39 protein-coding genes and 2 tRNA genes (2 of these 41 running past the window's edge) are annotated in these 57,671 nt (G+C 35.5%); 28 read left to right on the top strand and 13 right to left on the bottom strand.

The window, feature by feature from the left end; translation table 11 throughout:
* The 4 genes from EG358_RS18045 to EG358_RS18030 all read left to right on the top strand — a co-directional run.
* On the top strand, window positions 1–280 hold the end of the coding sequence (locus EG358_RS18045; RefSeq protein ID WP_076562918.1) for a putative type IX sorting system protein PorV2. Its footprint begins 800 nt before the window's first position; 280 of the gene's 1,080 nt are visible here — the last part of the coding sequence; its start codon lies beyond the left edge, outside the window; its stop codon occupies window positions 278–280.
* Window positions 281–290: 10 nt separating this feature from the next.
* The gene (locus EG358_RS18040; RefSeq protein WP_123890152.1) at window positions 291–962 is read left to right on the top strand and encodes a hypothetical protein; all 672 of its coding nucleotides are present in this window, start codon (window positions 291–293) and stop codon (window positions 960–962) included.
* 62 nt (window positions 963–1,024) lie between these two features.
* Complete coding sequence (locus EG358_RS18035) at window positions 1,025–1,780, top strand: hypothetical protein (protein WP_076562922.1); 756 nt, start codon at window positions 1,025–1,027, stop codon at window positions 1,778–1,780.
* A gap of 46 nt (window positions 1,781–1,826) precedes the next feature.
* The gene (locus EG358_RS18030) at window positions 1,827–4,703 is read left to right on the top strand and encodes a T9SS type A sorting domain-containing protein (RefSeq protein WP_076562924.1); all 2,877 of its coding nucleotides are present in this window, start codon (window positions 1,827–1,829) and stop codon (window positions 4,701–4,703) included.
* 87 nt (window positions 4,704–4,790) lie between these two features.
* On the opposite strand, the gene EG358_RS18025 is transcribed toward EG358_RS18030, so the two are convergent.
* On the bottom strand, window positions 4,791–5,360 hold the full coding sequence (locus EG358_RS18025) for a fasciclin domain-containing protein (RefSeq protein ID WP_076562972.1): 570 nt from the start codon (window positions 5,358–5,360) through the stop codon (window positions 4,791–4,793).
* 196 nt (window positions 5,361–5,556) lie between these two features.
* Here EG358_RS18025 and EG358_RS18020 point away from each other — a divergent pair, with 196 nt between their 5' ends.
* Complete coding sequence (locus EG358_RS18020; protein ID WP_228421472.1) at window positions 5,557–6,123, top strand: RNA polymerase sigma factor; 567 nt, start codon at window positions 5,557–5,559, stop codon at window positions 6,121–6,123.
* A 1-nt stretch (window position 6,124) separates the two neighbouring features.
* A complete protein-coding gene (locus tag EG358_RS18015; RefSeq protein ID WP_076562926.1) occupies window positions 6,125–6,952 on the top strand; it encodes an anti-sigma factor in 828 nt (275 codons plus the stop codon).
* 55 nt (window positions 6,953–7,007) lie between these two features.
* On the opposite strand, the gene uvrC is transcribed toward EG358_RS18015, so the two are convergent.
* Both uvrC and EG358_RS18005 read right to left on the bottom strand, forming a co-directional pair.
* Window positions 7,008–8,801 carry an excinuclease ABC subunit UvrC gene (uvrC, locus tag EG358_RS18010; RefSeq protein WP_076562928.1) on the bottom strand — a complete coding sequence of 598 codons (1,794 nt, stop codon included), beginning with the start codon at window positions 8,799–8,801 and terminating at the stop codon, window positions 7,008–7,010.
* Window positions 8,802–8,888: 87 nt separating this feature from the next.
* Window positions 8,889–9,653 (bottom strand): hypothetical protein, encoded by a 765-nt coding sequence (locus EG358_RS18005; RefSeq protein WP_076562930.1) that lies wholly within the window; start codon window positions 9,651–9,653, stop codon window positions 8,889–8,891.
* A gap of 183 nt (window positions 9,654–9,836) precedes the next feature.
* On the opposite strand from EG358_RS18005, the gene hutH reads away from it, so the two are divergent.
* A complete protein-coding gene (gene hutH, locus EG358_RS18000; protein WP_076562932.1) occupies window positions 9,837–11,327 on the top strand; it encodes a histidine ammonia-lyase in 1,491 nt (496 codons plus the stop codon).
* Between the two features lie 35 nt (window positions 11,328–11,362).
* Window positions 11,363–11,809, top strand: a complete 447-nt coding sequence (locus EG358_RS17995; RefSeq protein WP_076562934.1) for a GNAT family N-acetyltransferase — start codon at window positions 11,363–11,365, stop codon at window positions 11,807–11,809.
* 181 nt (window positions 11,810–11,990) lie between these two features.
* On the opposite strand, the gene EG358_RS17990 is transcribed toward EG358_RS17995, so the two are convergent.
* From EG358_RS17990 to EG358_RS17975, 4 genes are all read right to left on the bottom strand, one after another.
* Window positions 11,991–12,749, bottom strand: coding sequence for a TIGR03915 family putative DNA repair protein (locus EG358_RS17990; protein ID WP_076562936.1), 759 nt, complete (start codon window positions 12,747–12,749; stop codon window positions 11,991–11,993).
* Window positions 12,750–12,847: 98 nt separating this feature from the next.
* The gene (locus tag EG358_RS17985) at window positions 12,848–13,144 is read right to left on the bottom strand and encodes a type II toxin-antitoxin system RelE/ParE family toxin (protein ID WP_076562938.1); all 297 of its coding nucleotides are present in this window, start codon (window positions 13,142–13,144) and stop codon (window positions 12,848–12,850) included.
* On the bottom strand, window positions 13,144–13,374 hold the full coding sequence (locus tag EG358_RS17980) for a type II toxin-antitoxin system ParD family antitoxin (protein WP_076562940.1): 231 nt from the start codon (window positions 13,372–13,374) through the stop codon (window positions 13,144–13,146). The genes EG358_RS17985 and EG358_RS17980 overlap by 1 nt, the downstream gene beginning before the upstream one ends.
* A 76-nt stretch (window positions 13,375–13,450) precedes the next feature.
* Window positions 13,451–14,707 (bottom strand): putative DNA modification/repair radical SAM protein, encoded by a 1,257-nt coding sequence (locus EG358_RS17975; protein ID WP_076562942.1) that lies wholly within the window; start codon window positions 14,705–14,707, stop codon window positions 13,451–13,453.
* A gap of 194 nt (window positions 14,708–14,901) precedes the next feature.
* Here EG358_RS17975 and EG358_RS17970 point away from each other — a divergent pair, with 194 nt between their 5' ends.
* The 8 genes from EG358_RS17970 to htpG all read left to right on the top strand — a co-directional run bounded on the left by EG358_RS17970 (window position 14,902) and on the right by htpG (window position 26,196).
* Entirely contained in the window at window positions 14,902–16,230 is a 1,329-nt protein-coding gene (locus EG358_RS17970) for a hydroxymethylglutaryl-CoA reductase, degradative (RefSeq protein ID WP_076562944.1), read from the top strand.
* 166 nt (window positions 16,231–16,396) lie between these two features.
* Window positions 16,397–17,467, top strand: coding sequence for a hypothetical protein (locus EG358_RS17965; RefSeq protein WP_076562946.1), 1,071 nt, complete (start codon window positions 16,397–16,399; stop codon window positions 17,465–17,467).
* Window position 17,468: 1 nt separating this feature from the next.
* Window positions 17,469–17,855 (top strand): DUF423 domain-containing protein, encoded by a 387-nt coding sequence (locus tag EG358_RS17960; protein ID WP_076562948.1) that lies wholly within the window; start codon window positions 17,469–17,471, stop codon window positions 17,853–17,855.
* Window positions 17,856–18,069: 214 nt separating this feature from the next.
* Window positions 18,070–19,347, top strand: a complete 1,278-nt coding sequence (locus EG358_RS17955) for a chloride channel protein (protein ID WP_076562950.1) — start codon at window positions 18,070–18,072, stop codon at window positions 19,345–19,347.
* A 508-nt stretch (window positions 19,348–19,855) separates the two neighbouring features.
* A complete protein-coding gene (gene sucC, locus EG358_RS17950) occupies window positions 19,856–21,046 on the top strand; it encodes an ADP-forming succinate--CoA ligase subunit beta (RefSeq protein WP_076562952.1) in 1,191 nt (396 codons plus the stop codon).
* A gap of 451 nt (window positions 21,047–21,497) precedes the next feature.
* Window positions 21,498–22,694 (top strand): oxygenase MpaB family protein, encoded by a 1,197-nt coding sequence (locus tag EG358_RS17945; protein WP_076562954.1) that lies wholly within the window; start codon window positions 21,498–21,500, stop codon window positions 22,692–22,694.
* Window positions 22,695–23,021: 327 nt separating this feature from the next.
* Window positions 23,022–24,029: a recombinase RecA gene (gene recA, locus EG358_RS17940; RefSeq protein WP_047444724.1), complete on the top strand. Its 1,008-nt coding sequence runs from the start codon at window positions 23,022–23,024 to the stop codon at window positions 24,027–24,029.
* 274 nt (window positions 24,030–24,303) lie between these two features.
* Window positions 24,304–26,196: a molecular chaperone HtpG gene (htpG, locus tag EG358_RS17935; protein WP_076562956.1), complete on the top strand. Its 1,893-nt coding sequence runs from the start codon at window positions 24,304–24,306 to the stop codon at window positions 26,194–26,196.
* A 109-nt stretch (window positions 26,197–26,305) separates the two neighbouring features.
* Here htpG and EG358_RS17930 read toward each other — a convergent pair whose 3' ends face one another.
* Window positions 26,306–26,602: an MGMT family protein gene (locus tag EG358_RS17930; protein WP_076562958.1), complete on the bottom strand. Its 297-nt coding sequence runs from the start codon at window positions 26,600–26,602 to the stop codon at window positions 26,306–26,308.
* 219 nt (window positions 26,603–26,821) lie between these two features.
* Between EG358_RS17930 and EG358_RS17925 the strand changes: the two genes are divergently transcribed.
* Window positions 26,822–27,613, top strand: coding sequence for a glucose 1-dehydrogenase (locus EG358_RS17925; RefSeq protein WP_076562960.1), 792 nt, complete (start codon window positions 26,822–26,824; stop codon window positions 27,611–27,613).
* Between the two features lie 1,589 nt (window positions 27,614–29,202).
* Window positions 29,203–29,349, top strand: a complete 147-nt coding sequence (locus EG358_RS19745) for a hypothetical protein (protein ID WP_164462487.1) — start codon at window positions 29,203–29,205, stop codon at window positions 29,347–29,349.
* A 277-nt stretch (window positions 29,350–29,626) separates the two neighbouring features.
* Here EG358_RS19745 and EG358_RS17920 read toward each other — a convergent pair whose 3' ends face one another.
* The 3 genes from EG358_RS17920 to EG358_RS17910 all read right to left on the bottom strand — a co-directional run bounded on the left by EG358_RS17920 (window position 29,627) and on the right by EG358_RS17910 (window position 32,351).
* On the bottom strand, window positions 29,627–30,598 hold the full coding sequence (locus EG358_RS17920) for a deoxyhypusine synthase family protein (protein WP_047444737.1): 972 nt from the start codon (window positions 30,596–30,598) through the stop codon (window positions 29,627–29,629).
* Window positions 30,599–30,833: 235 nt separating this feature from the next.
* Window positions 30,834–31,226: an alternative ribosome rescue aminoacyl-tRNA hydrolase ArfB gene (gene arfB, locus EG358_RS17915; protein ID WP_076562962.1), complete on the bottom strand. Its 393-nt coding sequence runs from the start codon at window positions 31,224–31,226 to the stop codon at window positions 30,834–30,836.
* 96 nt (window positions 31,227–31,322) lie between these two features.
* Window positions 31,323–32,351: an AMP-binding protein gene (locus EG358_RS17910; RefSeq protein ID WP_076562964.1), complete on the bottom strand. Its 1,029-nt coding sequence runs from the start codon at window positions 32,349–32,351 to the stop codon at window positions 31,323–31,325.
* Between the two features lie 99 nt (window positions 32,352–32,450).
* Between EG358_RS17910 and EG358_RS17905 the strand changes: the two genes are divergently transcribed.
* From EG358_RS17905 to EG358_RS17880, 6 genes are all read left to right on the top strand, one after another.
* Window positions 32,451–32,521 (top strand) — tRNA-Gln (locus tag EG358_RS17905).
* A gap of 313 nt (window positions 32,522–32,834) precedes the next feature.
* Window positions 32,835–34,148 carry a DUF389 domain-containing protein gene (locus EG358_RS17900; protein WP_076562966.1) on the top strand — a complete coding sequence of 438 codons (1,314 nt, stop codon included), beginning with the start codon at window positions 32,835–32,837 and terminating at the stop codon, window positions 34,146–34,148.
* Window positions 34,149–34,595: 447 nt separating this feature from the next.
* A complete protein-coding gene (locus tag EG358_RS17895) occupies window positions 34,596–36,794 on the top strand; it encodes a hypothetical protein (RefSeq protein ID WP_076562968.1) in 2,199 nt (732 codons plus the stop codon).
* Between the two features lie 36 nt (window positions 36,795–36,830).
* The gene (locus tag EG358_RS17890; RefSeq protein ID WP_076562970.1) at window positions 36,831–37,391 is read left to right on the top strand and encodes a hypothetical protein; all 561 of its coding nucleotides are present in this window, start codon (window positions 36,831–36,833) and stop codon (window positions 37,389–37,391) included.
* A gap of 1,034 nt (window positions 37,392–38,425) precedes the next feature.
* The gene (locus EG358_RS17885) at window positions 38,426–44,176 is read left to right on the top strand and encodes a hypothetical protein (RefSeq protein WP_115596455.1); all 5,751 of its coding nucleotides are present in this window, start codon (window positions 38,426–38,428) and stop codon (window positions 44,174–44,176) included.
* A gap of 33 nt (window positions 44,177–44,209) precedes the next feature.
* Window positions 44,210–44,764 (top strand): hypothetical protein, encoded by a 555-nt coding sequence (locus EG358_RS17880; RefSeq protein ID WP_076563127.1) that lies wholly within the window; start codon window positions 44,210–44,212, stop codon window positions 44,762–44,764.
* A 476-nt stretch (window positions 44,765–45,240) separates the two neighbouring features.
* On the opposite strand, the gene EG358_RS17875 is transcribed toward EG358_RS17880, so the two are convergent.
* Window positions 45,241–45,726 carry a hypothetical protein gene (locus EG358_RS17875; protein WP_228421479.1) on the bottom strand — a complete coding sequence of 162 codons (486 nt, stop codon included), beginning with the start codon at window positions 45,724–45,726 and terminating at the stop codon, window positions 45,241–45,243.
* Window positions 45,727–46,245: 519 nt separating this feature from the next.
* On the opposite strand from EG358_RS17875, the gene EG358_RS17870 reads away from it, so the two are divergent.
* The 3 genes from EG358_RS17870 (at window position 46,246) to EG358_RS17860 (ending at window position 52,889) form a co-directional block, all read left to right on the top strand.
* Complete coding sequence (locus tag EG358_RS17870; protein WP_115596454.1) at window positions 46,246–51,996, top strand: hypothetical protein; 5,751 nt, start codon at window positions 46,246–46,248, stop codon at window positions 51,994–51,996.
* 265 nt (window positions 51,997–52,261) lie between these two features.
* Window positions 52,262–52,591, top strand: a complete 330-nt coding sequence (locus EG358_RS19890) for a hypothetical protein (RefSeq protein ID WP_228421366.1) — start codon at window positions 52,262–52,264, stop codon at window positions 52,589–52,591.
* A 227-nt stretch (window positions 52,592–52,818) separates the two neighbouring features.
* Window positions 52,819–52,889: transfer RNA gene (locus EG358_RS17860), tRNA-Gln, on the top strand.
* Window positions 52,890–53,337: 448 nt separating this feature from the next.
* Here the strand turns inward: EG358_RS17860 and EG358_RS17855 are convergent.
* A complete protein-coding gene (locus EG358_RS17855) occupies window positions 53,338–56,565 on the bottom strand; it encodes a hypothetical protein (RefSeq protein ID WP_076560948.1) in 3,228 nt (1,075 codons plus the stop codon).
* Between the two features lie 186 nt (window positions 56,566–56,751).
* Between EG358_RS17855 and EG358_RS17850 the strand changes: the two genes are divergently transcribed.
* Window positions 56,752–57,671: the 5' portion of a T9SS type A sorting domain-containing protein gene (locus EG358_RS17850; protein WP_076560950.1), read on the top strand. 13 nt of this gene lie beyond the right edge of the window; the window shows 920 of its 933 coding nt (coding positions 1–920); the start codon lies at window positions 56,752–56,754; its stop codon lies off the right edge, out of view.

Genomic DNA, 57,671 nt, shown 5'->3' with positions numbered 1-57,671 from the left:
TCTTTCAACAGATTTTGCAAGTATTACGCCGTATGCAGGAGCAGAATTAGGATATCAGAAAATGATCTTTGTAAGATTGGGTGTTAATAGATTTCAGTCGATTACCGATATTGAAGATCTTCAGAGAAAAGTTTCTTTCCAGCCAAGCGCAGGGATAGGAATTCGTTACAGGGGTTTAACGCTTGATTACGCAATCAGTAATTCGGGAATCGGAGGTTCCAATTTTTATTCTAATTTCTTCTCATTAAAACTAGATATGGGAGAATTTAGAAATGATTAATTTTAAAACAATGAAAAAAATATGTCTTTTAGCTGTTTTGTTCATTCAGTGTAACCTTTTTTGCCAAGTTGGATTTGTTACTGAAATTAACCCCAAACTTAAACATATTCACGCTGAAGTAGGAAGTAATGTTGGTGTGCAAAATACTGAAGTATTTAACTATGATTTAAACTTATTTCTCACTGATATGCTTGAGAAGTCAAAATCAGAAATAAAAAGCCTTTCCGATTTTGATTTTGAAATCTTTACATACTATAATGGTTTTCAAGATAAAAAAATGATAAAATATTTGGATGATTTTTGTAAAAAAAAAGGTGTGAAAAAACTTATCATATTTTATAGAAATCATTTTTTTCCACCATACTCTCCCTACAAAAATTTACTGAATTTAAAATTTGATTTTGGAATACTTACTCAGGTAAGAAAAAAGAAAACCATCTATTATATGAATCGTGCACAGATGGCCTACTATAATTCGGAAACTAAAAAATTAAGTTTAACATATCCTAAAGTAAAGAATGAATCTTTACATTATGAGTTTGTAAAGATTCAATCAAAAGAAGAAGTTGTAGATGAAAATCACCAATTGATTAATTCTTTATCTTTACAGAAAGATTTCATTAATGCCTATGAAGCAAAAATAAAATCTAGTTTTAATAATGCTTTAGAAAATCTTAAATAAATTTTCTAAGTTTTAGTAAGTGTTTTTAGGTTTTGATGAATAATCACTTAATTATATAAAAAATGAAAAGATTTCCAGTAATATTTGCCGTTTTTTTTTCTATGCTTTCATATGCACAGAAAGTTTCAGATTACAAATACGTAGTTGTTCCGGCAGCTTATGAAAGTTTTAAAAAAGTAAACTACGGCCTCAGTACTTTTTTAACTAATCATTTGAAATCTAAACAATATGTTGTGATTTCTGAAAATAGAGGGCAATGGCCGGAAGAAGCTAACGCAAATCCGTGTAATGTTTTGAATGCAAATATTATAAATGATAGCAGCTTTCTTAGAAATAAAATTGTTTTAGAATTGAAAGATTGCAACGATAAGGTAATTTCTTCACAGAAAGGAACTACATCGATCAAAGAGTACGAAGAAGGTTATAAAGATGCTTTATCTAAAACTTTTGTGAATATTCCAGTCTCTCGCCCAATTCAAAATACAGAGTATAAAAATGAGGCTCAGTCTACACAATCAGTTCAACAGACTCTTGAAGTAAGCGAACAAAAATCTCAAAGTTCAAAAGCTGAAAAATACAGCAACGGAAAACTAAGTCTTCAGAAAATTCAGATTGATGCGGCTCAGTTTATTTTAGTTGATGGAAACAGTTCAGTTCCTTTTGCTACTTTCAAAGAGACTACTAAAAAAGATGTTTTCAGAGTTAAGTTAGGTTCTGGCGAATCTACAACAGGATATTATGAAAACGGAAATTTGGTGATCGAAATTCCGAAGAATAATGATGAGTATTCTAAAGAAGTATTTTCACCTGTAAAATAGCAATAAAAAACACAATATTTCTCCTAGAGAAAAAAACACAAAAAATATGAAAAAAATTTACATTTCTTTGTTGATAAGTGTATCAGCTTATTTTCAGGCACAAAATGTTTTAAACACACAATTGAACGAAATTAATTTTGGTTCGGGAAGCTCTCCTTATAACTTAACAAAACTTAATGACCTCATTGTTTTTGCGGCATCCAGAAATACCGATGAAGGATTGGAACCGTGGGTTTATAATTCTACAATTCAAAAATCCACATTACTTAAAGATATTTTTGCAGGACATAATAGTGGGATACCAGCTAATTCAAAATTTGTAAAGTTAAATAACAAATTATATTTTCTGGCACAACAGAATTATTCGGGATATCAAATTTGGGAAACGGACGGAACTCCTGCCGGGACAATTAAAAAACAGGATATTAATTCTAATTATTTAATTGATGAATTTGTTGCTGTAGGAAATAAAATTTTTTATTATCAGAATAAAGAACTTTGGGTATTCGATACTACAACAAATAATTTGTCATTATTGAAAACATTTGAATATACATCAGGAACGATGAAATTTCAAACTTTCAATGATCAATTATTTTTAGCCGCAAACGACGGAATAAGTGGTAAAGAGATCTGGAAATCTGACGGAACATTAGCCGGAACTACTTTACTAAAAGACATTGCAGTTGGTAATGGAAGCAGTATTTCAAATGATTTTAAAATTTTAACTTTGAATAACGGGAAATTTTATTTCATTGCAAATACAGCAACTGGCTATCAACTTTATGAAAGTAATGGCACAACTACAGGAACGCAATCATTAATGCCCGTTCAGAGTTTATATGAGCTTAATGGAGCTTCAGCGGGTAATTATTTCATATTTGTAGGTTTTGATCCTGCTAATGGAGGAATGGAGCCTTGGATCTCAGATGGAACAGTATTAGGTACAAAACTTTTAAAAGATATTTTACTAGGAAATTCTAGTTCGATGGCTATTAACAATAGTAAATTTTTTAAGGTTAATAATAAGATATATTTTGACACTTATTCCAACGGCCAATTATCTGGAAGCTACATCTGGGAAACAGATGGAACCTCTGCGGGAACTGTATTGTTTAACACCCCAACCAATAATGTATTACAGGGAGTAAGCTCAGATGCGCAACATTTGATTCTTACCAAGCCAAATGAATGGAATCGCTTTTGGGTAACAAACGGAAATTCTGCACAGACGTTTGAAATGACAGCATTGGGTATGACAGCCGCTAATGGTGTTTTAGATTTTAATTCAAAATTGTATTTAGCAGGAACTACCGCTAAGCACGGGATGGAGCTATATTCTTTAAATCCTCTTACACAAGAAACTACTTTGGTTTCTGATATTAGTAAATTCGAAAGTAGTTCGCCACATTCTTATAATGTTCTGAATGATAATTTAATTTTTATTGCGGCAGACAGAGAATTCAATAATCAGATTTATAAAAGAGATAAATCGACTCAGCAGATTTCTCGCCTTACCAATTTTACGAGCGGATCGTCTTCTGTAGGAATGTTTACTAATGTTAACGATACATTTTTTAAGGTAGGAAACTTCTTTTATACCAAAAATAGTACCCCAAATCCCATAAGCGGAATTTATAGAACAGACGGAACCTCTGCAAATTCCGGGTCTGTTTCTACAGGCAATACAAGTATTTATGATACTTCTTTTTTCGTCAATCTTAACGACAATACTTTATTATTTTCAGGATATGATAATGTAGTAGGAACAGAACTTTGGAAAGTTGATAATAATTCTAATACCGCTGTTCTGGTAAAAGATATTTCTACAGATAACATGGGAAGTATGTATAATACAGATCCTAAAACAACTGTTCTGAACGGTTTTGCCTATTTTGTAGCAAAAGAAAACGGCAAGTCTGGAATTTGGAAATCAGACGGAACTTCTGCGAATACTTTGAAAGCTATACAATACAATTTTCAGGACGGTAGTGATGGAAATATTAAGGTAGTTGGAAGTTTAAATAACAAGCTGCTGTATTCTACAAGAAAAGAAAATTTTAACAATACATCTAATACTGAGCTTTTTGCTTCAAACGGAGATTATGCTTCGTCAGTTTTATTGAGATCTCACAGCGATCTGTATGGTTCTGCCAATATCAGCAATGAAACAGCAATTTTTAATGATAAATTATTCTATGCTGTTACTGGGTATCCTTCAGGTCTTTATTCTACCGATGGAACTATTGCCGGAACTACAGAGGTCTCGCCAATAAATTTCTTTGGGAATGTACAGTTTAAAAAATGTGGAAACCAATTATTTTTCACGAATAATAATTCAACAGAATTATGGAAAACAGATGGCGCAACCGTAGGAACGACGAGCTTGGGATCAAATTTTCCTGGCATAAAAGATATGACGTGTGTAAACAATTATCTATATTTTCTCAACGGAGACTCTCAAAAAGTATGGCGTTCAAACGGAGTGGCAGGAAATGTAACTCCATTGGATCTGCTTATTACAAATGATGATCAGCTTTTAGCCAACGAAAATATTTTGAAATTGGCTACAGATAGTGAAAAACTTTATCTTACGATATTTACGAAAGAACACGGTGCCGAGTTGTATACCGTTACAGATTCTCTGCCAACTTATCTGGCAACAAACGAAATTGTAAGTAATAATGAAAGTTCTGTAAACATTAAAATTTATCCGAATCCTGTTACCGATAGTTTTTCAATTGAATTACCTAAGAATCTTAAAATTAAAGAAATTGAGATTTATGATACATCAGGAAAACTGACGAAAACTGATATCTCTCAAAGCAATAAAATATATGTTTCTGACTTCTCTTCAGGAATTTACTTTATAAAAATAAAAACAGACAAAGGTGTTTTTGTAACCAAATTCATCAAGAAATAAAGATTGTTAAATTTAGAATTAAACATAAAAAAGGCTTACCTGAATTTTCAGGTAAGCCTTCCTTAAAATAAACCATAAAAACTAAAATTAAGGCATCAATACCGTATCAATTACATGTATTACACCATTTGATTGGTTAACGTCTGCAATGGTAACTTTCGCCTTATTACCCTTTGCATCGGTAACGTATAAGTTTTTTCCTTTTGTCCAGAATGTAAGCTCTTCGCCTTGTACCGTTTTCATCATTGCTTTACCATTTCCTGCTTTTACCGCTGCCCAAACTTGTTTTGCGCTGTACTTTCCAGGTAAAACATGGTAGGTTAAAATTTTTGTAAGCATTGCCTTATTCTCAGGTTTTACCAAATTCTCAACAGTTCCTGCAGGTAATTTTGCAAAAGCTGCATCAGTTGGCGCAAATACTGTGAAAGGACCTTCGCTTTGAAGTGTTTCAACTAATCCTGCAGCTTTTACTGCGGCGACCAAAGTTTTGTGATCTTTAGAGTTTACTGCGTTCTCAACGATGTTTTTTGAAGGATACATTGCAGCTCCGCCTACCATTACTGTTTTTTCTTTCATTTGCTGTGCAGCTGCATTTCCACTGAATGCAAATGATAAAGCTACCATTCCGAATACTGCGATTTTTGATCTTGTGTTCATTTTTTTAATTTTTAAAATATTATTAATTGAGTTGTTTTTGTCTGCCGTTACCATCATTTACGAAGAGCAGATTGGTTTAGATTTTAAAATTTTTATTTTAACATAAATTAACGGTAACGCATTATTTTAAATTGAATTATTAATGACAATAAATTTTTAAAAGTTTTTTCTCATTATTTACTTTATTTTATTACATTTGATACGAAAAATATCCACCATAAAAACAAACTATTCAGAAGAAGAACTTATCGTTTTGCTGAGACAGAAAAACGAAGCTGGTTTTCATCATTTGTATGATAACTATTCTGGTGCGTTATATGGTGTAATCCTTAGAATTGTTCAGTCCAAAGAATATACAGAGGAAATTATTCAGGATGTTTTCGTAAAAATCTGGAATTCCATTCATCAATATGATGCTTTGAAAGGTAGATTTTATACTTGGATGATTAATATTGCCAGAAATACAGCAATTGATTATCTTAAATCTAAAAGTTTTCAAAACCAACTTAAAAACCAACCACTTCCAGATTTCGTATATGAGAATGCGGAACTTACAACTACCAATAATTCAGATTTTATTGGATTTAATAAAGTGCTTGAAAGTTTGGAGTCTGATAAACAGGAACTTATTGATCTTGCTTATTATCAGGGATTCACGCAGAGTGAAATATCAGAAAAACTGAATATGCCGTTGGGCACTGTAAAGACCAAAATGCGAAATGCATTACTTAAATTAAAAGACTTGTTAAAAGATTATCAATAAATTGGATAGTAAAGAATACATATCATCCGGAATTCTAGAATCTTACATTCTAGGCCATGCTTCTCCAGAGGAAGCGGGAATTTTGGAGTGTGTGATGAAGAATAATGCTGAAGTGAAAGCCGCTTATGAAGAAGCGCAAAACACTTTTGAATTGCTTGCAACAGCGCAGGCAGTGACACCGCCCAATGACTTAAAATCAAAAATTTGGGATAAAATTCAACTTGAACAAAATGTTGAAGATGAAAAACCTGTAATTCCTTTAAATAATGTTGAACCAAAGTTGGAGACTCAACAGATAAAAACACAGGAAAGGAAGATAGAAAAAAGTAACGGCTGGAAAAATTTTGCCGTAGCAGCCACTGTTTTATTTTTAGTAAGTGTTGGAGCCAACCTGTATTGGATGAGCAGCCAAAACGAAATGAAAAACGAATTAGCTGTTTTGAAATCTGATAAGCAATCTCAAAACCTTGCGATGCAAAATCTTGAGCAAAAATTGAAGATTACCTCAAACCCGAACATGCTTAAAATTGTTTTGGCGGGTGTTGAAAAACATCCCGAATCCAACGCTGTCGTATATTGGGATAAAACTTCAAAAGATGTTTATCTAACCGCAAATAGTTTGCCAAAAGCACCGGAAGGAATGCAATACCAATTGTGGGCAATTGCAGACGGAAAACCGGTAAGCGCCGGAATGTATACAGACGACAAAGATGCAAAGATAGCTTTAGCCAACATTCCAAGCGCACAGGCGTTTGCCATTACTCTGGAAAAAGAAGGTGGAAGCGAGATTCCTACAATGGAAAATATGTATGTAATGGGAGGAGTTTAAAAATTCCCTTGAACAATAATTGAAAAACTCTTATCATCGATAAGAGTTTTTTATTTTATCCGGCATTGAAAAATTCCCAGAGTATTTTTGCCTTAGATTTTCCTAAAATTTCCTCTAAAGTTTCAAGGTTGGCTTCTTTTATTCTTTTAACTGATTTCAATTTAGATAAAAGCAATTCAATTGTTTTTTCACCAACGCCCGGAATTTCCTCAAGCTCAGATTTTATCGTAGAATTGGTTCGTCTTGTTCTATGATGTCTTACCCCAAAACGGTGCGCTTCGTCACGTACTTGTTGTAAAATTTTAAGCGTTTCAGACTTTTTATCGAGATACAACGGAATAGGATCTTCGGGAAAGAAAATTTCTTCCAATCTTTTGGCAATTCCCACAATGGTAATTTTTCCGTAAAGACCAAGAAGTTTTAAACTTTTTACTGCGGAAGATAGTTGCCCTTTTCCACCATCAATCAAAATTAATTGAGGTAAACTTTCTCCTTCATCCAGCATTCTTTTGTAGCGTCTGAAAATCACTTCTTCCATCGTCTTATAATCATCAGGACCCGTAACTGTTTTAGGATGGAAGATTCTGTAATCTGCTTTGCTTGCCTTCCCGTTTTTGAAAACAACACATGCCGAAACCGGATTGGTTCCCTGAATATTAGAGTTATCAAAACCTTCGATATGTCTCGGCTCGACGGGCATCCTCAGGAGTTTTTGCATTTCTGCCATAATTCTGTTAGAATGTCTTTCGGGATCTACAATCTGTACCTGTTTCAGTTTTTCAATTCTGTATTCTTTAGCATTTTTTTCTGAAAGTTCTACAATTCTTTTTTTGTCTCCAACCTTCGGAACAATCAGTTTTACATTAGGGATTTCAACGGTTAAGTGAAACGGAAGCAACACTTCTTTAGAATCAGAATCAAATTTTTGGCGGATTTCAATCAATGCTTCTTCCATGATTTCTTCATCACTTTCTTCAAGCATTTTTTTTATTTCTGTCGTAAAACTCTGAATAATATTCCCGTTTCTAATCTTGAAATAATTAACGTAAGCCGCCGTTTCATCACTCGTCATTCCAAAAACATCTACATCATCAATATCCGGATTTACGACCGTATGTTTTACCTGATAATCCTCCAGAATATCAAGTCTTTCTTTAATAATTTGAGCATTCTCAAACTGTAGATTAGATGCATATTTCGTCATTTGATTGATGAGATATTCTTTTGCTTTTCGGAAATCACCCTTTACAATCCCGCGAATCGCATCTATTTTTTGGTCATAATCTTCTTTGCTTTCCAGATCTTCACACGGTCCTTCACAGTTTTTAATATGAAACTCAAGGCAGACTTTGTATTTTCCTTCCTCAATTTTTTTTGGAGCTAAATTTAAATTACAGGTACGGAGTTTATAGATATGCTTAATCGTATCCAATAAAATCTTTGCAGGACGTACTTTTGCGTAAGGTCCGAAATATTCTGAGCCATCTTTTATTTTATTTCTTGTGAGAAAAATTCTAGGAAAATCTTCATTCTTAATGCAAATCCAGGGATACGTTTTATCATCTTTCAACATCACATTGTAGAAAGGCTGATGTTCTTTAATCAGATTATTTTCTAATAAAAGTGCGTCATATTCACTGTTTACAATGGTGGTTTCAAGACGGTTTATTTTTCCGACCATAATTCTGGTACGGTAACCGGAAAGCGTTTTGTTGAAATAAGAAAGTACTCTTTTCTTTAGATTTTTTGCCTTTCCTACATACAGCAGATTTTCGTTTTTATCATAATATCGATAAACGCCAGGTTCGGAAGGTAAAGTTTTAAGTTGTAATTCTAAAGACGGATTCATAACACAAAATTAAGCATTCTGAATGTATTTGAAAACAACAAAAAAGCTGTAGAATTTCTACAGCTTCAGATTTATTGTTAAATTATTTTATCCGTTTGTCATTTCAGTGTATTGACTTACCAAAAAGCTGAAATAATCCCATTCTACAGATTTTTTGGGGTATTTTTTCACGAATTCTGCATTGTCCCCAAATAAGAAATCATAGTTGTCTTCAAAATCATCTTTGTGTAGCCACATTATTTTATCGCCTTTTTTTACATAGTAAGATTTAATAACACCGCCACCCAATTGAGGTGAACCGCCAACTGAAAAACCACCGGTTTCTTTTGCTCTCGGATCGTAATAAACAGAGATGATGTCATTGAATTCAGGATTAATGAGCTGCATCAAAAATTCTTTGTCATCTTTTTTGTTCTTTAAAGAAACAGTTTGATTGATGAAGTGAATGCTTTCAGCAGTTGTGTTTTTTGTCAATTTTTTAGTTCCGAAATTTCGGATGTTTCCAAAATATTTTCCAACTTTTGCAATTTTTTCAGCATTACTTGGGTAAATGTACATTTCACTTACATTTTCAGCATTAAAAGTTATTTGCTTTTTTGTGGCGCTGTCTTTAATTGCAATTTCGTAAATCTGTCCTCTTTTAGAATCAACTTTGCTGCAATATCCCTTGTTTATAGTACCATCTTTCATGATAATGGTAGATATTTTCTTTGGAGATGGAATATTAAATCCTTCATTGAATAAATACGTTTCCATTTTTTTGATGTCCTCCTTAGAATATTTCACCTTTTCCTGGGCAAATGAAAATGCACTTGATAAAGAAAGTGCCAGTAATAGAGCTTTAAATTTCATAGATATTAGTTTAAATTAATGCAGTAAAAATAACTAAATATTTGATGATTTGTTAAAATATTTTTGGGTTAAAGTGTTTTTATAATAGTTAAAAGCTGGTATTGTTTAAGAATACCGCACTTTATCTTTAATCAGCTTTTTCGGTATGCTTCAAAATGTGTATTTTTAAACAAATTTTTTGAAATGATATACGGTATAGATACTTTCAGTTTTCATGATGTTTTGGAAATCTGTAAAGACCCAAATAAAGCTCAATTAAGTAAAGAAGCGAAGGAGCAGATTATTAAATCTCAGAATAATGTAAAACAGATTGTAGAGTCAGATCGTTGTGTGTATGGTATTAATACCGGCTTTGGACCTCTTTGTGATACTAAAATTTCGGCTGATGAAACAGCTCAACTTCAGTATAATTTAATTATTTCTCATGCAGTAGGAGTGGGAAAGCCTATTCACAAAGAATTTTCAAAAATCATGATGATTTCGAAAGTTCATGCTTTGTCTAAGGGGTTTTCAGGAGTTTCTCTGGAAGTGATCGAAAGATTTATTGTGATGCTTGAGAAAGATATCATTCCTGTAGTTCCGGAACAGGGTTCTGTAGGAGCTTCAGGTGATTTGGCGCCACTTTCACATTTGGTGTTACCACTTTTAGGCCTCGGACAGGTTTGGGTAGGAAATGAGATTTTCGAAACCGATGAAGTTTTAGAAAAAAATAATCTTGAGCCTTTAGTTTTAGGACCAAAAGAAGGTTTAGGATTAATCAACGGAACTCAGTTTATTCTAGCTCATGCGATAAAAGGTTTAGAGAAATTTGAATATTTATTAGACTTAGCGGATATGACTGCAGCGATGAGTCTTGAAGCATATAGAGGTTCTGCAAGTCCGTTTAAAAAAGAACTTCACGACATCAGACCGTTTGAAGGAAGCAAAAAAGTAGCGGCGAGAATGCTGAAATTTTTAAAGAATTCTGAAAACTTACTAGCTCACGAAGAATGCGAAAGAGTACAGGATCCTTATTCTATGAGATGCGTTCCGCAAGTCCACGGTGCAAGTCGAAATGCTTTTGAACATCTTAAAATAATGGCTGAAACGGAATTAAATTCTGTTACCGATAATCCGATTGTGTTAAGCGCTGAAGAATCTATTTCAGGAGGAAACTTCCACGGACAATTGATGGCAATGCCTTTAGATTATGCAACGTTGGCAGTAGCTGAATTAGGAAACATTTCAGACAGAAGAAGTTATTTATTATTGGAAGGGAAATACGGTTTACCAAGATTATTGACGGAAAGCTCAGGTTTGAACTCAGGATTTATGATTCCGCAATATACTTCTGCAGCTTTGGTGACTGAGAATAAAACGCTTTGTTTTCCGGCATCTGCAGATTCTATTCCAACAAGTTTGGGGCAGGAGGATCACGTTTCGATGGGAAGTATTTCAGGACGAAAATTCAATCAGGTTCTTGGGAATTTGGTCAATATTTTGGCCGTTGAATTAATGTTTGCGGCGCAAGGTTTAGAATTCAGAAGACCTGCAAAATGTTCAAAAATAATTGAAGAGAACTTCGCAATTCTTCGTACAAAAGTTGATAAACTTGAAGATGACCGTTTGATAGGAAAAGATATGTTGGCGATTGCTGAGTTGATTAATGAAAGAAAATTTGTGGTGAATTTTTAAATTAAATCTGCTAAAAAAACTTATATCCGAATAAAATGCAAATCCTCAGAACAACTTCAGAAAATAACGATTTTCAAAATCTCGTCAAAAAACTAGATGCTTATCTTGCAGAAATAGATGGCGAAGATCATGCTTTTTACGACCAGTATAATAAAATTGATCTGCTGAAAAACTGTATTGTAATTTTTGAAGATGATAAACCAGTGGCTTGCGGAGCAATAAAAGCCATTTACGATAATACAATGGAAGTAAAAAGAATGTTTACGATTCCTAATAATCGTGGAAAAGGCTTTGCAAGAACAGTTTTAAAAGAACTGGAAATCTGGACAAAAGAATTGGGCTATGAAAAAACAGTTTTAGAAACTGGCAAAAAGCAAACAGAAGCAGTTGCTCTTTATAAAAAATGTGGTTATGCCATTATTCCAAATTACGGACAATACGCAGGAATTGAAAACAGCATTTGTTTCGAGAAAATTTTATGAAAAATATCGATAAAGTCGGGCTTTAGCCCGGCTTTTCTTTTGTAAGTCAAATTTGACTTTAGTAAAACTTATTTACCATTTCCCAAGAACAGCTTCGGAGGAGCGATACCTTTGTAGATAATGATAAGACTCTCAATTAGAACTCAGTAGGAGTTCAATCTTTAAGTAAGAATAGTATTTTTTACCATTTTTCCGTCAAATATTTCCGATATCTTTTTGGAACGTGCTGGATGTGCAATTTTGTATTTTTCCTTTCTTTAATATTGGTTTTGGTAAAATAACTTTGCCAAAGCGTCTGATATTTCTTTTCTTCTTCGTGAAATTTTTGCTGATATTGGTTTAAATCTAACTTTTCATCAGGATAAAAGAATTCACAGTTTTCTAAATCATACAACAAACCGTAATGTCTTCGTAAATCATAAATCATCCATTTTTGATCGGCGTAACGATCTTTAAAATGTTTTCTTATTAAAGGCAGAACATTAAAATCAGGATCTATTTTTGCAAAATAGATGTCGTCCTGCATTTTTTCAAAACGTACAAAAGCAGTCATTCGATGTCTTTCTCGGCTTACCGATTTGCATATTTTTGAGATTTTAAGGATGTCTTCATCCGCAAAATTTTGCAAAATATTTTCTCCGGGATGTTTGATAGATTGTTGTACAGCAGATAAAATCAGCTTTTCCATTTCCTGATCTTCCGACAAAAAAACTTTCAGTAATTGATTAATTCCTGATTTTTCGATGGTTTGTTCTAATTTGTTTAAAACTCTTTCAGATTTTTCCTGCTGTGTAATCACTTCATGAATTTCTGCAAACATATTTTCCTGTTGAAAATTCTCTTTGCTAAAAATTTCCACATCTTTATAACGATATTCGAAAACCTCAAATATTGCAGTAAAAAGTCCGTCGAAACTGCCATCGTAGAGTAGAGTGGTCATTTTTTTAATTTGAAGATGTGAGATTTGAAAATTGATTTTATAAAATTTTGGTCACTCTGACGAAGGAAGAATTTCCTATAAATATTTAATGATTTAAATTAAAAATAGTTTGGAATGTCCCTACTTCCGTGGAGAATTCTAACAATTCGAATGTGATTGTCTAAAACTCGATAAAAAATAACGTGATTGTCTTTTGTAAAACTGTACAAATTTTCTTTTATTTCATTTCGTCTTTTGCCTAATTCCAGATGTACAATAAGATTCTGAAAAACCAAATCTATTTCAAGTAGATATCTTTCTGCCTGATCAAATCCGAATTTATCTAATGTAAAATTAAAAATGTCCTCCAAATCCTGATCGGCAGCTTCTGATAAAATATAAAATTTCTCAGACATTATTCCTGCTTTGCTTTATTAGATTTTATAATATCTTTTATAGAGCGTGAACTTGAGGTTCCTTCCCATCCTTTTTCAATTTCGGCTTTCAAATCTTGAATAAGGCGATGACGATAAATCTCATGCAATCGTAAAGCATCTCTTACAACCTCGCTTGCATTTTGGAAATCTCCAGATTCAATCTGATTAGAAATATATTCCTCCTGTTTTTTCGTGAAACTTACATTCATTTTTACTAGATTTTTATTCAAAAATATTAACAATGTCCAAATTTAGCAAATATGGATAATGTAAATTTAGTAAAAATTAGAATAAACTCAATTGCTGTGAAAATTGATTTTGAAATTTAGACTGACTTCCACCAATAATCAATTTCCTCAAATTTAAATCGGTTAAATGTCGTAAAAAAGGATTTCCGTAGGTGAAATCAATGAAATATTTAGCGCGGTTTACCGCTGCTCCCAATTTTTTAAGATGGTCAATACTCAAAACCTGAAAACGTCTTGCGCTTACGATTTTTTGTGCCGTTTTTACACCAATTCCGGGAATTCTCAATATTATTTTATAGTCTGCAGTTTGAAGATTTACAGGAAACTGATCCAGATGTCGCAATGCCCAACTTAATTTCGGATCTACCTCCAAATCAAGAAATGGCATGTTGAAATCTAAAATCTCATCTGCTTTAAAACCATAAAAACGCATCAGCCAATCTGACTGATACAAACGGTTTTCCCGTAAAACAGGAACTTCGGAAGTAATTGATGGCAATCGGTTATCTACAGTAACAGGAATATAACCCGAATAGTAAACCCGTTTCATACCGTAATTTTTGTAAAAATGATCGGCAACTTTGATGATCTGTAAATCGTTTTCATTCGTTGCACCTACAATCATTTGAGTAGATTGTCCGGCAGGAGCAAATTTGGGAGCACTTCTGATTATTTTCTTTTCGTCTTTATATTGCTGAATTCCTTTCTGAACGACACGCATCGGCTGAAGCATATCTTCACGATTTTTATCAGGTGCTAATAATTTAAGTCCGGACTCTGTCGGAATTTCAAGGTTTACAGACAATCGATCTGCGTACAACGCAGCTTCATTCATCAAATCGTCACTCGCTCCGGGAATCGATTTCAAATGAATATATCCGTTGAAATTATGCTCAATTCTCAGTTTTTTCGCAACACGTACCAAACGTTCCATTGTGGTGTCGGCATCTTTGAAAATTCCTGAGCTTAAAAATAAACCTTCAATATAATTTCTGCGGTAGAAACTTATCGTTAAATCGACCACTTCTTCCACCGTAAAAGCAGCACGCTTAATATCATTTGATTTTCTGGAAACACAATAAATACAGTCGTAAATGCAATGATTGGTCAAAAGAATTTTGAGTAGCGAAACACATCTCCCGTCTTCGGTGTAAGTGTGGCAAATTCCGCTTGCTGAGCTGTCACCCAAACCACCGTTGTTTTTTCTCTTTCCGCCGCTTGATGAGCACGAAACATCATACTTTGCAGCATCTGCAAGTATTTCAAGCTTCTCTTTTATGCGGTCAAAATTCATTTAGTTTTAAATTAAAATGGGTTGAAACGGTTTTGTTATTAAGCAAAATTAAGTCCAAAATTGAGAAAAGTCAGTGTTTTTAGCAATAACTTATCAACATATTTCCAAAGCAAATTTAGTATATTTACGGACATTAAATTTATGAGTGAAGTCGTAAAAATTACGATTACACACGACATATAAAAATTATCCATATGAATCATAAACCGGTAGAAGGTTTTTCTAAATTAACCAAACAGGGAAAAATAGATTGGCTTGTTAACGAATATCTCGAAGGAAACCAGGATTATCAAAATATACTCAATCAATATTGGAACGAAAATGCAGATTTACAGAAACTTCATGACGAGTTTTCTGAAAACACAATTTCCAATTTTTATATGCCTTACGGTATCGCTCCCAATTTCTTGATCAACGGAAAATTATTGGCCTTGCCAATGGCGGTGGAAGAAAGTTCGGTAGTTGCAGCGGCTTCGAAAGCAGCAAAATTCTGGATAGATAAGGGCGGATTTAAAACAACCATCATCAACACCGAAAAATTGGGGCACACCCATTTTATTATTGATGTGGAATCTCATAAACTTCAGCATTTTTTTAATTTCAATTTAAAGAAAAAACTGTTTGAAGCAACAGAGGCGATTACGGCAAACATGAGAAATCGTGGCGGCGGAATTTTAGACATAAAATTAGTCGACAAAACTTCCGAAATGCCCAATTATTATCAGCTAAAAGCAAGTTTTGATACCGTAGATTCTATGGGAGCCAACTTTATCAATTCATGTCTGGAGCAGTTCGGAAAAACTTTAAAACAGGAAATCGTCATCAGTGAAGATTTTACACAGGAAGAGAAAAATTCTTTACAAATCGTGATGAATATTCTTTCCAACTTCACTCCCGATTGTGTAGTGAGAGCGGAGGTTTCTTGTAAAATTGAGGAATTGAAAGACGACAGCGGAATCTCAAATGAAGAGTTTGCAAGAAAATTCAAACAGGCGGTTACGATTGCCGAAATAGAACCTTTCCGTGCGACGACTCACAATAAAGGAATTATGAACGGTGTTGATGCAGTTGTTATCGCAACCGGAAATGATTTCAGAGCAACAGAAGCTTGTGCGCATGCTTATGCTGCAAAAGACGGAAGATATTCTTCGTTGACGCATTGTACAATCGATAACGGAATTTTTAGATTCTGGATCGACCTTCCGATTTCTGTAGGAGTTGTCGGTGGTCTGACGAATCTTCATCCTTTGGTAAAATTCTCTTTGGCACTTCTTGGAAAACCTTCTGCTCAGGAATTGATGAGTATTCTTGCGGTTTCAGGATTGGCTCAGAATTTTGGGGCTTTACGTTCTTTAGTAACCACAGGAATTCAGAAAGGTCACATGAAAATGCATCTTCTGAATATTTTAAACCAAATGGGTGCGACGGAAGAAGAGAAACAACATTTTGTGACGTATTTTAAAGATAAAACGGTGACGCATCACGAAGTGATTAATGAATTTAACAGATTGAGAGAAAAATAATGATACAAATTATTCTGGCTGTTTTTTTTATCGTGTTTGGAATATTTCTTAAACAAACAAATAATCCCGGTTTTAGGGGTTCTAAAAGATTTTGGAAAATGTTTGTTATTTTGGGAGGAGCAATTTTGCTTAGCAGGTTGGTTTCATATTTTTTACATCCTTTATAGTGAAAAAGAAAATTCTATTCTTCCTCTTGATTTCCGGTTTAAGTTTTTCGCAACAGAAAAATTTAAAAATAAGTGATTTGCAGCCTAAATCTGAAGATTTTGCTTTTCCAAAAGTTTCTTATGCTGAAAAACCTTTCGTAGAAAATAAAATCAACACGTTTTTGCAAGTCGATCAGCTTGAATATATTCCCGGTTCAGCAGGAAGTCCTTCTAAATTGGTGTCTACAGGAAAAACATCGTATTCTAACTATGTTTATTTTTATGGTTGGGAAAAGCTTAAAACTCCAAAAAATATTTTGAGCATTGCCATCACTGGAGAGGCTTCAGGAGCTTATCCGGAAGGTTTTGATAGTTGGAAAAACTTTGATTTGAGAACTGGAAATTTAATTAATGCTAAAGATTTATTTCAGCCTAATTCAAAAAAAACGGTTGAAAGTTTAATTCAGAAAAGTGTCAGGAAAGAAGTTAATGATTTTCTTACAGAATTGAAATCAGATAAAAATCCTTCGGAAGAAGTTTTGGATCAGATTGCAATGTATGAAGATTGCTTTACCGATTTTACTTTAGATGGAATTGAATACTATTTTGCAGAAGATAAAATAAGATTCATTGCCGGAAGATGTTCTAACCATGCCATGAGAGCGTTGGATGATCTGGGTAGCCATGTTGTAGAATTTCCGTACAAAGATTTGGGGAAATATTGGAGTTCTTACGCAAAAAACTTATTGTCAGATTCTGAAAAAGTTGATAAAACAAGTATTAATAATAAACTATATAAAGGGAAAATCGATGGAAAATATCCAATGACCGTTTTAATAAATTCTATTAATGAAGATGATTCTTTTTCAGCTTCTTATTGGTATGATAAAAATAAGAAACTGATCAATTGGAGAGGAGAATTTGTTCACGATCATTTGTCTATCACAGAAGATGATTATTATAGTGAAGAGTTAAAACAATGGGTGCCCCGGGCCTTAATCGAAGCAGATTTAAAAGGAAATAAAATCATCGGAACCTGGCAGGATTATAAAACAAAGAAATATTTAAAACTAGAATTAGAAGAATTATAAAATGAAAACAATTACTTTGGTCTTCGGTGCCGCTTACGGAATGTTATCCGTTATTTTGGGTGCATTCGGAGCGCATGCTTTAAAGAAAATTTTATCTGTGGAAAGACTCGAAAGTTTTGAAACAGGAGTAAGATATCAAATGTATGCCGCATTCTTTTTGCTGATTGCAGGATATATTTTAAAATTTGACACCTCATCTCAAAAATGGATTTCTATTCTGATGATTGCAGGAACAATGCTTTTCTCTTTCAGTATTTACGGATTAAGTTTACAAGATTATTTGGGTGCAAACCTGAAGTTTTTAGGACCGATTACCCCACTTGGAGGATTGTTTATGATTTTAGCTTGGTTGATGTTAATCTTTTACTTTATAAAGAATAGAATTTAAGAGTTCATTTTAAATTTAACCATTAAGATTTCGTAAAAAGTTAAGAATAATTAAGCTGAGCTTCGCTTTGAGCGGAATGCTTAATAAATCTATTTGATTTATCTTGACCAACCTTAACTGCTTATATCTTCTTAATGGTTCAATAAACGCTTTTTATCAAAAAGAATAAATACACTTTCAACAAATGATGATCGTAATTTTAAAATAAATTAAAATGAAAATCAACAGAAGACGTCGATTAATACGAACCTTTAATCTTTTGGATCAACCCATTAAGTTTAATCCTTTCGTATTCAGCCGTACTTTTTTTATGTGGGCAATTACAGGTTTGGTAGGCGGAATAATTGCCGGTTTATACTGGATTGTGCTTGAACATTTCACAGAATTTCTGCATCATTTTCAAGGCTGGATGGTGATTCCTACAATGGCAATTTCTGGTCTTTTGGCGGGTTTGGTCATTCATTTTATTGGTGATCCGGGAGAAATTCATTTAATTGTTAATAATATCCGGTTTAATAAAGGAAAATTAGATCCTAAAAATAATCCTTCCATGATTTTGTCATCTCTTTTTTGTGTGGCGTCAGGTGGAAGTTTGGGTCCGGAAGCGCCTTTGGTTCAGTTTACCGGTTCTACTGGAACTTATTTAGGAAAATTGTTTAGGCTGAAAGGTGAAGAGCTACGTTCTCTAAGTATTGCCGGAATGGCATCTGGTTTTACCGCTCTTTTCGGTGCTCCGCTTGGTGGAAGTTTATTTTCCCTTGAAATTCTTCATCACAAACACGCCGTGGAATATTATAAAGCAATCATTCCGGCTTTGGTTGCGAGCTGTTTCAGTTATCTGATGTTTGCTTTGATTATTCATCTGGGAATCGGAGCGACTTGGGATTTGAAAGCTTATCATTACACCGGAGTTTACGATTTTGCCTATGCAACCGCTTTCGGGATTGTAGGAACTTTATTTGGCTGGATTTTCATTTTTGTCGTTAAATTTTTCAAAAAAATCTTTGAATACAGAAAATTTCCGATTTACATCAAAACTTTGGTAGGCGGAATTTTACTTGGAATTATCGCCTTCTATTTTCCATTGACAAGGTATTTCGGACACCATGAAGTGAATGAATTGATCAATGGAGATTATACCTTAAATTTTTTAATTGTCATTTTAATTTTTAAAATCTTAGCTATTGCGATTACCGTAACTTCAGGATGGAGAGGTGGTTTTATTATTCCGCTGTTTTTTGTAGGAACGACTTTAGGTCTTATTATTCACCAATTATTTCCTGCCGTTGATACTACTTTGGCGATTGTAAGCTGCATGGCGGCAATCAATGCGTGTGTGACAAGAACGCCGATGAGTACAACGATTATTTTGGGAACTTTGACTGGGTTTACGTATTTCGTTCCGATACTATTTGCAAGTTTGACAGGTTATTTCCTGGCGCCTAAAATTCCGTTTATTGGTTCACAGTCTGAGAAATTAGCTGAAGAATAAATTTCAGGAAATAAATAATAAACAATCCACTTCAAAAAAATCTTTGATATTTTCTTGATCATTTTTATATCTTAAATATACCATGAATAATAAAAACTTGTTTTTTTAATATTTAGCAATAAAACAATTGATTTTTTAAAAATAAAAATGCATTTGAATTCAAACAATATGTTGGAAACAAAATGCAACTGCATTTGATTACAAACATCCTGTTTTAAATAAATGTAATTTGCATTCTATTATAAACAACTAGCTTTAAACTAATGTATTTTGCATTTGATTACAAACAAGCTGTTTTAAATCTTCGGCGCTTGCACTTGGTTCAAAACAATAATTGTAGAAAGCTGCTTTTTTTCGTGGTTTTCTATATTTTAAATCTTTTCTTAATTTAGGCATCAGGAAAAATCCAGAATACATTCTTAATTTTTAAGTCAATAAACTTGAATTTCCATGTCTTTTTAGTAAATTTGTCAACCTTTAAATATTAAAATAAAATAATAAAAATAATATGAATCTTCACGAGTATCAATCAAAAGAGATTTTATCAAAGTATGGAGTAGCTATCCAACGTGGTTTCGTTGCAAACAACGTAGAAGAAGCTGTAGCAGCTGCAGAAAAATTGACTGCTGAAACCGGAGCTCAGGCTTGGGTTGTAAAGGCACAGATTCACGCAGGTGGTCGTGGTAAAGGTGGTGGTGTAAAGTTTTCTCCAAACTTGGATAAGCTTAAAGAAAATGCTCAAAACATCATCGGAATGCAGTTGGTAACTCCACAAACTTCTGCTGAAGGTAAAAAAGTACACTCTGTTTTGGTTGCAGAAGACGTTTATTACCCTGGAGAAACAGAAACTAAAGAATTTTATGTTTCTATTCTTTTAGACAGAGCTCAAGGTAAAAATACAATCGTATATTCTACTGAAGGTGGTATGGATATTGAGCACGTTGCAGAAGTAACTCCTCATTTGATTCACAACGAATTGATCGATCCAGCTATCGGTCTTCAAGGTTTCCAGGCTAGAAAAATTGCTTTCAACTTAGGTCTTGAAGGAAATGCTTTCAAAGAATTCACAAAATTCATCACTTCATTATACAACGCTTATACAGGGATTGATGCTTCTCTTTTCGAAATCAACCCGGTTTTGAAAACTTCTGATAACAAAATTATCGCTGTAGATGCTAAAGTAACTTTGGATGGTAACTCATTGTTCCGTCACAAAGATCTTGAAGCTCTTAGAGACACAAGAGAAGAAGATCCTATCGATGTAGAAGCTGGTGAAGCGGGTCTTAACTTCGTGAAATTAGACGGTAACGTTGCTTGTATGGTAAACGGAGCTGGTCTTGCAATGGCAACGATGGATATCATTAAATTATCTGGTGGTAATCCTGCTAACTTCTTAGACGTTGGTGGTACTGCTGATGCTGCAAGAGTACAGACTGCTTTTGGTATCATCTTGAGAGATCCAAACGTAAAAGCTATTTTGATCAACATCTTCGGAGGTATCGTAAGATGTGACAGAGTTGCTCAAGGTGTTGTAGATGCTTATAAAGCGATGGGAAGCCTTCCGGTTCCATTGATCGTGAGATTACAAGGAACTAATGCTGTAGAAGCTAAAAAATTAATTGATGAGTCTGGTCTTCCGGTACATTCTGCAATTACTTTAGAAGAAGCTGCAAACAAAGTAAAAGAAGTTTTAGCTTAATCCTAAAATTTTTATATAAATTTAAACCGTTCCATTTTTGGAGCGGTTTTTCTTTTTAAGGTTAAAATATTTTTTAAACCTAAAAGTTGCAAAAGAAACATCCAAAGTTCATAACTTAACGCAAAGGCAAACAAGAATATTAAAATTTGGTCGTTTTAAAGTTATACAAAGGCGTAGACTTAGCAGAGAAATACAAAAAGTTATAAAAAATGAAAAATTGCACACAAGCATTAAATATTCATACTGCCTCAGAAACCTGTTAGGTTTACATCAGATAATTTGAGTATATCAACTATCACCTGTCAACTATTCTTACAATTTATAAACTTTTGAATTCTTCTTTTCTTAATACTTTTTTTAATTCTTTTAAGGTAAAAAAAATTATGTATTAAATGAGAACTGACAAATCTCACAAACTGTTTTCGGCGCAAAACTTGTACCTTTATCAGTAATGGAAGACTATAGTTTACAGCCAAGATTTAAAGATTCTCGTCATTTCAAAGATTTTTGGACGAAAGGAAACGGAAAGAAATTGATCGATTTTTCTGGGGCAGAAGTGAATTTTAAAGACTTTGAAAAATTTGCGCCATTCTATTATCATGTAGATGAAGTAGGAGATGAGGTTGTAAAAGATGTTTATTTTACCCAAAAGTATAGTGAAGCATCACGAGAGATCGAACAATATATCAGAAATGGAATTTCACAGAATGATGAAGCTCCCGAAAGTGTAAAAAAGCTTTTTACCCAGACTCAAAAACTTCCCGAATGGCTTGATTATGACTTAATAAAATCCGGAGCGGAACTTTGTATGCGAAGTAATCTCGATTCTTTGATTTCGCTCAGAGATTACTGCCTAATTGGCGGTTACGATTATGCTTATCTCAACAAACCGTTGGTTGCCACCGAAGCTCTAAAAAAAGGAGCCGTAAAAAGACTTTCGGAAACACTTGATTTTTGGGTGAATGTTACAAGATATGATGCGTTGGAAGTTCATAAAAAAGGATATGAATTTGCCATTAAGACACGGCTTATCCATTCCTATGCAAGGCTTTCGATTAAAAAACATTACAAAAATTGGGATACCAAAAATTGGGGAGAACCCATCAATTCTTGGGATATGATGGCAACTTACATTGGTTTTAGTCTCGTTTTCCTGCACAGTCTTCATAAATTTGGCAATACCATTTCTGAAGATGAAGAGAAAGGGCTTTTTCACCTCTGGAAATATGTAGGATATTTACTGGGAATTCCCGAAAACCTTCTTCCAGACGACAAAAAACAGGCTACAGAGTATTTTTATTTATGGACTTCCATTCAGCCGTCTTCCGATAAAGATTCAGTTTTGCTGGCACATTCCTTACTGAACGAGTCTTTAGAAAATCCTATTTTGAAATATAGTTTTCAAAGAAAAAATCTACGGTATTTACACATTTGCTGTACGTGGTTTTTACTGGGCGATGAAGTTTGTAAAAGACTGCAGATTCCCGATGTTCCCTTCAAAAAAGGGTTTCCTGTTACAAAAAAGATCATCAATAAAATATATGATGCTACGGTAAGCCGTGAAGCCAGAATAAAAAAAGGAAATAAAGACCAGATGAAAGTGTTGGAGGATTATCTAAGGATTACACAGAACTCAAATTTCCATTAAAGAATTACTCATTACCCATTACTTATTACCCATATTTTGTGAATAACTTTTATCAATAGCCTCGATTGCAGCGACATCCTTTTTCTGAATAGGATTGGTAAAAAGCAAGGGCGAAAAAGATACAGCGGAAAGCGAGATTAAGCTCCCGAAAAATTATCTCTTTTAAAAATAACAAATCAATATTTCCAAAAATTTCTGCGTTGATTTTTCTTTTTAAAAGAGATAAAGTTTATCATTTTTTAACGCTAAAATCAAATTTCAAAGACAAAAAATATTAGCTTTTAAAATTTAAATTATGTAATTTTGATAAAATTATTTTAATACGATATGAGCAACATAGATGATAAGAAAAAAGCACTTGCATTGGTGCTTGATAAGCTAGATAAAACATACGGAAAGGGAACTGTAATGACTTTGGGAGATAGTGCAATTGATACGACTATCGAAGTAATTCCATCTGGATCATTAGGATTAGACATCGCTTTGGGCGTTGGCGGATATCCAAGAGGTAGAATCATTGAGATCTACGGACCTGAATCTTCAGGTAAAACAACTTTGACTTTACATGCAATTGCAGAAGCTCAAAAAGCAGGCGGAATTGCAGCTTTTATTGATGCTGAGCACGCTTTCGACAGAGGGTATGCAGGTAAATTAGGAATCGACTTAGAAAATCTAATTATTTCTCAGCCCGACAACGGTGAACAAGCTTTGGAAATTGCTGATAACTTGATTCGTTCAGGTGCAATCGACATCGTGGTAATTGACTCTGTAGCAGCATTGACGCCAAAAGCAGAAATTGAAGGTGAAATGGGAGATTCTAAAATGGGTCTTCATGCAAGATTGATGTCTCAGGCTTTGAGAAAATTGACAGCAACTATTTCAAGAACAAAATGTACCGTGATTTTCATCAACCAGTTGAGAGAAAAAATTGGTGTAATGTTCGGAAACCCAGAAACTACGACAGGTGGTAATGCATTGAAATTCTATGCTTCGGTAAGAGTAGACATCAGAAAAGCAAGTGCACCAATCAAGAATGGTGATGAAGCGGTTGGTAGCCGTGTGAAAGTGAAGATTGTAAAAAACAAAGTAGCTCCACCTTTCAAAATGGCAGAATTTGATATTATGTACGGGGAAGGAGTATCTAAAACCGGTGAGATCTTAGATACTGCCGTTGATATGGGAATTGTGAAGAAAAGCGGTTCTTGGTTCAGCTACGGTGAAACTAAGCTTGGTCAGGGTCGTGACGGTGTAAGAGATTTGTTGAAAGATAATCCTGAGTTGGCTGAAGAGCTTGAAAACAAAGTGAAAGAAGAGATCATCAATAACAAAAAATAATTTGTTTCGATTGAAATACTGAAGACAGCTGAAAGGCTGTCTTTTTTTATTGATACACACTGATTATAGAATATGCGCAGCTTTGAGATCAATACTGCGCAGTGAGCAGGTAATGACTGCGCATCGAAGAGGTCGTCGCTGCGCAGCCAATAAAAGCTTACTTCTTATTGTAGACATTCAAACATTCCGGAACTGTAAAAATGCCAATCTGTCACTTTCTTTTCAATGGTATTTTATTTGAGAATACATAATCATAATTTAAAAATCAATAACAATGACAAAAGGAAATATCAATGTTTCGGTGGAAAATATTTTTCCGTTGATTAAAAAGTTTTTATACAGCGATCACGAAATATTTTTAAGAGAATTAATTTCAAATGCCACAGACGCTACTTTAAAATTAAAACACTTAACCAACATTGGTGAAGCAAAAGTAGACTATGGAAACCCGAAAATTGAGGTAAAAATCGATAAGGAAAACAAAAAACTTTACATCATCGACCAAGGTTTGGGAATGACGGCTGAAGAGGTTGAAAAATACATCAATCAGGTTGCATTTTCCGGAGCTGAAGAATTCTTAGAGAAATATAAAGATTCGGCTAAAGATTCAGGAATTATCGGGCACTTTGGTTTAGGTTTTTACTCTGCTTTTATGGTAGCTGAAAAAGTAGAAATTATTTCTAAATCATTTAAAGATGAGCCAGCTGTTCACTGGATTTGCGACGGAAGTCCTGAATTTACTTTAGAAGAAACGACTGCTAAAACAGACAGAGGAACTGAAATTATCCTTCATATCGCAGAAGATTCTACAGAATTTTTGGAAGATGCAAAAATTCGTGAATTGTTGACGAAGTACAACAAATTTATGCCGGTTCCAATTAAATTCGGAACAAGAACTGAAACGCTTCCTTTGCCTGAAGGTGCTGCAGAAGATGCGGTTGCAGAAACTGTTGAGGTTGATAATATTGTTAATAATCCAACTCCGGCTTGGACGAAATCTCCGAGCGAATTAAAAGATGAAGATTACAAAGCGTTCTACCACGAATTGTATCCAATGCAGTTTGAGGAGCCGCTATTTAATATTCATTTGAATGTTGATTATCCGTTCAACTTGACAGGGGTTTTATATTTCCCGAAACTGGCAAATAATTTAAATATTGAAAAAGATAAAATTCAGTTGTACCAAAATCAGGTTTTCGTAACGGATGAGGTGAAAGGAATTGTTCCTGACTTTTTGATGTTGTTGAGAGGGGTGATCGATTCTCCGGATATTCCGTTGAACGTTTCTCGTTCTTATTTACAAGCTGATGGTGCGGTGAAGAAAATTTCTTCTTACATCACGAAAAAAGTGGCTGATAAAATGGTTTCGTTGATTAACGAAAACCGTGAAGATTACGACAAAAAATGGAACGATATCAAAATCGTTATCGAATACGGAATGATTTCTGAAGAGAAATTCTTCGAAAAGTCTGACAAATTTGCGCTTTATCCAACAACTGACGGAAAATATTTCCTTTGGAATGAATTAGAAGAAAAAATTAAAGCTAATCAAACTGATAAAGATGGTAATTTGGTGATTCTCTACGCTACGAATGCTGATGAACAGCACTCTTACATTCAGTCTGCGAAAGATAAAGGATATGAAGTTATATTGTTGGATTCGCCAATCGTTCCGCACTTAATTCAAAAATTGGAAACTTCAAAAGAGAAGATTTCGTTTGCAAGAGTAGATGCAGACCACATCAATAACTTGATTAAAAAAGACGAACCTGCAATTTCTAAATTAAATGAAACTGAAAAAGAATCATTAAAGAAAAATGTTGAAGAATCTATTAATGATAAAAAATTCACTGTTCAGCTGGAGGATTTAGATAGTAATGATGCTCCGTTTACGATAACTCAGCCCGAATTTATGCGTAGAATGAAAGATATGCAGGCAACCGGAGGTGGCGGAATGTTCGGAATGGGAGGTTTCCCTGAAATGTATAATCTGATAGTGAATTCTAATAGTGAATTTGCCAATCAGATTTTGAAGACTGAAGATGCAGAAAGCAAAGAAGGCTTAATTAAACATGCTTTAGACTTGGCTAAACTTTCTCAAAACCTATTGAAAGGAAAAGAGTTGACAGACTTTATTCAGAGAAGCTATAAGCAATTGGAGAAGTAATGCAATTCATCAAAGTTTAAGATTTTGATACATTTTTTTAGTAAACATTCGTGAAATTCAGCGGAGCCTTTGACTCCGCTGAATTTTTTATCTTTAAAAAACAATAAGATTATAATTCATCTAAAGGATTCCAAAATAGTTTTCTGAAATTTTTTATTCTGAAATTTTCTACCTCAATTCCTTCTGCTTCCAGTTTCACCTGAAATTCCGGAACGGATAAAGTTCCCGAACTTGAAATCACACGATGAGCAGGAACATCTTTAGGACAGCCACCCATTGCCTTCCCAACATGACGGGAGTGATTGGGAAAACCGACCGCCTTTGCTATTGCTCCGTAACTCGTCACTCTTCCTTTTGGAACTAATTTGGTAATTTCCCACACTTGCTGCTTGAAAACTTCGTTCATATTTAGATTTTAACAGACATTCAAATGTAAGAAATTATAGTTTTGTACAGATGAGCATATGAATTAAATTGTTATTTGAGAGGTGAACGTTTTTTTAACTATAATATTATTCCGTTATAAGATATTGCTAATCAAAGTTTAACAAAATATTATCATAGATCAATAAACGCAAAGGTATTATTGTTGTAAATTGAAGCAATGAATTAAATATCAAATATCATGACAAATTTAAAAGGAAAAGTAATAATTGTAACAGGCGCAGGAATGGGCTTAGGCTTAGCTGCGGCTGATGTTTTAGCTTCAAAAGGCGCAGATGTTTCTTTGGTAGATTATAATGATGAAGCTTTGCATAAAGCAAAAACAGAATTAGAAAAAAAGCACCCTGAAAGTAAATTTCTTACGGTTACTGCAGATGTTTCTGTAGAAGAGAATGTGAAAAATTACGTTGATGCAACTGTAAAAGAATTCGGGAAAATCGATGGACTTTACAACAACGCGGGAATTGAAGGAAAACAGGCTCCATTGGTAGAATATGATATTGAAGTTTTCAAAAAAGTAATTGATATCAATCTTTTAGGAGTGTATTACGGAATGAAATATGTAATTCCTGAATTACAGAAAAATGGTGGCGGAAGAATCGTAAATGTAGCTTCTGTTGGCGGAATCAGAGGTGTTCTTAATCAAACTGCTTATGTTGCCACAAAACATGCTGTTGCGGGAATGACTAAAAATGCAGCCTTAGAATATGGAAAAGATAATATTTTAACCAACGCTATTGCACCGGGTGCGATTTTAACGCCAATGGTTGCTGAAGCTTTTAATCAGGTAAATCCTGCAGATCCTAAAGCTGCTGAAAAAGAGTATGCATCAAGAAACCCGACCAGAAGATTGGGTGATCCTAAAGATGTAGGAAGCCTGGTTGCTTATCTTTTGAGTGATGAAAATGGTTATGTTTCAGGACAGGTAATCGCTATCGATGGCGGAGAATCTAATATGTACGGAAACTCGTAATTGACTAATTTCATTAAAATTATTTCCCCAACCCTAAAGGGAGTGATTTTGATGAAATTTTCAGCGATTTTCTCCCTTTAGGGTTGGGGAAAAGAATGCCTTGAAAATTTTTTCTTGAAACCTTTGCATTTAATGATTTAAAAACTATTATCGGAATCTTTTATCCTGACATTAGGTTAATAATAAATGTCTACAGTAATGTGGATATTTATTATTTTAAAGACTTAAATTAAAATTTCATCAAAATTCTTTCCCCGACCCTAAAGGGAGTAATTTTGATGAAATTTTCAGTGCATTTCCTCCCTTTAGGGCCGGGGAAAAAGATGTCTTGAAAATTTTTTCTTGAAACCTTTGTGTTTAGTGATTTAAAAACTATTATTGGAATATTTTATCCCGACATTAGGTTAATAATAAATGTCTGCAAAAATGTGGACATTTATTATTTTAAAGGCTTAAATTAAAATTTCATCAAAATTCTTTCCCCAACCCTAAAGGGAGTAATTTTGATGAAATTTTCAGTGCATTTTCTCCCTTTAGGGCCGGGGAAAAGAAAGATGCCTTGAAAATTTATTTTTGAAACCTTTGTGTTTAATGATGTAAAAACTATTATCGCAATCTTTTATCCCGGGCTTAGGTTAATAATAAATGTCTGCAAAAATGTGGACATTTATAATTTAAAGACCTAAATTAAAGGGCTGAGTTAATTTCGTCAAAATTCTTTCCCCGAACCTAAAGGGAGTAATTTTGATGAAATGTTCAGCGCATTTCCTCCCTTTAGGGCCGGGGAAAAAGATGTCTTGAAAATTTTTTCTTGAAACCTTTGTGTTTAGTGATTTAAAAACTATTATTGGAATATTTTATCCCGACATTAGGTTAATAATAAATGTCTGCAAAAATGTGGACATTTATTATTTTAAAGGCTTAAATTAAAATTTCATCAAAATTCTTTCCCCAACCCTAAAGGGAGTAATTTTGATGAAATTTTCAGTGCATTTTCTCCCTTTAGGGCCGGGGAAAAGAAAGATGCCTTGAAAATTTATTTTTGAAACCTTTGTGTTTAATGATGTAAAAACTATTATCGCAATCTTTTATCCCGGGCTTAGGTTAATAATAAATGTCTGCAAAAATGTGGACATTTATTATTTTAAAGGCTTAAATTAAAATTTCATCAAAATTCTTTCCCCAACCCTAAAGGGAGTAATTTTGATGAAATTTTCAGTGCATTTTCTCCCTTTAGGGCCGGGGAAAAGAAAGATGCCTTGAAAATTTATTTTTGAAACCTTTGTGTTTAATGATGTAAAAACTATTATCGCAATCTTTTATCCCGGGCTTAGGTTAATAATAAATGTCTGCAAAAATGTGGACATTTATAATTTAAAGACCTAAATTAAACTGCTGATTACAGGGTTATTAACTAATTTCATCAAAATTCTTTCCCCGACCCTAAAGGGAGTAATTTGATGAAATTTTCAGTGCATTTCCTCCCTTTAGGGCCGGGGAAAAGAAAGATGTCTTGAAAATTTTATTTATGAACCCACTAATAACTGTTGCATAATTTTTGAATGATCATTGTATCTAAATCTAAAGTTATGAAAAAGTCCATTTTCAGATTTTTAAATAAAATCAATAAAGCTGTTTTACCTAAGCTGAGCGATAAAGATCCAACGAAACTTACCAAGTTGCAGAAAGGGATTTTGGCATATCGCTATTTCGTGTTGACCAATTCTTTAGATTGACAAATCTGCGTGAGGGATATGAAAGGCGCGAGCGCAGTGAGCAGTGCAAAGCACCGAAACGGAGTGAAGCCTGTAGAAGCCCGACCCGAGCTTAGGGTTTGCGTTGGCGAGGGACACGTCCAAATTCAAAGTATGAATTATAGACAGCATTTTCATTGAAAGACAAGAATACAACAACACATTTTCGTGCATTCGTGGCATAAAAAAGCGTCCCAAAATTTGGAACGCTTTTTATACTATAATTTTAAAGTTTCAGACTTTCGCCTGTTAGCTTTTATTAGTTTTCTAAAATGTAAGAGAACATCAATGGTGCACAGATCGTAGCATCACTTTCAACGATAAATTTCGGTGTGGTGATATCCAGTTTCCCCCAAGTGATCTTCTCGTTTGGAACAGCTCCTGAATAAGAACCGTAAGAAGTAGTAGAATCTGAAATCTGACAGAAATATGACCAAAACGGAATATCATGCATCTCCATATCCTGATACAGCATCGGCACTACACAAATTGGGAAATCTCCTGCGATACCTCCACCAATTTGGAAGAAACCAACCCCTTTTCCTGCTGAGTTTTTAGTGTACCAATCTGCCAGATACGTCATATATTCGATACCCGATTTCATTGTTGTAGCCGTCAATTCACCTTTAATGCAGTAAGAAGCGAAAATATTACCCATGGTAGAATCTTCCCATCCCGGAACGACAATCGGAAGGTTTTTCTCAGCTGCTGCAATCATCCAAGAATTTTCTCTTGGGATCTCGTAATACTGCTCCAAAACTCCTGAAAGAATCATTTTGTACATAAATTCATGCGGAAAATATCTTTCACCTTTAGCTTCAGCATCTTTCCAGATTTCTACAATATGCTTTTGTAATCTTCTGAAAGCCTCTTCTTCAGGAATACAAGTATCTGTCACTCTGTTTAAGCCTCTTTCCAACAAATCCCACTCGTCCTGAGCCGTCAAATCTCTGTAATGAGGAACTCTTTCGTAATGAGAATGCGCTACAAGATTCATCAAATCTTCTTCAAGGTTTGCCCCTGTACAAGAAATAAAATCAACTTTATCCTGACGGATCATTTCAGCCAAAATTTTTCCTAATTCAGCGGTAGACATTGCTCCGGCCAAAGTAATCATCATTTTCCCGCCTTCTTTCAGGTGGGCAACATATCCTTTTGATGCGTCTACCAAAGCTGCTGCATTGAAGTGCAGATAATATTTTTCTATGAACTCAGTAATCGGTTTGCTCATTATTTTTAAATTTTCACAAAGATAATGAAAGATGTTGGAAGCGGGAAGTTGGAAGTGAAAAGTTCACAGAGTTTTTAAAATATTATTTGGGCGTATCCCTCGCCAAAGCTTTTCCCACGGCTCGGGTCGGGCTATTCGTTACAATCTTTTTGTTGCCTCTTCTTTTCCCAGCCCAAACAAAAAGGATTTCCTCTGCTATCCCTTACGCAAAGAGGATTTTTTTATCAAAATTCGTCTAAAATTTAAAACGTCGGTTTTCCTTTTTACTGGAATGTTGTTTTTTCTGTTCAATCCTTTTCTCCACCGAAGATCTTGTAGGTTTTGTTTTTGTCCTGAATTTTGGAATAATTAAAGCCTTATCCACCAATTCTAAGATTTTCTCTGTGGCAATTTTCTTATTTTGAAGTTGCGTTCGGCTTTCGGAAACCGTTAAAAATAAAAATCCTTCCAGATTTATTCTGTTTTTCAGTTTCTCCGAGATCAGATCTTTCTGCCTATCATTGAAAAATTCAGAATCTGAAACTTTCCAGGTAACCGTAACAGCAGTTTCTACTTTATTCACGTTTTGTCCGCCTGCACCGCTGCTTCGTGAAGTTTTGTAAGTCAGTTCTTTGGAAAAATCTTTCATAATAATATTTTTACGACTCAAATTGCCTCTTTTGGAGGGTGGATTTCGAATAAGTTCGAAAGACGGGTGGTTAAAACGGATACAATATAATAATTACTAAATATCAAAAATACTTTTTAATTCCAGACGATTTACTTTTCCGTTCGGTGTTCTGGGGATTTCTTCCACAAAAATAATCTCTTTCGGCTTATGAAAAGATTTTTCAAATTTGAGATTTGAGATTTGAGATTTGAGATTTTCGCTTTCGAATCCTTCAACAATTAAAATCAATTTCTGTCCCAAACTCTCATCTTTTACTCCTAAAAATACGACTTCATTTGCAATTTCTTTCTTTACTAAAGCTTCAAGCTGTTCTGGGAATATTTTTGCACCTCCGGAATTAATCACGTTATCAATTCTACCTAAAAACCTAAACTGATTTGTGTTTTTTATTTCCACCAAATCATTCGTCTGCAATATTTCCGAATTAAGTTGTGGCGCATAGATTTTCAGACAATTTCTTTCGTCCGTCGAAATTTCAATATCATCAAAAACATTGAAATATTGATCCTGAATAGGGTAGGTTTTCTTTAAAGCAATATGAGAAAGGGTTTCAGACATTCCATACGTCTCATAAATATGAGTAGGAGAGTGTGAGTGTTGAAGAGCTTGTAGTATTTTACTTTTTAAACTTTCCGAAACGGCAGCTCCCCCAATAATCAGATTTTTTATGAAATGAATTTTATGTAGCGAATTTTCAATCTGTAAAGGAGTCATTGCACAGAAGTCAATACTTTCATTTAAATTTTCCAATGGTTTTAAAGAAGGGTCTGAAATAATGAGTTTCAGCTTTCGGGTAATTGCTCGCACAACCATCATTTTCCCTGAAATATATTCTATAGGCAAACAAACCAAAGCAGTGTCTCCTTTTTTTAAGTCTAAAAAATTGCACGTCATTTTTGCCGAATTAAGCATTTTTTCTTTTTCAATCTCAATAATCTTTGGGGTGCCTGTAGAACCTGAAGTCTGTACTTTTACAGTTTTAGATTCGGAGAACCATTCTTTGAGAAAAAAAATTACTTTTTTCTCGAAATCGGTTTCGGGATGTAAATTATTAATTTCGAGATTATTGAAGTCGAGCAGCATATTCAGAGCGTTATATTGTATCTGTAAATTTAAAGAAAAATTAAAAAATGATTTGCAAATAAAGAAAAAAGCTTTAAATTTGCATCACCAAAATAAAACAGACCCATGGTGTAACGGTAGCACTCTGGTTTTTGGTACCATCAGTTGGGGTTCGAATCCCTGTGGGTCTACTTTGACAGGAGAAATGATAATCATTTCTCCTGTTTTTTTATATCTATCTAATTATTAATCTTCCACATCCTGAGATTTAGCATCATCTTTTTAGAGAAAAAAGCGGATTAACGAAATTTTATTTAAAATGTAATGTTTCTGAGATAGAGCTAATATTTATAAGGTATTCTGTCTTCAGGGCATCTCTTTCTTTATTACAATCAATTAGTGTAAACTTTTTGATATCAAAAAAAAATTGAATTTAAAATCAAACAGAGATTTTATCGATAGGTATTATTGAAAACCTTATTTTTATGACCTAAAAAAGCAAAAATGTTTGATAGCTTATTCAACTTTATTAATCTTCATAACGGTGAAGATAAAAAAGAAAAGGTTCTTGAAAATGTAATTTCTAATATTTCATTTAGAGGTGCCAACCTGTGGATTCTGGCTTGTGCTATTATAATTGCATCAATAGGACTAAATGTGAATTCTACAGCAGTAATCATCGGAGCGATGCTTATTTCCCCTTTGATGGGGCCTATCGTGGGAGCTGGTTTTGCACTTGGGACTTACAATTTTCCTTTATTGAAGAAATCGATTAAGAATCTTCTTATTGCTACTGTAGTAAGTCTTACGGTTTCTACGTTTTATTTTTATGTCAGCCCGTTCAAAGATGTTCAGTCAGAATTACTATCACGAACTGCTCCCAATATTTATGATGTAATGATCGCTTTTTTTGGAGGTTTGGTAGGAATTATCGCCATAACAAGGGTTGAGAAAGGGAATCCGATTCCCGGTGTAGCTATTGCAACAGCTTTGATGCCGCCATTGTGTACAGCTGGTTTTGGGTTGGCTACTTCTAATTTTTCCTATTTTTTTGGAGCATTCTATCTATATATTATCAACTGCTTCTTTATCTGTATTGCCACTTTTTTTGTAGTTAAATATCTCAAATATCCTTCTGTTATTATCGATAGTAAATATGAAAAAAGGATCCGTTACGGAATCTCAACGCTGATCGTAGTAATGATTGTTCCGAGTTTTTATCTGGCATATAATCTTTATAATGAGAAAAAATTTACAAAATCTGTTGAAGAATTCATCAATTCTGAATTTAATTCTAAAGGATACATATTGATATATAAGAAGATTAGTTATAATACTTTTCCCAAAAAAATTGATCTTGCTTTTCTAAATCAGAAATTATCGAAGAGGGAAATTGTGAGTTACAACAAATTGCTTGAGGAAAAAGGTTTATCAGATACCGAACTCACAATTAGACAAAATGACAGCGATCTAAAATCTGAAATTTTGAGGGAACTCGATAAACAGGAATCTTCTGTTTCTGAAAAAGATGTGATCATCAGCAAACTCAATAACGAACTTGGGAAATACAGAGTAGAAGATCCTAAGCTCATTAAAGAAATGAAAATTCTTTTCCCGGAGGTGGAGAATATTTCTTTGGGTAAAGTGGAGCAATATCCGGATACTGACAGTACAACAATTCAACTGGTTTTATTGTTTAAAGACAATGAAAATAAGCCTGTAGAAACAGCTAAACTTCAAAATTGGCTTTCAACGAGACTTAATAGTAAAAATATTCAGGTTTTGAAACTTAAAGAAGACTCAAAAAAAGACAATTAGAAAAGTAAAATGCAAAGAAGTTTAATTTGTAAAGTTTACAGCATCTCTTTTATTAAAATCACTTAATTATCTCACTTTTACTGATTTTTCTAAAATAAATTTTATTTGTTAAAATCATTATAAACAGGCTGTTTGCTTGGTTATAATTTAATGAATTTTCAATTTTACTATTCGTTACATGGTGTTATTTGATAAAAATATTGTAATTTTGCTGCAAATACAAATATGGAACTCTTGATTAAACCACAATACTGGACTGTTTTCGGTCTGTAATTGTACCCTATAATTCACTATTCTTTTTGATTTATGAAATGCAGACATAAAGTCAGCAGTTTTCGACGGTGAATTAGATCTTTTAAAATTTATATTAAACACAAATAATTAATGAATATTTTATTACAATAATTTTTATAAAATAAAAATTAATAACACAAAAACACACATTCGATGAAAAAAAATTATGCCTTATGTAGCTTTATGCTATATAGTAAATTTCTGGCTGTATTCCTTATTCTGTTTTTTGGCAATCTCTCAGCCCAGACAGCTCCTACAGATGATTACGACGGTGATGGCGTTGTCAATCAAACTGATTTAGATGATGATAACGATGGTATTCCAGATATACTCGAGCAGGGTACTGGTGTTTTCAATACCGTAGTAAATCCTACTTTTAATTCTAATACAAATAATTGGTCATTGGTGGCAGGCTGGTCAAATTATGCTAATGCCTTAACGGGGCGTTATGATGGTGTATCTCCTGCGGTAAGTGCTTCTCAATCAAATGTAGTCTTTAAAAATTCATGTACATCAAACCCGATATATGTGCTAAAAGTGAAAACAGAAAATTATGTTGCTAACGTAGGAGCCATTGCTACAAAATCTATGGAGATGGGTGCTTACTTAGGAGGTGTGAGGCTGTTTGGTATAAGCAATCCTGCCAACTCAAATAATCCTACAATTACTAGAGATCCGGCAGCTAACAGTATTATTACCGAGTTTAGGGTGAATGGAAGTCTTTTGGGGCCTTCTTCGCCAAGGTCTATTGGTTTATCTGCTTATTATGATTTGCAAATAGTCTTTAATGCAGCAGCTCTTTCTGAAACTGGGAAGATAGAATTCAAATATAGTTCTACAGGTGACGATATTTTTATAGATGATGTTTATTATTATATTAATACGTGTTTAGATACTGATGATGATGGTCTTGCTGATAAGTTTGATCTTGATAGTGACGGAGATGGCTGTCCTGATGCAATTGAGGGCGGTGCTGATTTTGCTACACCTCATCTTGTGAATTCTTCCATTCCTGGAGGAAATAGCGGAACTTCTTATAATGGAACCAGCGCTGCGCCGATTACCCAGAATCTAGGAAATACAGTGGGTGCAACTTCCGGTACGATGGGAATACCTACTATTGCAGGAACAGGACAATCAGTAGATATAAGCACTAATATAAATTCTAATAAATGTACAGATTTTGATGGCGACGGTATCAGCAACTCTATTGATATTGATGACGATAACGATGGTATTTTAGACACTGTCGAACAAAGTTGTATAGATACAGGGCTGCCTTTATATGAAGATTATCGTCCCGGTACCTGGGGTGGTGTAAAGGATGCTAACAGCGGTGTCAATTATTTAGCATCAGCCGGAACGTATGTACAAGGATATCAGGATAACGGTACAGAATCATTTACTTTTACGCTTTCCGATCTTAATCCGGGAGTTGTAAACACGTTAAAGTATCATTATTATTCATTAAATATACAGAATCCTGATGCTAATAGTGTGACATTGGCTGTGAATGGGGTTACATTACAAAGTTTCTCAACTGTAGCTAATCAAACAAACCCTGCATCTTTGTCAGTTGATCATGGTTACAAAACTTTATCTTTTACCCCTGTTGGCAATACGGCAACTGTAAAAATAACGTGGAGCACGCCGGTTAATGGCTTGGCAGGAAGTGATGCTCAATTTAGAGAGTTCCAGGTGAATGGACAAACAAAAATAGAATGTACCAATATAGATACAGATAATGATGGTATTACCAACGAATTAGATCTGGACAGTGATGGTGATGGTTGTCCGGATGCTGTAGAAGCAGGGTCCGCAAGTCATGCGGGAGCAAATCATACGAGCACAGGAACATTGATAAATACAAGTGGCATACAGACAGGCGTTTCGAATGCAATTGTGGGAAACAATACTCCTGCAAATTATGGAGCCAACGGCTTTTATAATGCTGGAGAAAATAATGATACGCCAACTGCTGCTTATACCGGAGTTTATACGTATGCCAGCGCAATTAATGCAGCAATAGCTTCGTGTACATTGTTCTGCTACAAACCGGCAATTACTTCCGGTACTGCATTAGAAACTCAAAGCGGAATGACTTCTTTGGCAAGAGCAGGAATTGAGAAGGCCAATTGGCCAATGGCAAGAAAAGGAGGCTGGGTTGCTCTTGAGGCTAAAACCAAAGGTTTTGTACCCAACAGATTAACTGCTCAGCAAATCACGGATATTCCTGCATCTGATCTAAAGGATGGTATGATGGTTTATAATACTGATCTACACTGTATTTACATTAATACCGACGGAACTACGACAGGATGGAAATGCTTTAATACAAGAGCATGTCCTTAATAGTACTTATCTGTAAATCGTAAAAAAACACACATTATGAATAAAATAACATTAGTAAAAAGAATGCTTTACGCAATGGCTTTTCTCTCTTGTGGAACGCTAGTATATGCTCAGGTTGCCATAGGAAAAGGATCGGTACAGAATAGTTCTATCTCATTAGAATTCGGAAATGAAAACCGTGGAATGGTACTTCCATGGGTGACCAGTGCGGGTGCTGTTGCAGGTGCTGTTGAAGGAACGGTAGTCTATGACCTTTCTGATCACAAAGTGAAAGTAAAAATTGCATCAGGATGGAAAGATCTTTCGGTAGACCTTACGGGTACGACTATAGATCCCCACAATGCTACTGTAGATCTTGCAACGATACAGAATGATGTAACCACAGAAAATACCGATGCGGCAGTAAGAATCGGTACGCCGACAGCCACGCCGGGGATATTGGTTCTGGAAGATGCCAATAAGGCGATGGTTCTTCCTCGGGTTGCGAGTCCGCATCTTAATATTATTAATCCGGCACCGGGAATGATGGTTTATGATACTGTCGCCAAACAGCTAGCTGTCTTCAATGGTACAGTGTGGAGCTTCTGGAAGCCTTAGGATATACTCTAAAAAACTTAGAAAAAACCTCTCATGCAACGTTTGCATTGAGAGGTTTTATTTTTTTAGAACGCATCGAGAATCACTGAAAATATACATGTTATTGTTTAATACGAAGTGCTGATGATGTGAGATCAGGAATTCTTTATTGAGATCGGTGAAAACAATTATCGTTTCGGCAAAAGATATTGCTGTAGGTCAATTACGGTTATAGACCGCTGATTCTACATTGATGAAGGAACTTAATACTGTTTATCCTTATCTATTCTGGTAAAAACGAAAGATAAAGCACAATTCAAAAATTGGCTGGAACTAAGACTTCAGGAAAAAAAGATGTGAAGTTCGAATACAGAATAATAAAAATTATCGCAGCTATTTTTCGAAATTCATATTGTTGAGTTTAAATAAAAGATGCCCTATGGAAATTGTGAATTTTTATCTCATAATTGCGTCTATTTCTTAAAAAAATTAATGCAACTGTATATTTTGGTTGTTTTCATTACTTGTAATGGTTGAAAATCGACTAATTTTTTAATTCGGTGATTAGTTATTTAGAACAACAGTAATTGAAAGTTTTTACACTCATTTTAATACGATAATCATTGTTTATAACTAAAAATTGAGCAAAATTAGTATATATCTGATTATAATAGATAATAATTATTGATTTTTAGAATATGCTTATTGTGCTGGCAATGAGTGTATATTATAGATATTGAAACCATAAAAAATAGCTTTGTGATACATATTCATAATTAACACTTTTTTTTAATTAGTTTATTGGTTTTCAGAGTTTTGTATATTTGGTAATTAACGTTTTTTTTATATGTTTTTATTAATGAGGAGATTAATTAATAGTATTTAATATATTTCTAAAATTAATTTGAATATCTTAGTCTCCTAAATTATGTTAAATTAAGATTGTTTAATTAATAATGATTATTTAAATGATTTTGCTAATATTTTAATGTTCAGATAAACATTTAAAAGTTTGTTTTGACTGAAGAATTTTCTGTATTAATAAAAACTGAACCATGATAAAAAAAACGACCCTCTTGAAATTTTTGCTTCGTCAAATATTTCTCCTTTCCCTCCTCTTATCAGGTATAATCTATGCTCAAACCGGACCAAATGACGATTTTGACGGAGACGGAATTATTAATTCCATTGATATTGATGATGATAATGACGGTGTACCGGATGCAACAGAAAGTCCGAACTGTTATTATACCGCCAGCGAAATAGCCATTCCTGCTTCTGTAACGACAACGGTTGCTAATTCAGGAACAATAGCTAATTTGTATGATAATAATCCTGCTACGCTATTTAATTTTACTAATGGTACTACTAAAGTAAATCTTACCGTCTTTGAAGTCACTCCAATCAGGCCTGTTGTAGCAGCGGGATTGCAGATTGAGATGAATTTTTACGGACAAACCGAATTTTCTAATACTGCAGCTTCTCTTACGATGGAAGGCTGGAATGGTACTGCATGGATCACATTGATGCCAGCATTTAATCCGAGCACTGCTCCTAATACTGCACAAGGATTTTACCAGACTTTTAATTTTACTCAAAATCAAAATACGGCTTACAGCAAATTTCGTTTACAGGGGCTTGCAGGCACAATTGTCGGAAGCCAAATAAGAGAAGTGAAAATGCTGATGCCCAATAATTATATTGCATCGCTCTATCCTAAAACAAGCTGTACAGATGCTAACATTGATGGGGATAATATTCTCCCTCATTTTGACTTGGACAGTGATGGAGATGGCTATTCTGATGCCCTGGAAGCAGGAGCTACAACCAACACCGCTTCTAATTACCAATTCCCGGATGTAGATGCGAACAACGATGGTCTTGTGGATGCAGTGGATGCAGATAATAATGGCTATGTAAATTATAATTCTACTTATTTTGAGTATGCTCTTAATAAAAATATCAGTGCCACGGCCGATTCAGATGGAGACGGCATCGCAGACGATGCAGATCTTGATGATGATAATGACGGCATACCCGATACAGTAGAATGTGGATCCGGCATACAGACGATAGCAGGTGGAGTTAAAAATCTAACAGAAACATTGCCTTCCGGTCTTAATGCTTCTAATGCTTTGTATAGTCAGTACGGTTTAATTATCAGAGAAAGAAGTAAGGTAGCACCTTATAATATCGTTCGTGATAACTTTAATATTGTCAGTCATTCAGGAGATGCTGATAACGAATATATTTTTTTTGCAGATGCTGTATCTTATTCATTTGAATACTATAATCCTTTTACAAATCAGAAAAGGCTGGTAGACAGAATTCAGGTTTCCGCAGAGCCGGCAACAGATGGCAGTACGCTTACATTAGTCTGTTTTGATGATGCAGGTACGGTTATTTATACAGGTACATTTCCTGATGGCTCTACAATGAGTGTAGATACTACCCAAACTCTAAATAACTCTAAAATTCATAGGTTTATAGTATCCGGTTCTCTTAATACTACAGGTTTTGATCAGGTTTTTGTACAAGGGATGTCAGTATTTGCAGGAAGTTGCGATACCGATGGAGATGGTGTGCCTAACCATTTGGATTTAGACAGCGATGGAGATGGATGCTCAGATTTGGCAGAATCAGGAGTAAGTCCTGTTACAGATGTAAGTACTCCGGCTTCTATAAACAATAATGTAGGAAGCAGCTATGGTATTGCCGCAAATAAATTGACCGGAAGCCAGCTAAATCCTTCTGCTGCCGATACAAATAATGATGGACTGAATGATAGCATAGATTCTGATGTAAATGGGGTTCCTAATTATACTTCTACTTATAATCTATATGCAACAAATTTAGCTATAAACGCCTGTACGGATACTGATGACGATGGAATAAATGACCTTACCGATATCGATGACGATAACGATGGTATATTGGATGCAACTGAAAGCCCGTCTTGTTTCTATACGTCCGGCGAAGCAGGAACAATAGAAGTAGTTTCCACATCATTGATAAATGATGATGGGGTAAATGTAGATTTACCTTTCATGCATGACGAAGCTACAGGAAATGTTACGGTTAGTAATAATGTGATAACAGATGGGCAGCCTATAAATGGCGCTGTCATATACAATATTGAATATCCTACAAAAGTAAAGCTGACAAGTATTTCACATTACGGGACTACTTTCGGTACAAGTGCTACGGCAAAAATACAGGGTTCTAATGATAAAATCATTTGGGACGAGCTAATGACTGCAGCAACGGCAGCGATAGCTAATCCGAAAGTTTTTACCGTTAATAACAATACCGCCAATAGTTATCGATATTACCGAATTGTAAAAGTGGCAGGAACTACAACATCGGCTATTACGACCTTTGAGATTACATCCATTCAGAATACAGCAGGATACATTCCTTCTGCCAATCCCAAACCTATCAATTGTACGGTAGATACCGATGGCGATGGTATACCCAACCATCAGGATTTAGACAGTGACGGTGATGGTTGTCCGGATGCAAGAGAATCTGGTGTTTCGACTAATGCTGGAGCATCTGCTTCAATGTCTGCAAGTGGTGGAGCGATTTACACGGGTGGTATTCCATCAGGAACTGCCAATGCTTATGTAGGAAACGGTACGCCAGCTCAATATGGTACCAACGGTTTCTTTAATGGTATTGAAACGACTGTAGAGAGTGGTCTTTATAACGGGACTTATACCTATCCTTTTGCTATTAGCAATGCTATTAGTCTTTGTGCTGATACCGATGGAGATGGTATTAATGATTTTGTAGATATTGACGATGATAATGATGGGGTTGTCGATGCGCTAGAAAGCCCATCTTGTTTCTATACAGCAAGTGAATGGAATACTGGGGCGAAACCTTTCTATGGGGTTACAATTTCTTCGGGATTAACGACTACGACGGCTAACTTTAGCCAATTAATCGATGGCGTAAGCGGTACAACGGCAGTTGCTTTCTCTGCATCGCCTGCACAATCGAATGCAAATGCGAATGTTTACCTGTTTAATTTTGCTCAACCTGTAAAACTAGATGCATTATATCTTCAATTTAATACAACAACCCAGTTTGGTGGAGTGACAAAGATTCAAGGGTCTAATACTAATAATGGAAGTGACTGGGTAGATCTTTCTGCCTCAATTGGAGCAGGGCCGGCTACTAATATTACAGCAAATGGTGCAGTAAGTGTAACCACTTCTATCAAATATCCGGTGACGCTTAATACAGCAACGGCTTATAAATATATCAGAATCACAGGAGGTGCTACCGCATCAAACATGATTGCAGCCAATGCTTCTGAAGTTTATTTTGATTTTAATAATGCATCATATATAGCGTCATCTTATCCTAAGACCACCTGCGCTAGCGATACCGATGGTGATGGTATTCTTAATCATTTAGATTTAGATAGCGATGGTGATGGTTGTAGCGATGCTATGGAAGGAGGAGCAACAAGTAATTTGACTGCTAATTATAAATTTACCGGATCTGTAGGGACTAACGGATTAGATAATTCCTTAGAAACGGCAGATAATGGTATCGTTACCTATGTTTCTACATATAATATGTATGCTATCAAAGCCTCTATTAAAGCATGTACTGATACCGATGGTGATGGTATAGTAGATGTAATAGATATAGATGATGATAATGATGGAGTGCTGGATGTTGTTGAGTCACCTTCTTGTGCTATTGTAGATAGAGATGATGCGTCTAATGTGTTAGTATGGGATTTTGAACAGACTCTTCATACTTTACCAACCACAGAGTATAACGCTGCTCAAACACAACCATATAATGTGCGTACTTTTGGTCCTGGTGTTGTGGATGTGTCTGGCGCCAATGTCTTAAAGTTTACAGGGGCTACAGCAGCGAACTTCGATGATGCCGTTGCGAATGGAGATTATATGCAATATTATTTTACTACGACTTCAACCTATTTGTCAATCGATAAAATATCTAATTATACCATTCAAGCACCATTAAAAGAAGGTGTTATCATATCTACTGATCCAAGCTTTGCTACCTATACAGTTTTAACTACTGGGGCGACAACTGTAACCGGAGGTAATATTGTGTATAATACCATGGATACTTATAGTAATTATCCTTTAAATTTGAATACCAGATACTATGTAAGATTTATTTATTATGGATTAACTGGCACAACAGCAAGCTACGTAGATGCTGTAGGATTAAGCTTTAATGGCATTTCAAATGCAGAATCTTGTCTTAATGGCTTAGATATAGATAATGATGGTATTCCCAATCATTTAGACCTCGACAGTGACGGCGATGGTTGTCCGGATGCTGTAGAAGCAGGAACGGCATCTCAGGCGGGTGCAGGAAACACCTCAGCAGGAACTTTAGTAAATACAAGCGGTACACAAACAGGGGTAGCCAACGCTATTGTAGGTAATAATACTCCTGCAGCCTATGGCACAAACGGATTCTACTCTGGTATTGAAACAAATGATACCTCATCTGCTGCATATACCGGCATATATAGCTATAATCAATATGCGATTGTAAGCACTCTAAATTTATGTACAGATACTGATGGTGACGGAATAATCGATCTTAATGATATAGATGACGACAATGATGGTATTGCAGATGCCGTTGAAAGCCCGGCTTGTTTTTATACCGCTGCGGAAGCTAATACTATCACAAATGTTACTTCTCCGCTTAATGCAGCTGCCGGAGATCCTACAGCAAATACAGAGATTGCTACTTTACATAATGGCAATACATCTGATGCTAATCCTTATAATTTTGTAAGCCAATCGGTAGCATCGGGAGCGACGATCTTTACAGTTACTTATCCAACACCGGTTACTTTAAGTTCTCTTACTGTTACCCAGATTGCAAGCGGCATGTCTACTAATGCCAGTACGTTTGGAAAGCTATATGGCTCTGTTGATGGGGTAAGTTATATTTTACTGACAAGCGGTAATGGGATTGCACTAAACACCACTTCGGTAACTTTTGCCAATGCTGTGACTACTCCGTACAGATATTACCAGATCAGATCTGTAGGTACAGTAGCGGCAGGTAACACTGCAGCTTTCAATACAGGAACTGCAGGTATTCAGGAAATATCGTCTGTTATAGCTGTTACACCTGTCTACCTTGCTTCAGCTCATCCTAAACCGGTAATTTGTTCTGTAGATACCGATGGTGATACCATTCCGAATCATTTGGATCTGGATAGCGATGGCGACGGATGTTCAGATTTGGCAGAGTCAGGAGTGAGTCCTGCAACGGATATCATTACACCGTTGTTGACCAATAATGCTGGTGGAAGTTATGGGATTGCCAACCCGAACGGTAGCCAGCTAAATCCGACTGCTGCCGATACTAATAATGACGGTTTGAATGACAGTGTTGATGCTGATCTAAACAGCATCACCAATTATACTTCTACTTATTCTAACGCCATTAATGCAGCAATAGCATCTTGTACGTTATTCTGTTACAGACCTGCCGTTTTATCAGGAACAGTTTTGAGCACTCCACAAGGGATCACTTCTTTACACCGAGCGGGGGTAGATGCTGATAACTGGCCAATGGTAAGAAAAGGGGCATGGACGGCTTTGGAAGCCAAAACAAAAGGTTTTGTACCTAATAGATTGACGTTGGCTCAGATTAATCTTATTCCGGCAGGTGATCTGAGAGAAGGAATGATGGTATATAACATTAGTTCAGACTGTCTATACATTAATACCGACGGAACGCCGACTGGCTGGAAATGCTTTAATACACAGGCTTGCCCGGATTAATAGTAATTTATTAAATTTAAAACACACAACTAAATGATAACACACAATAACATCATAACTTCAGCAGCAGTACTCCTTATGAGTACACTGCTGATTCCTGCTCAGGTGGCAGTAGGGAAGGGATCGGTGCAAAACAGTTCTATTTCCTTAGAATTCGGAAACGAAAACCGGGGCATGATACTTCCCTGGGTAACCAATACAGGTGCTGTTTCTGGCGCCGTTGAAGGAACGGTAGTCTACGATCTTTCTGATCATAAAGTGAAAACAAAAAATATATCAGGCTGGAGAGATCTCTCGGTAGACCTCACCGGTACCACGATAGATCCTTTAAACCCTGCTGTAGATCTTGTAACGATACAGAATAATGTAACGACAGAAAACCTTGATGCGGTGGTAAGAATCGGTACACCGACAGCAACACCGGGAATATTGGTTTTAGAAGATACCAACAAGGCAATGATTCTTCCCAGAGTTGCGAGTCCGCATCTGAATATTATTAATCCTGCACCGGGAATGATGGTTTACGATACCACTGCCAAACAGCTTGCTGTTTTCAACGGTACAGTATGGAGCTTCTGGAAGCCGTAACATATCTTTAAAAAACTTAAAAATACCTCTCGTGCAGATTGCATGAGAGGTATTCTTTTTTTTTTTTTTTGCATTGAGAAATCAACATTATATGCTGATCATAAGTCTTTGTATTTCTTTGCTAAATGAAATCGAAGATTCGACGAAGTCAAATGCCTTTATTTAACTTAAAAAGCACATTCATTATAAAAACATTGTCTTTCGTTGCGATAATAAAGCAAAAGCTTCTGCCTGTTTTCGAAAACCAATGATTAAAATGCGCAAGCGTAATGCGTTATCAGCTGAGCTAAAAGCTTCAATATCCGACCTATATACTTAAAAGCTTGACTAATACACTCCATTATTTGAGTAAAATACCCAAACATCAGACCTAAATGCTCAAATGTTTGAGTTAAAAGCTCAAGTGTTTTAGCTGACAGCTTAAACATTTGAGCTCAATGCTAGAATGTCGGAGTAAAAAGGTCGGGCTAAAACAATTATATGCCGCCAGCTTTGTTTTCTAAAGAGGCCTTGCCTCGGGGAAAACGTTTGCTTAGGTCTTCAGCAATGGTTTTTGCTTCCGCATCTCCTGCTCTGGCGGCCAATTTTACGCTGCCATAGTAATAAAGAGCTTGCACGTAGGCTTCGTGCCCGGTAAGCATGATGGTATCTTTCATCATTTCACCTACTTGTTGAGATACCGCATATAATGGCAATAAAGCCTGGTTGGCAGTGTAATCTTTTTTGCACTCTTGCGCATCCATCATCGTAGGGACAAATTTGGGGTTGGCTATAGTGTACTCGATAACTTTGTTGACGAAAGCAACGCTTTTATCACTCATTTTAGGAAGCGTTTTTCGTTCTTCTACCGTCATGTTTCCCATGTAGGGAGCTAGCAGATCTTTAATCTCCTGAAACTTTGAGCTTACTTGTGTGATAATTTCCTGAGGAATTTCTACACTGATTTGATTTTTAGACATCATTTATTGTTTTTAAAGTGTTTTTATATTAAGAAGTTAATATACCACAATGTTGAAAAATAATCGACAAGAAATAGAGAACAGCAGAATATTAATTGAGGAATAGATTTGTGTTTTTGTGTTTATCAAATGTAATAAAAATTATAAATAGAAAAATAAATAGGGTCATTTTTTTGAATAATAAATTCAGGAACGTCTCTTCACATATTTAAAAGATGACTCAGTTAATTGTAAGAAAAAGTAGTAAGAAGTACTAAGATAAAGTACAGTTCTGTTGTTGAATTTTTTGTTAAATTATCGTGATTCCTGAGTGAAATGCACAAGTTGATATTAGGTATATTTAATATGTTGTGTGCAAAATAAGTTATTAATTTTAATATTTTTAAGTATTAATGTTGAAATTATTTAAAATTTATATACTTTTGTTAAGGAATATTTGTTTATTGATGTAGTATTTAATATTGCTGAATTATCAGTATTAAACAAGTATTTTAAGGAAATAACAATCTTAAAAAAACACAAATGATGAAAAAAACTATCCTCTGGAGATTTTTGTTTTGCCAAATATTTCTCCTTTCCCTCCTCTCATCAGGTATAGTCTATGCTCAAACCGGACCAAATGACGATTTTGACGGAGACGGAATTATTAATTCCATTGATATTGATGATGATAATGATGGTGTACCGGATGCAACAGAAAGTCCGAACTGTTATTATACCGCCAGCGAAATAGCCATTCCTGCTTCTGTAACAACAACGGTTGCTCATTCAGGAACAATAGCTAATTTGTATGATAATAATCCTGCTACGCTATTTAATTTTACTAATGGTACTACTAAAGTAAATCTTACCGTCTTTGAAGTCACTCCAATCCGGTCTGTTGTAGCAGCGGGATTACAGATTGAGATGAATTTTTACGGACAAACCGAATTTTCTAATACTGCAGCTTCTCTTACGATGGAAGGCTGGAATGGTACTGCGTGGATCACATTGATGCCAGCATTTAATCCGAGCGCTGCTCCTAATACGGCACAAGGACTCTACCAGACTTTTAATTTTACTCAAAATCAAAATACGGCTTACAGCAAATTTCGTTTACAGGGGCTTGCAGGCACAATTGTCGGAAGCCAAATAAGAGAAGTAAAATTGCTGATGCCTGATAATTATATCTCATCACGCTATCCTAAAACAAGCTGTACAGACGCTAATATCGATGGGGATAATATTCTTCCTCATTTTGATCTGGACAGTGATGGTGATGGCTATTCTGATGCCCTGGAAGCCGGAGCTACAACCAACACCGCTTCTAATTACCAATTCCCGGATGTAGATGCTAACAACGATGGTCTTGTGGATGCAGTAGATGCTGACAATAACGGCTATGTAAATTATAATTCTACTTATTTTGAGTATGCTCTTAATAAAAATATCAGTGCCACGGCCGATTCAGATGGAGACGGCATCGCAGACGGTGTAGATCTTGATGATGATAATGACGGCATACCCGATACGGTAGAATGTGGATCCGGAATACAGACTATAGCAGGTGGAGTTAAAAATCTTACAGAAACATTACCTTCCGGTCTTAATGCTTCTAATGCTTTGTATAGTCAGTACGGTTTAATTATCAGAGAAAGAAGTAAGGTGGCACCTTATAATATCGTTCGTGATAACTTTAATATTGTCAGTCATTCAGGAGATGCTGATAACGAATATATTTTTTTTGCAGATGCTGTATCCTATTCATTTGAATACTATAATCCTTTTACAAATCAGAAAAGGCTGGTAGACAGAGTTCAGGTTTCCGCAGAGCCTGCAACAGATGGCAGTACGCTTACATTAGTCTGTTTTGATGATGCAGGTACGGTTATTTATACAGGAACATTTCCTGATGGCTCTACAATGAGTGTAGATACTACCCAAACGCTAAACAACTCTAAAATTCATAGGTTTATAGTATCCGGATCAAATAATACAACAGGTTTTGATCAGGTTTTTGTACAAGTGATGTCGGTATTTGCAGGAAGTTGCGATACCGATGGAGATGCTGTGTCTAACCATTTGGATTTAGACAGCGATGGAGATGGATGCTCAGATTTGGCAGAATCTGGCGTTTTGCCTAATCCGCCGGGCGACATCAGTACGCCATCATCTACTACCAATAATAACGGAACGAGCTATGGTATTGCCGCAAATAAATTGACAGGAAGCCAGTTAAACCCTAATGGTATTGATTTAAACAATAATGGTTTAAACGATTCTGTAGAAAGTACAACAACACCAGGAGCTGTTAATTATCCTTCAACTTATAACCCTTATGCGATAGGATCTAATTATGCAGCTTGTGCTGATACAGACGGGGACACCATATTAGATATTAATGACATTGATGATGATAATGATGGGGTATTAGATGCTGTAGAAAGTCCTTCTTGTTTCTCTACTGCTGCTGAAATTGCTGTTCCGCAGTCTGTTACAACACAGGTTGCAAACACAGGTACAATTGCTAATGTTTATGATAATAATATAGCTACAACATTTGCTTTTACAAATAATTCTACCAAAGTTAATTTAACGGTCTTTGAAATTACGCCTTCAACTCCTTTAAAGGCAATTGCGCTATACATTCGTTATAATGCTGCCACTGCAAATGCATTGGGTGCTACGGGCAGCTCAGTGAGCGTTGATGGATGGAATGGTACTATATGGATACCCTTGCATACTTACACTCCGGCTAATTCGTCGGCTAATATTCAGAGTTTTGCAATTCCAAGCGGTTCGCAGGCAATATATACAAAATACAGATTACAAGGCATCCTTGGGACAGTATCTAATGTAGATATTACAGAAGTAGGTTTAACAGCAGCTTCCGATTATATTCCTTCTGCACACCCGAAATCAACATGTACTAATGATCCCGATGGTGACGGTGTACCCAACCACAGAGATCTAGATAGCGATGGTGACGGATGTAGTGATTCTGTAGAAGCAGGAAATACAGTCTATACAAGTAATAATACGACCACTTTCAATACGGGAGCCGATGCTAATAACAACGGATTGCTCAATCAGTTTGAAAGTTCTACCACTGCAGGAACCATCAATTATGTTTCAACCTATACTGATTATGCAACCAATGCAGCAATAAGCGCTTGTTTGGATAGTGATGGAGATTTGATACCTGATGTTAAAGATATAGATGATGATAATGACGGGGTTTTGGATGTGATTGAAATGATACCTTGTGAAGCTCTTTCAGCTGATGGATCATTTGAGATATTGCAACCAGTTGCCAGTACGAGTGAATGGACCAATGAGACCAATGGCAATAACCAAAATAACATACATGGAAATGCTACTGTTTCATCAGGTTGGATAGAAACAACTAATTCTATTGATTCATGGAATCCTACAACTCTTTTGAATGGAGCTTATAGAATACCTGTTGTTGGCTCCGGAAATTGGGGCGGAATAGCAAACGGAATGAAAGCGTCTCCAAGCGGAGGTATATTTGTTGGCGGATTAACAAATGCCAATATTATTGAAGGAATGAAAACTACTGTTTCTGGTTTAACGATTGGTGTTCCTTATAAATTAACATTTTATCAGGCCAATGCAGGTATCGATGGAACAACTCCTGTTAATGCTACAACTCCTCAAATTCGTTGGAAAGTTCAGTTAGGAAATGAAATACAATATTCTCCGAGTTTGCCTTTTCTAGGGCCACTTAATCAGGAGTGGTCTCAGGTAGAAATGACATTTATACCTACGGCAACATCACATGATTTAACCTTTACAACAAATAATGAAGTCTCTAGTGGAAATATCCAATACATTGTGCTTGATGGTGTAAGTTTAGTAAGTACTTTAGCTTGCGGTGCTTTCACCGATACCGATAATGATGGTATCCCTAACCGTCTAGACTTGGATAGCGATGGCGATGGCTGTCCGGATACTAAAGAAGCGATTCTTTATAACCACTCAACGGAAGCATCTGTACCCGGGACTGTTAAGAATGGTAGTGGAGGAGCAGTAACTTCTACCACTCCTAATGTTCCCAATGCAATGGTGCCGGGACCTTATGGCAGCAACGGTTTCGCTGATGCTTTACAATCTGCCTCCAATCCTGATGCGTATAAACATGTGTATACTTACCAATTTATTGCTGACGCTGCAGATGTGAGTGCTTGTGACAATAAATTTTTGATGGATATCGATACTGATGATGACGGGATTCCGGATGCGGTAGAATCACCTTCTTGTTTTTATACAGAAGCCCAGGCTATGGATATTACTGAAGCAGTAACTTCAGACTTTACATGGGCAACAGCTGATCCGCTCTCAAATACTTATGATAATAATACAGCAACAACCAATTATGGGGCAGTAACTCCAGCAGTGAGTATTCAGAATAAAGCATTGATTACTTTTGATCTGCCGGTCATTGATGCGGCACTCATCGACAATGTAAAATTGAATGTAGGTGGTGTAGCTTTCGGGGGTGGAAAATGGAAGTTGCAAGGCTTGGACATTGATACCAATATGTGGACAGATCTGTCTGATACTTTAGGTCAAAATATGTTGACTGCTAACTCTACATATACCTTTAGCAACACCCAACATATTACCACAAGATATCATTCTTACAGAATTATAGGGATTGATAATGTGAATATTACCAATAATGCCCGATTAATAGAATTCACGATTCAGTATAAAAACTATAACCCTTCTCTACATCGTACCAAAATGGGATGTAATTCTGACAACGATGGCGATGGCGTTCCCAACTATGTAGACCGAGACAGTGATGGTGATGGTTGTCCGGATGCTGTAGAAGCAGGTATTGATAAAGCTTTATTAGTTCCGGCTAATTTCTTTAATGCAGGAGGTAATGTTCCGGGAACTCATGTTATTGTTGGTGGTAATTATGGAGATAACGGGATAGGTGATAATGTAGAGACCATGCCGGATAGCGGTATTACTAATTATGCATCTACTTATACTCAATATGCAATAAATTCAGCTTTGAATGTATGTACGGATACTGACGGCGACGGCATTATCGATCTTAATGATATAGATGACGACAATGATGGTATTGTAGATGCTACAGAAAGCCCGGCTTGTTTCTACACTGCAGCTGAAGCCAATACTATCACTAGTGTTACTTCTCCGCTTAATGCAGCTGCCGGAGATCCTACAGCAAATACTGAGATTGCTACTTTACATAATGGCAATGCATCTGATGCTAATCCTTATAATTTTGTAAGCCAATCGGTAGCATCGGAAGCGACGATCTTTACAGTTACTTATCCAACACCGGTTACTTTAAGTTCTCTTACTGTTACCCAGATTGCAAGCGGCATGTCTACTAATGCCAGTACGTTTGGAAAGCTATATGGCTCTGTTGATGGGGTAAGTTATATTTTACTGACAAGCGGTAATGGGATTGCACTAAACACCACTTCGGTAACTTTTGCCAATGCTGTGACTACTCCGTACAGGTATTACCAGATCAGAGCTGTAGGTACAATAGCGGCAGGTAACACTGCAGCTTTCAATACAGGAACTGCAGGTATTCAGGAAATATCATCTGTTATAGCCGTTACACCTGTCTACATTGCTTCAGCTCATCCTAAACCTGGAATATGTTCGGTAGACACGGATGGGGATGGAGTTCCTAATCATTTGGATCTAAACAGTGACGGCGACGGATGTTCAGATTTAGCAGAGTCAGGAGTGAGTCCTGCAACAGACATAAGTACGCCTGCTTCAGTAACGAATAATAACGGCTTAAGCTATGGAATAGCGGCATTTAAATTATCAGGAAGTCAGCTTAATCCTATGGCAACAGATGCCAATAATGACGGATTGAACGATAGTGTAGATCCCGATCAAAATGGTATTACCAATTATGCCTCTACTTATGCCAATGCGATTAATATGGCTATTGCAAACTGCTTCTGCTATGTGCCTGCTGCTACATCAGGAATAGTTTTAGACACACCACAAGGTATTACTTCTCTGGGAAGAGCAGGAGTAAATGCCGATAACTGGCCAATGGTAAGAAAAGGGGCATGGACTGCTTTGGAAGCTAAAACCAAAGGTTTTGTACCCAACAGGTTGACAATTGCTCAGATTAATCTTATTCCGGCAGGTGATCTGAGAGAAGGAATGATGGTGTATAATATTAGTTCAGACTGTCTATACATTAATACGGACGGAACTCCGACTGGTTGGAAATGCTTTAATACGCAGGCTTGTCCGTAATTAATAAAGGTGATTTTAATTTTAAAACGCACAATTGAAAATGATAAATAAGAATAATATTATAACTTCAGCAGCAGTACTCCTTGTGAGTACGCTGTTGATTCCTGCTCAGGTGGCAGTAGGGAAAGGATCGGTTCAAAACAGTTCCATTTCCTTAGAATTCGGAAACGAAAACCGGGGCATGATACTTCCTTGAGTAACCAATACAGGTGCTGTTTCTGGCGCCGTTGAAGGAACGGTAGTCTATGACCTTTCTGATCACAAAGTGAAAACAAAAAATATATCAGGCTGGAAAGATCTCTCGGTAGACCTCACCGGTACCACGATAGATCCTTTAAACTCTGCTGTAGATCTTGTAACGATACAAAATAATGTAACGACAGAAAACCTTGATGCGGTGGTAAGAATCGGTACACCGACAGCTACACCGGGAATATTGGTTTTAGAAGATACCAACAAGGCGATGATTCTTCCGAGAGTTGCGAGCCCGCATCTTAATATCATTAATCCCGCACCGGGAATGATGGTGTATGATACCACCGCCAAACAGCTTGCTGTTTTCAACGGTACAGTATGGAGCTTCTGGAAGCCGTAAGAAGATGTATCGTTGATGTCAAATAAAAATGATAATGAATTGAAGTCTACCAATTAATATGACTTCAATTCATTTTTTTTTCTAAAAAATTGAATCATTGAGAAGAACGTCTAATAAACAGATGATTATGTTGAAAGTAAGCTGATGAGGTAAAAGAAAAATCAAAAAAAATAGAAATTGATTTGCAGATAAAGAAAAAATCTGTAAATTTGCATCACTAAAAATACAGACCCATGGTGTAACGGTAGCACTCTGGTTTTTGGTACCATCAGTTGGGGTTCGAATCCCTGTGGGTCTACAAAGAGCCTTGTTAATCACTCGATTTTCAAGGCTCTTTTGTTTTTAATAATAACCTCAGTTCGGGATAAGCGATTCTGATAATAGTTTTTAAATCATTAAACGCAAAGATTTTATCATTAAACTATCTATTTAAAAAGCAAAGACAAAGAAATTTTCTTCGCAAAGCTTGAGCAAAAGCTTATAAAATCAACTTGTTGATTCTTCTTTGTTTATTTTATTATAAAAGAGTAAAATTCACCATGCGTTAAAATATATACTTGACTAAAAGTTAGTGTTTACGATTAGTGCTTAACCCAAAATCAGGTTAAATAAGATTTTACAGATTACAAAGATTTTGTTGGTCTTAATCTTTTGAAAACTAGCCCAGATCGCAACGGCATCCTTTTTTGTAGTGAGGGAATTAGCTTAGGTCAAAAAAAGATAGAGTGAAGAGCTGGAAATAGCTCCTAGAAACTGGCCTTGACCTGCATGCTTCCGATGTGTATGGTTCTTTCACCTGAATTTCTTCCTTCATAATTTAAATTCAGCTGCAAGAAAGAATTGATTGCCTGCTGAACGAAAACGCTCCACACTTGGTTTTTTCCGGGTTTTAAACCATCAAGCATTTGGTTTCCTACAATGCTGAAGCTGTTTCCCGTAAAGTCGTTATTGATAAATGAGAAGTTTCCACGGATAGACGTTTTCTTGCGCTCCCACTGGATCGTTCCGGTGATGTCGAATGCTTTCAGTAATTCTTCACCGTCTTTTCTCTGTTTTTCACGGTACGCTGACGAAAATTCTGCCTGTATAGCATCTGTGAATTTATAGGTGGCTTTTGGCTTTGTCTCAAAATTATTCAGCCTGTAATCTCTTGTTGCAAATAGCTGCGATGAATTTTGTAAATCATGAACGGAGTTTTCCCAATCGATTCTGAATTCTTTATTAAACCAATATCCGATATTCACAAAATGGGAAGTCTGATTTCGCTCCTCATTACTGAAATTGGCATTGATGAGGTTGTCGTTTTGTATAAATCGGTAATTTCCGTTCCAGCCAGATTTTTCGGTAGGATTGAACTGTGCAGACATCAGAATATTTTGGTTTTTTAAGATCTGATTTTCGCCTTTTTCAAAAGGGTTTAATACTAAAACTTTATCCTTTTTGTAGAATGAATTCTGAGAATTTAATGATATGTTAAAATTCCAGCGTTTTAAAAATTTATTTTCCGAACTGAAAACGACCGACGGATTGACGAACAATGCCAACTGCAACTTGTTTTTGTTGGAAGGAATATACCGCACCGAATTTGTGTAGATTCTGATATATTGAGCGAGATCAGAGTATTCTGCAATCTCAAATTCGTCGAGCTGTTGCACTCCGTCACCGTTGTAATCGGTCCATTTATAAATTCCCTGCCCGTCTGTTACTTTGATGTACTGAAACTCTCTTTGCGCTTCCTGTCCGTTTCCTAATTCGTAGAATGCCTGAAGTCGCATCCCGTTTTTGAAAAGCTGCTGATTGTACAAAATATTACCTACAACAAAATCTTTGTTTTGATCTACATCTACAATATCATCTTTATAGAAGAATTTTCTGTAATGAATCAAAGCGTTTAAGGTCGTTTTTTCGGTTTTAATAAGTTGGCTTTCTGCCATGAAACCTAAAATCCTGTTTGTGTTTTGAAGTCTGTTGTCACGCACCGAGTCATTTTCTCTTACGTACATCTTCGCTAAAAGTTTCGTTCTTGTGCTGTCGCCGATTTTTTTCTGAACGAAAAGTTCTCTCCAGCTAAAACTTGTGACATCCATCAATTGAGTGTCGTTGTATTTTTTTTCGTTGTGTTCCATACTTCCGCCAACTGCCCAGCTTCCTTTTTTACCGGTGTATTCGGTTCCTGCGCCTCCACGGATGAATTTTGTGTCTTGCAGAATAGCATTGGTGTTAAGATAAGACAAGTTACCTTTTGTGTTGAACTTTCCTTTTAGCCAGTTGAAATCGAGATCGTTTTTGGTTCCTTTATAAGAATCTTGTTCGTCGAGATAGTTGATGCGGTAATTTAAGGTCGATTTATTGTTCCATTTATTTAAAAAGCTAAAGATGAAACGGTTTTGCGTCAATCCATTAAACTCCTGCGCTAAGTTGAAGTCACGAGAAAATTCTACATCATTGATACGGTCTAAAATATGAAACTGCTTATCGATATATTGATACTCAAAGCTTGGAGTACCTTTCCAATTGTTTTTGGTAAATGTTTTATTCCCGAAAATCCTTGCAGCATATCCCAAATTCTGATCAGAATCTTTTGATGAAAACAAATTGATGTCGTAATTACTCATCGAGATATCAGCACCTATTTTACCATCTTTCAGCAAGTATTCAGAGTTAAAAGTATACACCTGAGCTTTCTGCGGCGAAGGAAGTTTTCTTACGGCACGGTAATCTCCTAAATTCGGGCCTACATATTCAAAAACCCGTCCGTTATTGGTGGTTTGGGTTAATTTGTAATCTCCCAGATTGGCTCCGAAATAAGTAAATGAAACCTGATATAAAGTCTGCGCTGCATCGGTTGAAAACTGATAATAATTTCCATTGGGATTTTGAACAAGGCTGTAAAGAATTTTGTTGACGTCATATTCTGCAACAACCCCTGAAGGCGCATACATTAAATTGGTGTCGTTTCCGGCATCTGCTAAAATCTGTTCGTCTTCTTTCGATAGATTTAAAGCCAATGGAGCATTTTTATTATCATTCTCCATAAACCAGTTTAAACCTAATTTTAATTTTTCTCTTTGGTGCTCAACTTTTCCGGTAAATAAATAGCGGGAATAATTTCTGTTGGCATAATTAAAAGAAATTGTAATAAAATTCTGCTGGAAAATTGGTCTGAAACTGGTAAAAGTAACTTCTCCGGTATTGTAATTAATGATATAATCCTGGTTTTCGCCACGTTTCATCAAAATACCATCAATGAAAACCTGCTCGGAACCTGAAATTAGTGTGATAAACTGTTCACCGTTTTTCCCGGTTAAACGATAAGGCCCCTGGTTTCCTTCAATACCCTGAAAACGAATTCTGTGAAACTCACTTCGTGCCACACCTGCCGAAATATCAACGAAAGTTTTATTATCGGTTCCAAATTGTGTCTGAAACTGAAGACCCATGCTTCGCCGTTGATATTTGGCGAAATAATTTTTGGAATCTACTAAATCTAAATGTCCGGCTCTAAGAATAGATTTATCCTTAATATTAAGCTGCATATAAATTTTGTCGAATTCTTCTAATGTTTGCGTGTATCCATCCGCCTGAATCGGTAAATTATGATCAGAAATACTCGCCAAAACTGTTACATCTTTTGAAAGCCTGCCGGAGATCTGAAGATCCATCGAACTTTGCACCGATTGTCCCTGATTGTTACCGAAAGTGATCCCGCGGATAATAGAACCTTTTGAGTTTAATTCTCCTAAAAATCTTTTAGAATCATTTTTGGCAAGTACCGCTTCGTCTACAATAATTCTGTTGCTGGTTTTCACAAAATCCATTGTGTCTTTTGCGAAAATATCCTGTCCGAATTTAAAAGCCAGAATACTGTCTTTTTTTTTAGCTAAAATACTGTCATTGTTAGACGAAATAGAGTCTTTCGGAATATTGGGATTTTTCCATGTAAATATTTGGGCATTATTCAGTGATAAGCCCATGAAAAAAAGAACGAATATCAGAATAGAATTCCGCAAGTCTCTTAAAAATAAGTGGTAAAAATAACTAAAAAATATGAACAGTTTTGTTTTTAGAATTATTAACAGAAAATTAATCTAAATATTATCTCAAATGCAAAAAACAGGGTAATTTTGCAATGTAAATTATTAATAATTAAAAATTACGTTATGAAAAAAATTTATTTTTTAGCTATTGCACTAGCTTCTACATTGTCTTTTGCACAAATTAGCCTTACAACAGTTGGAACAGCTGTTACACAAAATTTTGATGGGATGGGAACGACTTTACCAACGGGATGGAGTGCTTACAGAGCATCAGGATCTGGTACGGTTGGTCAAGCATTATCGCCAGTTGTAGATAATGGTAGTGCTAATTCAGGTGCTGTATATAGTGTTGGAGCTGCATCGGCTGCAGACAGGGCTTTGGGAAGTATATCTTCAGGTTCTACAGTTCCTGCATTTGGAGCACAATTAACAAATAATACAGGTTCTGCAATTACTGCAATTAATGTTTCTTTTACTGAAGAGCAATGGAGAAGTGGAAGTAATGCGACTGTTAATGAAATTGTAGTGTTTTCTTATAGTACCAATGCAACAAGTATTGATGATGCAGCTGCAACTTGGACGCCAATGACTGCGGGGAATTTAACTGAGATTTTGACAACTACAACAGCTGCAGCCCCTGTGGATGGAAATGCTGCTGCTAATCAACTAGCGAAGAATTTTAGTATTACAGGGTTGAATGTTGCTAATGGAGGTTCTGTATGGATTAAATGGTCAGATGCTGATGATTTTGGATCAGATTGTTTATTGGCAGTTGATAATTTATCTTTAACACCATTAGCTGGTACTTTAGCTGTAGCAGATTTTAATAAATCTAAAACAAATTTCGTGAAAAACACTTTCGTAAAAAATGACGAGATTACTTTTGGAGCTGATGCAAAAGATGTGAAAATTTATACTTTAACAGGTCAACTGGTAAAAACTGCATCTGTAAAAGCAAACGGAACTTTAAATATTGCTGAATTAGCTGAAGGAAACTTTATCGTTACCGGGACAGTAAATAACCAAGCTGTTTCTCAGAAAAT

It is taken from the genome of Chryseobacterium indoltheticum (assembly GCF_003815915.1).
Lineage (GTDB): Bacteria > Bacteroidota > Bacteroidia > Flavobacteriales > Weeksellaceae > Chryseobacterium > Chryseobacterium indoltheticum.
The sequence above is the reverse complement of the archived record's forward strand: the minus strand, read 5'-3'. Positions and strand labels throughout refer to the sequence as shown.

What these genes read in the sequence shown, in the direction of transcription:
- EG358_RS17995 (WP_076562934.1), top strand. Translation starts at nt 11,363, where the DNA reads ATGCAAATCCTCAGAACAACTTCAGAAAATAACGATTTTCAAAATCTC.
- htpG (WP_076562956.1), top strand. Translation starts at nt 24,304, where the DNA reads ATGACAAAAGGAAATATCAATGTTTCGGTGGAAAATATTTTTCCGTTG.
- EG358_RS17970 (WP_076562944.1), top strand. Translation starts at nt 14,902, where the DNA reads ATGAATCATAAACCGGTAGAAGGTTTTTCTAAATTAACCAAACAGGGA.
- EG358_RS17960 (WP_076562948.1), top strand. Translation starts at nt 17,469, where the DNA reads ATGAAAACAATTACTTTGGTCTTCGGTGCCGCTTACGGAATGTTATCC.
- EG358_RS17945 (WP_076562954.1), top strand. Translation starts at nt 21,498, where the DNA reads ATGGAAGACTATAGTTTACAGCCAAGATTTAAAGATTCTCGTCATTTC.
- EG358_RS17890 (WP_076562970.1), top strand. Translation starts at nt 36,831, where the DNA reads ATGAATAAAATAACATTAGTAAAAAGAATGCTTTACGCAATGGCTTTT.
- EG358_RS17930 (WP_076562958.1), bottom strand. Translation starts at nt 26,602, where the DNA reads ATGAACGAAGTTTTCAAGCAGCAAGTGTGGGAAATTACCAAATTAGTT.
- EG358_RS18035 (WP_076562922.1), top strand. Translation starts at nt 1,025, where the DNA reads ATGAAAAGATTTCCAGTAATATTTGCCGTTTTTTTTTCTATGCTTTCA.
- EG358_RS17880 (WP_076563127.1), top strand. Translation starts at nt 44,210, where the DNA reads ATGATAACACACAATAACATCATAACTTCAGCAGCAGTACTCCTTATG.
- EG358_RS17900 (WP_076562966.1), top strand. Translation starts at nt 32,835, where the DNA reads ATGTTTGATAGCTTATTCAACTTTATTAATCTTCATAACGGTGAAGAT.
- EG358_RS18025 (WP_076562972.1), bottom strand. Translation starts at nt 5,360, where the DNA reads ATGAACACAAGATCAAAAATCGCAGTATTCGGAATGGTAGCTTTATCA.
- EG358_RS17975 (WP_076562942.1), bottom strand. Translation starts at nt 14,707, where the DNA reads ATGAATTTTGACCGCATAAAAGAGAAGCTTGAAATACTTGCAGATGCT.
- EG358_RS17875 (WP_228421479.1), bottom strand. Translation starts at nt 45,726, where the DNA reads ATGATGTCTAAAAATCAAATCAGTGTAGAAATTCCTCAGGAAATTATC.
- arfB (WP_076562962.1), bottom strand. Translation starts at nt 31,226, where the DNA reads ATGAAAGATTTTTCCAAAGAACTGACTTACAAAACTTCACGAAGCAGC.
- hutH (WP_076562932.1), top strand. Translation starts at nt 9,837, where the DNA reads ATGATATACGGTATAGATACTTTCAGTTTTCATGATGTTTTGGAAATC.
- EG358_RS17985 (WP_076562938.1), bottom strand. Translation starts at nt 13,144, where the DNA reads ATGTCTGAGAAATTTTATATTTTATCAGAAGCTGCCGATCAGGATTTG.
- EG358_RS17870 (WP_115596454.1), top strand. Translation starts at nt 46,246, where the DNA reads ATGATGAAAAAAACTATCCTCTGGAGATTTTTGTTTTGCCAAATATTT.
- recA (WP_047444724.1), top strand. Translation starts at nt 23,022, where the DNA reads ATGAGCAACATAGATGATAAGAAAAAAGCACTTGCATTGGTGCTTGAT.
- EG358_RS17990 (WP_076562936.1), bottom strand. Translation starts at nt 12,749, where the DNA reads ATGACCACTCTACTCTACGATGGCAGTTTCGACGGACTTTTTACTGCA.
- EG358_RS17980 (WP_076562940.1), bottom strand. Translation starts at nt 13,374, where the DNA reads ATGAATGTAAGTTTCACGAAAAAACAGGAGGAATATATTTCTAATCAG.
- sucC (WP_076562952.1), top strand. Translation starts at nt 19,856, where the DNA reads ATGAATCTTCACGAGTATCAATCAAAAGAGATTTTATCAAAGTATGGA.
- EG358_RS19745 (WP_164462487.1), top strand. Translation starts at nt 29,203, where the DNA reads ATGAAAAAGTCCATTTTCAGATTTTTAAATAAAATCAATAAAGCTGTT.
- EG358_RS17925 (WP_076562960.1), top strand. Translation starts at nt 26,822, where the DNA reads ATGACAAATTTAAAAGGAAAAGTAATAATTGTAACAGGCGCAGGAATG.
- EG358_RS17910 (WP_076562964.1), bottom strand. Translation starts at nt 32,351, where the DNA reads ATGCTGCTCGACTTCAATAATCTCGAAATTAATAATTTACATCCCGAA.
- EG358_RS17885 (WP_115596455.1), top strand. Translation starts at nt 38,426, where the DNA reads ATGATAAAAAAAACGACCCTCTTGAAATTTTTGCTTCGTCAAATATTT.
- EG358_RS17955 (WP_076562950.1), top strand. Translation starts at nt 18,070, where the DNA reads ATGAAAATCAACAGAAGACGTCGATTAATACGAACCTTTAATCTTTTG.
- uvrC (WP_076562928.1), bottom strand. Translation starts at nt 8,801, where the DNA reads ATGAATCCGTCTTTAGAATTACAACTTAAAACTTTACCTTCCGAACCT.
- EG358_RS18005 (WP_076562930.1), bottom strand. Translation starts at nt 9,653, where the DNA reads ATGAAATTTAAAGCTCTATTACTGGCACTTTCTTTATCAAGTGCATTT.
- EG358_RS18040 (WP_123890152.1), top strand. Translation starts at nt 291, where the DNA reads ATGAAAAAAATATGTCTTTTAGCTGTTTTGTTCATTCAGTGTAACCTT.
- EG358_RS18030 (WP_076562924.1), top strand. Translation starts at nt 1,827, where the DNA reads ATGAAAAAAATTTACATTTCTTTGTTGATAAGTGTATCAGCTTATTTT.
- EG358_RS17920 (WP_047444737.1), bottom strand. Translation starts at nt 30,598, where the DNA reads ATGAGCAAACCGATTACTGAGTTCATAGAAAAATATTATCTGCACTTC.
- EG358_RS17895 (WP_076562968.1), top strand. Translation starts at nt 34,596, where the DNA reads ATGAAAAAAAATTATGCCTTATGTAGCTTTATGCTATATAGTAAATTT.
- EG358_RS17855 (WP_076560948.1), bottom strand. Translation starts at nt 56,565, where the DNA reads ATGGGCTTATCACTGAATAATGCCCAAATATTTACATGGAAAAATCCC.